At 71.5% G+C, this 55,095-nt stretch carries 53 protein-coding genes, 1 tRNA gene and 2 pseudogenes (2 of these 56 only partly in view); 16 read left to right on the top strand and 40 right to left on the bottom strand.

Annotated elements, in window-relative coordinates; all coding sequences use genetic code 11:
• On the top strand, nucleotides 1-552 hold the 3' portion of the coding sequence (locus tag AC07F0_RS14540; protein ID WP_436730447.1) for an ABC transporter ATP-binding protein. Its footprint begins 165 nt before the window's first position; only the last 552 of its 717 coding nucleotides appear in the window; its start codon lies off the left edge, out of view; the stop codon is at nucleotides 550-552.
• A 67-nt stretch (nucleotides 553-619) separates the two neighbouring features.
• Here the strand turns inward: AC07F0_RS14540 and AC07F0_RS14535 are convergent, their stop codons facing one another.
• Nucleotides 620-1,276 (bottom strand): ANTAR domain-containing response regulator, encoded by a 657-nt coding sequence (locus AC07F0_RS14535; protein WP_037668151.1) that lies wholly within the window; start codon nucleotides 1,274-1,276, stop codon nucleotides 620-622.
• 101 nt (nucleotides 1,277-1,377) lie between these two features.
• Here AC07F0_RS14535 and AC07F0_RS14530 point away from each other — a divergent pair.
• A tRNA-Leu gene (locus AC07F0_RS14530) sits at nucleotides 1,378-1,461 on the top strand.
• 81 nt (nucleotides 1,462-1,542) lie between these two features.
• Nucleotides 1,543-2,289, top strand: a complete 747-nt coding sequence (locus AC07F0_RS14525) for a helix-turn-helix domain-containing protein (protein WP_478978550.1) — start codon at nucleotides 1,543-1,545, stop codon at nucleotides 2,287-2,289.
• Between the two features lie 7 nt (nucleotides 2,290-2,296).
• On the opposite strand, the gene pyk is transcribed toward AC07F0_RS14525, so the two are convergent.
• Nucleotides 2,297-3,733, bottom strand: a complete 1,437-nt coding sequence (pyk, locus tag AC07F0_RS14520; RefSeq protein WP_478978547.1) for a pyruvate kinase — start codon at nucleotides 3,731-3,733, stop codon at nucleotides 2,297-2,299.
• A gap of 158 nt (nucleotides 3,734-3,891) precedes the next feature.
• A complete protein-coding gene (locus AC07F0_RS14515; RefSeq protein ID WP_478978544.1) occupies nucleotides 3,892-4,608 on the bottom strand; it encodes an SIMPL domain-containing protein in 717 nt (238 codons plus the stop codon).
• A gap of 161 nt (nucleotides 4,609-4,769) precedes the next feature.
• On the opposite strand from AC07F0_RS14515, the gene AC07F0_RS14510 reads away from it, so the two are divergent.
• Entirely contained in the window at nucleotides 4,770-6,566 is a 1,797-nt protein-coding gene (locus tag AC07F0_RS14510) for a bifunctional metallophosphatase/5'-nucleotidase (protein ID WP_478978538.1), read from the top strand.
• Between the two features lie 13 nt (nucleotides 6,567-6,579).
• Here the strand turns inward: AC07F0_RS14510 and AC07F0_RS14505 are convergent, their stop codons facing one another.
• From AC07F0_RS14505 to AC07F0_RS14475, 7 genes are all read right to left on the bottom strand, one after another.
• Nucleotides 6,580-8,043 (bottom strand): lysine N(6)-hydroxylase/L-ornithine N(5)-oxygenase family protein, encoded by a 1,464-nt coding sequence (locus tag AC07F0_RS14505; protein WP_478978535.1) that lies wholly within the window; start codon nucleotides 8,041-8,043, stop codon nucleotides 6,580-6,582.
• Complete coding sequence (locus AC07F0_RS14500; RefSeq protein ID WP_478978532.1) at nucleotides 8,040-9,443, bottom strand: pyridoxal phosphate-dependent decarboxylase family protein; 1,404 nt, start codon at nucleotides 9,441-9,443, stop codon at nucleotides 8,040-8,042. Before AC07F0_RS14500 ends, AC07F0_RS14505 begins: the two co-directional genes overlap by 4 nt.
• A 107-nt stretch (nucleotides 9,444-9,550) precedes the next feature.
• Nucleotides 9,551-10,384, bottom strand: a complete 834-nt coding sequence (locus AC07F0_RS14495; protein ID WP_478978529.1) for an NAD(P)H-binding protein — start codon at nucleotides 10,382-10,384, stop codon at nucleotides 9,551-9,553.
• A gap of 113 nt (nucleotides 10,385-10,497) precedes the next feature.
• The gene (gene pepN / locus AC07F0_RS14490) at nucleotides 10,498-12,993 is read right to left on the bottom strand and encodes an aminopeptidase N (protein ID WP_478978526.1); all 2,496 of its coding nucleotides are present in this window, start codon (nucleotides 12,991-12,993) and stop codon (nucleotides 10,498-10,500) included.
• An 80-nt stretch (nucleotides 12,994-13,073) separates the two neighbouring features.
• The gene (locus tag AC07F0_RS14485; protein ID WP_478978523.1) at nucleotides 13,074-13,613 is read right to left on the bottom strand and encodes a response regulator; all 540 of its coding nucleotides are present in this window, start codon (nucleotides 13,611-13,613) and stop codon (nucleotides 13,074-13,076) included.
• A 143-nt stretch (nucleotides 13,614-13,756) separates the two neighbouring features.
• On the bottom strand, nucleotides 13,757-14,107 hold the full coding sequence (locus AC07F0_RS14480) for a chorismate mutase (protein ID WP_436730878.1): 351 nt from the start codon (nucleotides 14,105-14,107) through the stop codon (nucleotides 13,757-13,759).
• Between the two features lie 85 nt (nucleotides 14,108-14,192).
• The gene (locus tag AC07F0_RS14475; RefSeq protein WP_478978520.1) at nucleotides 14,193-14,651 is read right to left on the bottom strand and encodes a GNAT family N-acetyltransferase; all 459 of its coding nucleotides are present in this window, start codon (nucleotides 14,649-14,651) and stop codon (nucleotides 14,193-14,195) included.
• Between the two features lie 121 nt (nucleotides 14,652-14,772).
• On the opposite strand from AC07F0_RS14475, the gene AC07F0_RS14470 reads away from it, so the two are divergent.
• Nucleotides 14,773-15,660 carry a hypothetical protein gene (locus AC07F0_RS14470; protein ID WP_478978517.1) on the top strand — a complete coding sequence of 296 codons (888 nt, stop codon included), beginning with the start codon at nucleotides 14,773-14,775 and terminating at the stop codon, nucleotides 15,658-15,660.
• A 43-nt stretch (nucleotides 15,661-15,703) separates the two neighbouring features.
• Here the strand turns inward: AC07F0_RS14470 and AC07F0_RS14465 are convergent, their stop codons facing one another.
• Together AC07F0_RS14465 and AC07F0_RS14460 are read right to left on the bottom strand one after the other, a co-directional pair.
• Complete coding sequence (locus AC07F0_RS14465) at nucleotides 15,704-16,633, bottom strand: SDR family oxidoreductase (protein WP_478978514.1); 930 nt, start codon at nucleotides 16,631-16,633, stop codon at nucleotides 15,704-15,706.
• Between the two features lie 32 nt (nucleotides 16,634-16,665).
• Nucleotides 16,666-17,409 carry an SDR family oxidoreductase gene (locus AC07F0_RS14460; protein ID WP_478978512.1) on the bottom strand — a complete coding sequence of 248 codons (744 nt, stop codon included), beginning with the start codon at nucleotides 17,407-17,409 and terminating at the stop codon, nucleotides 16,666-16,668.
• Between the two features lie 55 nt (nucleotides 17,410-17,464).
• Here AC07F0_RS14460 and AC07F0_RS14455 point away from each other — a divergent pair, with 55 nt between their 5' ends.
• Genes AC07F0_RS14455 through AC07F0_RS14440 form a run of 4 tightly spaced genes read left to right on the top strand, consistent with a single transcriptional unit; the run spans nucleotide 17,465 to nucleotide 20,849 of the window.
• Nucleotides 17,465-18,247, top strand: a complete 783-nt coding sequence (locus AC07F0_RS14455) for an enoyl-CoA hydratase family protein (protein ID WP_478978509.1) — start codon at nucleotides 17,465-17,467, stop codon at nucleotides 18,245-18,247.
• Nucleotides 18,248-19,084 carry a CoA transferase subunit A gene (locus tag AC07F0_RS14450; RefSeq protein ID WP_478978506.1) on the top strand — a complete coding sequence of 279 codons (837 nt, stop codon included), beginning with the start codon at nucleotides 18,248-18,250 and terminating at the stop codon, nucleotides 19,082-19,084.
• Entirely contained in the window at nucleotides 19,081-19,800 is a 720-nt protein-coding gene (locus AC07F0_RS14445; protein WP_478978503.1) for a CoA-transferase subunit beta, read from the top strand. The genes AC07F0_RS14450 and AC07F0_RS14445 overlap by 4 nt, the downstream gene beginning before the upstream one ends.
• The gene (locus AC07F0_RS14440) at nucleotides 19,800-20,849 is read left to right on the top strand and encodes an NAD(P)H-dependent flavin oxidoreductase (protein WP_478979120.1); all 1,050 of its coding nucleotides are present in this window, start codon (nucleotides 19,800-19,802) and stop codon (nucleotides 20,847-20,849) included. Before AC07F0_RS14445 ends, AC07F0_RS14440 begins: the two co-directional genes overlap by 1 nt.
• Here the strand turns inward: AC07F0_RS14440 and AC07F0_RS14435 are convergent.
• The 3 genes from AC07F0_RS14435 to AC07F0_RS14425 form a co-directional block, all read right to left on the bottom strand.
• A complete protein-coding gene (locus tag AC07F0_RS14435; RefSeq protein WP_478978500.1) occupies nucleotides 20,833-21,990 on the bottom strand; it encodes an acetyl-CoA C-acetyltransferase in 1,158 nt (385 codons plus the stop codon). The genes AC07F0_RS14440 and AC07F0_RS14435 overlap by 17 nt on opposite strands.
• Before the next feature lie 23 nt (nucleotides 21,991-22,013).
• On the bottom strand, nucleotides 22,014-22,637 hold the full coding sequence (locus AC07F0_RS14430; RefSeq protein WP_436730887.1) for a TetR/AcrR family transcriptional regulator: 624 nt from the start codon (nucleotides 22,635-22,637) through the stop codon (nucleotides 22,014-22,016).
• A gap of 178 nt (nucleotides 22,638-22,815) precedes the next feature.
• On the bottom strand, nucleotides 22,816-23,598 hold the full coding sequence (locus AC07F0_RS14425; protein ID WP_478978497.1) for an SDR family oxidoreductase: 783 nt from the start codon (nucleotides 23,596-23,598) through the stop codon (nucleotides 22,816-22,818).
• Nucleotides 23,599-23,665: 67 nt separating this feature from the next.
• Here AC07F0_RS14425 and AC07F0_RS14420 point away from each other — a divergent pair, with 67 nt between their 5' ends.
• On the top strand, nucleotides 23,666-24,805 hold the full coding sequence (locus tag AC07F0_RS14420; protein WP_478978494.1) for an acyl-CoA dehydrogenase family protein: 1,140 nt from the start codon (nucleotides 23,666-23,668) through the stop codon (nucleotides 24,803-24,805).
• Nucleotides 24,805-25,818: an acyl-CoA dehydrogenase family protein gene (locus AC07F0_RS14415; protein WP_478978492.1), complete on the top strand. Its 1,014-nt coding sequence runs from the start codon at nucleotides 24,805-24,807 to the stop codon at nucleotides 25,816-25,818. Before AC07F0_RS14420 ends, AC07F0_RS14415 begins: the two co-directional genes overlap by 1 nt.
• Here the strand turns inward: AC07F0_RS14415 and qcrB are convergent.
• The 3 genes and pseudogenes from qcrB to AC07F0_RS14400 form a co-directional block, all read right to left on the bottom strand.
• Entirely contained in the window at nucleotides 25,790-27,448 is a 1,659-nt protein-coding gene (qcrB, locus tag AC07F0_RS14410; protein ID WP_478978489.1) for a cytochrome bc1 complex cytochrome b subunit, read from the bottom strand. The genes AC07F0_RS14415 and qcrB overlap by 29 nt on opposite strands.
• A gap of 110 nt (nucleotides 27,449-27,558) precedes the next feature.
• A complete protein-coding gene (locus tag AC07F0_RS14405) occupies nucleotides 27,559-28,293 on the bottom strand; it encodes a vWA domain-containing protein (protein WP_478978486.1) in 735 nt (244 codons plus the stop codon).
• A gap of 13 nt (nucleotides 28,294-28,306) precedes the next feature.
• A pseudogene (locus AC07F0_RS14400) lies at nucleotides 28,307-28,690 on the bottom strand (ATP-binding cassette domain-containing protein); the annotation flags it as partial.
• Here AC07F0_RS14400 and AC07F0_RS14395 point away from each other — a divergent pair.
• Nucleotides 28,688-29,227 (top strand): annotated as a pseudogene (locus AC07F0_RS14395) (ABC transporter ATP-binding protein); the annotation flags it as partial. The pseudogenes AC07F0_RS14400 and AC07F0_RS14395 overlap by 3 nt on opposite strands.
• A 251-nt stretch (nucleotides 29,228-29,478) precedes the next feature.
• Nucleotides 29,479-30,384 carry a chitosanase gene (locus tag AC07F0_RS14390; RefSeq protein ID WP_478978484.1) on the top strand — a complete coding sequence of 302 codons (906 nt, stop codon included), beginning with the start codon at nucleotides 29,479-29,481 and terminating at the stop codon, nucleotides 30,382-30,384.
• A 189-nt stretch (nucleotides 30,385-30,573) separates the two neighbouring features.
• On the opposite strand, the gene AC07F0_RS14385 is transcribed toward AC07F0_RS14390, so the two are convergent.
• The 3 genes from AC07F0_RS14385 to AC07F0_RS14375 all read right to left on the bottom strand — a co-directional run bounded on the left by AC07F0_RS14385 (nucleotide 30,574) and on the right by AC07F0_RS14375 (nucleotide 37,749).
• The gene (locus tag AC07F0_RS14385) at nucleotides 30,574-32,037 is read right to left on the bottom strand and encodes a glutamate synthase subunit beta (RefSeq protein WP_478978481.1); all 1,464 of its coding nucleotides are present in this window, start codon (nucleotides 32,035-32,037) and stop codon (nucleotides 30,574-30,576) included.
• Nucleotides 32,030-36,637: a glutamate synthase large subunit gene (gene gltB / locus AC07F0_RS14380; protein WP_478979117.1), complete on the bottom strand. Its 4,608-nt coding sequence runs from the start codon at nucleotides 36,635-36,637 to the stop codon at nucleotides 32,030-32,032. The genes AC07F0_RS14385 and gltB overlap by 8 nt, the downstream gene beginning before the upstream one ends.
• Before the next feature lie 380 nt (nucleotides 36,638-37,017).
• Nucleotides 37,018-37,749: a VIT1/CCC1 transporter family protein gene (locus tag AC07F0_RS14375; protein ID WP_436731058.1), complete on the bottom strand. Its 732-nt coding sequence runs from the start codon at nucleotides 37,747-37,749 to the stop codon at nucleotides 37,018-37,020.
• A gap of 228 nt (nucleotides 37,750-37,977) precedes the next feature.
• Between AC07F0_RS14375 and AC07F0_RS14370 the strand changes: the two genes are divergently transcribed.
• Complete coding sequence (locus AC07F0_RS14370) at nucleotides 37,978-39,045, top strand: ADP-ribosylglycohydrolase family protein (RefSeq protein ID WP_478978478.1); 1,068 nt, start codon at nucleotides 37,978-37,980, stop codon at nucleotides 39,043-39,045.
• Between the two features lie 326 nt (nucleotides 39,046-39,371).
• Entirely contained in the window at nucleotides 39,372-40,145 is a 774-nt protein-coding gene (locus AC07F0_RS14365) for an HpcH/HpaI aldolase/citrate lyase family protein (protein WP_478979114.1), read from the top strand.
• A gap of 71 nt (nucleotides 40,146-40,216) precedes the next feature.
• Here the strand turns inward: AC07F0_RS14365 and lgt are convergent, their stop codons facing one another.
• The 11 genes from lgt to hisI all read right to left on the bottom strand — a co-directional run bounded on the left by lgt (nucleotide 40,217) and on the right by hisI (nucleotide 48,953).
• On the bottom strand, nucleotides 40,217-41,182 hold the full coding sequence (lgt, locus tag AC07F0_RS14360) for a prolipoprotein diacylglyceryl transferase (RefSeq protein ID WP_478978475.1): 966 nt from the start codon (nucleotides 41,180-41,182) through the stop codon (nucleotides 40,217-40,219).
• Nucleotides 41,183-41,266: 84 nt separating this feature from the next.
• Nucleotides 41,267-42,043, bottom strand: coding sequence for a DsbA family protein (locus AC07F0_RS14355; protein WP_478978472.1), 777 nt, complete (start codon nucleotides 42,041-42,043; stop codon nucleotides 41,267-41,269).
• Between the two features lie 86 nt (nucleotides 42,044-42,129).
• Nucleotides 42,130-42,948: a tryptophan synthase subunit alpha gene (gene trpA, locus AC07F0_RS14350; protein WP_478978470.1), complete on the bottom strand. Its 819-nt coding sequence runs from the start codon at nucleotides 42,946-42,948 to the stop codon at nucleotides 42,130-42,132.
• On the bottom strand, nucleotides 42,945-44,231 hold the full coding sequence (gene trpB, locus AC07F0_RS14345; protein WP_478978467.1) for a tryptophan synthase subunit beta: 1,287 nt from the start codon (nucleotides 44,229-44,231) through the stop codon (nucleotides 42,945-42,947). Before trpB ends, trpA begins: the two co-directional genes overlap by 4 nt.
• Nucleotides 44,232-44,309: 78 nt before the next feature.
• Nucleotides 44,310-44,531: a tryptophan biosynthesis modulator TrpM gene (trpM, locus tag AC07F0_RS14340; RefSeq protein ID WP_478978464.1), complete on the bottom strand. Its 222-nt coding sequence runs from the start codon at nucleotides 44,529-44,531 to the stop codon at nucleotides 44,310-44,312.
• Between the two features lie 22 nt (nucleotides 44,532-44,553).
• A complete protein-coding gene (trpC, locus tag AC07F0_RS14335; protein ID WP_037668094.1) occupies nucleotides 44,554-45,363 on the bottom strand; it encodes an indole-3-glycerol phosphate synthase TrpC in 810 nt (269 codons plus the stop codon).
• Nucleotides 45,364-45,502: 139 nt separating this feature from the next.
• Nucleotides 45,503-45,937 (bottom strand): DUF2752 domain-containing protein, encoded by a 435-nt coding sequence (locus AC07F0_RS14330; protein ID WP_478978461.1) that lies wholly within the window; start codon nucleotides 45,935-45,937, stop codon nucleotides 45,503-45,505.
• Nucleotides 45,938-46,020: 83 nt separating this feature from the next.
• Complete coding sequence (locus AC07F0_RS14325; RefSeq protein ID WP_436729940.1) at nucleotides 46,021-46,272, bottom strand: HGxxPAAW family protein; 252 nt, start codon at nucleotides 46,270-46,272, stop codon at nucleotides 46,021-46,023.
• 109 nt (nucleotides 46,273-46,381) lie between these two features.
• On the bottom strand, nucleotides 46,382-47,023 hold the full coding sequence (locus AC07F0_RS14320; RefSeq protein ID WP_478978458.1) for a TIGR02234 family membrane protein: 642 nt from the start codon (nucleotides 47,021-47,023) through the stop codon (nucleotides 46,382-46,384).
• A 41-nt stretch (nucleotides 47,024-47,064) separates the two neighbouring features.
• Nucleotides 47,065-48,546 (bottom strand): anthranilate synthase component I, encoded by a 1,482-nt coding sequence (locus AC07F0_RS14315; RefSeq protein ID WP_436729938.1) that lies wholly within the window; start codon nucleotides 48,544-48,546, stop codon nucleotides 47,065-47,067.
• Between the two features lie 11 nt (nucleotides 48,547-48,557).
• Nucleotides 48,558-48,953 carry a phosphoribosyl-AMP cyclohydrolase gene (gene hisI, locus AC07F0_RS14310; RefSeq protein WP_478978455.1) on the bottom strand — a complete coding sequence of 132 codons (396 nt, stop codon included), beginning with the start codon at nucleotides 48,951-48,953 and terminating at the stop codon, nucleotides 48,558-48,560.
• A gap of 83 nt (nucleotides 48,954-49,036) precedes the next feature.
• Between hisI and AC07F0_RS14305 the strand changes: the two genes are divergently transcribed.
• Nucleotides 49,037-49,672: a TIGR03085 family metal-binding protein gene (locus tag AC07F0_RS14305; RefSeq protein ID WP_317926878.1), complete on the top strand. Its 636-nt coding sequence runs from the start codon at nucleotides 49,037-49,039 to the stop codon at nucleotides 49,670-49,672.
• Nucleotides 49,673-49,727: 55 nt separating this feature from the next.
• Here AC07F0_RS14305 and hisF read toward each other — a convergent pair whose 3' ends face one another.
• The 8 genes in view from hisF to hisD are tightly spaced (each overlapping or abutting the next) and all read right to left on the bottom strand, a layout consistent with a single transcriptional unit that may run on beyond the window.
• Nucleotides 49,728-50,483: an imidazole glycerol phosphate synthase subunit HisF gene (hisF, locus tag AC07F0_RS14300; protein ID WP_478978452.1), complete on the bottom strand. Its 756-nt coding sequence runs from the start codon at nucleotides 50,481-50,483 to the stop codon at nucleotides 49,728-49,730.
• On the bottom strand, nucleotides 50,480-50,881 hold the full coding sequence (locus tag AC07F0_RS14295) for a RidA family protein (protein WP_436729936.1): 402 nt from the start codon (nucleotides 50,879-50,881) through the stop codon (nucleotides 50,480-50,482). The genes hisF and AC07F0_RS14295 overlap by 4 nt, the downstream gene beginning before the upstream one ends.
• On the bottom strand, nucleotides 50,878-51,603 hold the full coding sequence (gene priA / locus AC07F0_RS14290) for a bifunctional 1-(5-phosphoribosyl)-5-((5-phosphoribosylamino)methylideneamino)imidazole-4-carboxamide isomerase/phosphoribosylanthranilate isomerase PriA (protein ID WP_478978449.1): 726 nt from the start codon (nucleotides 51,601-51,603) through the stop codon (nucleotides 50,878-50,880). The genes AC07F0_RS14295 and priA overlap by 4 nt, the downstream gene beginning before the upstream one ends.
• Nucleotides 51,600-52,271 carry an imidazole glycerol phosphate synthase subunit HisH gene (gene hisH / locus AC07F0_RS14285; RefSeq protein ID WP_478978446.1) on the bottom strand — a complete coding sequence of 224 codons (672 nt, stop codon included), beginning with the start codon at nucleotides 52,269-52,271 and terminating at the stop codon, nucleotides 51,600-51,602. Before hisH ends, priA begins: the two co-directional genes overlap by 4 nt.
• Nucleotides 52,262-52,426 (bottom strand): hypothetical protein, encoded by a 165-nt coding sequence (locus AC07F0_RS14280; RefSeq protein WP_010039417.1) that lies wholly within the window; start codon nucleotides 52,424-52,426, stop codon nucleotides 52,262-52,264. The genes hisH and AC07F0_RS14280 overlap by 10 nt, the downstream gene beginning before the upstream one ends.
• Nucleotides 52,423-53,016 carry an imidazoleglycerol-phosphate dehydratase HisB gene (gene hisB / locus AC07F0_RS14275; RefSeq protein ID WP_003989586.1) on the bottom strand — a complete coding sequence of 198 codons (594 nt, stop codon included), beginning with the start codon at nucleotides 53,014-53,016 and terminating at the stop codon, nucleotides 52,423-52,425. The genes AC07F0_RS14280 and hisB overlap by 4 nt, the downstream gene beginning before the upstream one ends.
• Nucleotides 53,013-54,125: a histidinol-phosphate transaminase gene (locus tag AC07F0_RS14270; protein WP_436729934.1), complete on the bottom strand. Its 1,113-nt coding sequence runs from the start codon at nucleotides 54,123-54,125 to the stop codon at nucleotides 53,013-53,015. Before AC07F0_RS14270 ends, hisB begins: the two co-directional genes overlap by 4 nt.
• Nucleotides 54,122-55,095, bottom strand: the 3' portion of a protein-coding gene (gene hisD, locus AC07F0_RS14265; RefSeq protein ID WP_478978443.1) for a histidinol dehydrogenase. 352 nt of this gene lie beyond the right edge of the window; only the last 974 of its 1,326 coding nucleotides appear in the window; the start codon falls outside the window, past its right edge; its stop codon occupies nucleotides 54,122-54,124. Before hisD ends, AC07F0_RS14270 begins: the two co-directional genes overlap by 4 nt.

The following is a 55,095-nucleotide window of genomic DNA, read 5'->3' as shown; positions in this document are numbered from 1 at the left end:
CCGACATCCGGGAAGATCATCTTCGACGGCAAGCCCCTGACCGGCGTCGCCGCCCACAAGATCGTCGCCCTCGGCCTCGCCCACTCCCCCGAAGGCCGGCACATCTTCCCCCGCCTCACCATCGCGGAGAACCTCCAGCTCGGCGCCTTCCTCCGCAAGGACAAGGAAGGCATCGAGAAGGACATCCAGCGCGCCTACGACCTCTTCCCCATCCTCGGGGAACGCAGCAAGCAGGCCGCCGGAACCCTCTCCGGCGGCGAACAGCAGATGCTCGCCATGGGCCGCGCCCTCATGTCCCGCCCCAAGCTCCTCATGCTCGACGAGCCCTCCATGGGCCTCTCCCCGATCATGATGCAGAAGATCATGGCGACGATCTCGGAGCTGAAGTCCCAGGGCACGACCATCCTGCTCGTCGAACAGAACGCCCAGGCGGCGCTCTCCCTCGCCGACCAGGGCCACGTCATGGAAGTCGGCAACGTCGTCCTCTCCGGGACGGGGCAGGACCTGCTGCACGACGAGTCGGTACGCAAGGCGTACCTCGGCGAGGACTGAGGCCCAGCCCGCACACGAAGAGGCCCGCTCCCCTCTCGCAGGGGGGCGGGCCTCTCGCTCTGCTCTCTCAGCCCTTGTTGGACTTCTTCTCCTCGGCGTCCTGGATGACCGCCTCCGCGACCTGCTGCATCGACATCCGCCGGTCCATCGACGTCTTCTGGATCCACCGGAACGCGGCCGGCTCCGTCAGCCCGTACTCCGTCTGGAGGATCGACTTCGCCCGGTCCACCAGCTTGCGCGTCTCCAGCCGCAGCGTGAGGTCCGCGACCTCCTTCTCCAGCTCCTTCAGCTCCGTGAAACGCGAGACGGCCATCTCGATCGCCGGCACGACATCCGTCTTGCTGAACGGCTTCACCAGATAGGCCATCGCACCGGCGTCCCGGGCCCGCTCCACCAGGTCGCGCTGCGAGAACGCCGTCAGCATCAACACCGGCGCGATGCTCTCCTCGGCGATCTTCTCGGCCGCGGAGATACCGTCCAGCTTCGGCATCTTCACGTCCAGAATCACCAGGTCGGGCCGGTGCTCACGGGCCAGCTCCACGGCCTGCTCCCCGTCCCCGGCCTCACCGACGACGGTGTACCCCTCCTCCTCCAGCATCTCTTTGAGATCGAGCCGGATCAGGGCCTCGTCCTCGGCGATGACGACCCGCGTCGTCATCGGAGGCACGTGCGACTTGTCGTCTTCAGGCACGTCAACAGGCTGGGGCGACTCGGGGGCGCTCACGTGGGCTCCTTGGTAGGGGCAGGCCGGTACTGCTCCCAGAAGGGTACCTAGCAGCGGGGACACACGGTGAGCGGGTACACTTCTGAACGGCCCCCTGGCCTGCCCGGTTGGAGGAATCTGGTCAGACTCGCGGTGCTCAAACCACCGTGCCTTCGGGCATGTGGGTTCGAATCCCACACCGGGCACTAGAGAAGCGGATGCTCACGTTCTCGTGAACATCCGCTTTTTGCTGCACACGGTCACGATCAGTAGCACAGAGTGGCCACATGTACGACGTCAGCACACGCAAGCGAGCACTCGCACTGGTGGCCCAGGGCCGCAGCCTCAACTCGGTGAGCCGCGAAACGGGCATCTCACGGGCCGCGATTCGATCCTGGAAAGCCCGCCTCGAGCCGCTGCCCCGCATGGCGCCTCCTGACCCCGGACCACCTGCCGATGAGGCCGCGTACGCCTACCTGCTGGGCCTCTATCTCGGTGATGGCTGCATCAGCGGCCACCCTCGCAGCACCGGCTACTACCTGAGGATCGCGTGCGCGAACTCATGGCCGGGCCTGATCGACGCCTGCGAGATCGCGATGCGCACCATCAACCCGACTGGATGTGCCTTCCGCACGCAAGCTCAGGGATACGTCTCGGTGGTCAGCTACAGCAGGCACTGGCCGCATCTCTTCCCCCAGCACGGCCCCGGCGTGAAACACGAACGCCGGATCACCCTTGAACCCTGGCAACAGGCCATCGTCGACGCCCACCCCTGGGAGTTCATCCGCGGACTCATTCACTCCGACGGCTGCCGGATCACCAACTGGACGACGCGGATCGTCGGCGGCGAGCGGAAGCGCTACGAATATCCGCGGTACTTCTTCACCAACCTCTCGGCCGACATCATCCGGCTCTTCACCAGAGCCCTCGACCAGGTGGGCGTCGACTGGAAGCAGGCGAACGCACGCAATATCTCCATCGCCCGCAAAGCCTCCGTAGCCCTCATGGACGCCCATGTCGGCCCCAAGTACTGACGGCGCCCTACTTCGGGCTGTCGTCCTCGCCGATGTGGTGGACTCGGACCATGTTCGTCGAGCCCGAGACGCCGGGCGGGGAGCCGGCCGTGATGACGACCGTGTCGCCCTTGGCGCAGCGGCCGTAGCGGAGCAGCAGTTCGTCGACTTGGTCGACCATCGCGTCTGTCGAACCGACCTCCGGACCGAGGAAGGTTTCCACACCCCAGGTGAGGCTGAGCTGGGAGCGCGTGGCCTGGTCGGGGGTGAAGGCGAGGAGGGGGATCGGGGAGCGGTAGCGGGAGAGGCGGCGGGCGGTGTCGCCGGATTGGGTGAAGGCGACCAGGAAGCGGGCGCCGAGGAAGTCGCCCATTTCGGCCGCTGCTCGGGCTACCGCGCCGCCTTGGGTGCGGGGTTTGTTGCGTTCGGTCAGGGGCGGGAGGCCCTTGGCGAGGATGTCTTCCTCCGCGGCTTCGACGATGCGGGCCATGGTCCTGACCGTTTCGATGGGGTGCCTGCCGACGCTGGTTTCGCCGGAGAGCATGACGGCGTCCGTTCCGTCGATGACCGCGTTGGCGACGTCGGAGGCTTCGGCTCGGGTCGGCCGGGCGTTGTCGATCATGGAGTCGAGCATTTGCGTGGCGACGATGACCGGTTTGGCGTTGCGTTTCGCCAGTTTGATCGCGCGTTTTTGGACGATGGGGACTTGTTCCAGTGGCATTTCGACGCCGAGGTCTCCGCGGGCGACCATGATGCCGTCGAATGCCGCGACGATGTCGTCGATGTTCTCCACCGCCTGGGGTTTTTCGACCTTGGCGATGACGGGGAGCCGGCGGCCTTCTTCGTCCATGATGCGGTGGACGTCCTGGATGTCGCGGCCGGTGCGGACGAAGGAGAGGGCGATGACGTCGGCGCCGGTGCGCAGGGCCCAGCGGAGGTCGTCCTCGTCTTTCTTGGAGAGGGCGGGGACGGAGACGGCGACGCCGGGGAGGTTGAGGCCTTTGTGGTCGGAGATGATGCCGCCCTCGACGACCGTGGTGTGGACGCGGGGGCCGTCGGTTCCGGTGACTTCGAGGCAGACTTTGCCGTCGTCGACGAGGATGCGTTCGCCGGTGGTGACGTCGTCGGCGAGGCCGGCGTAGGTGGTGCCGCAGATGTGGCGGTCGCCTTCGACGCCTTCTTCGACGGTGATGGTGAAGGTGTCGCCGCGTTCGAGGAGTACGGGGCCTTCGGTGAAGCGGCCGAGGCGGATTTTCGGGCCTTGAAGGTCGGCGAGGACTCCGACGCTGCGGCCGGTCTCGTCGGCGGCTTTTCGTACCCGGTGGTAGCGCTCCTCGTGTTCGGCGTGTTCGCCGTGGCTGAGGTTGAGGCGGGCTACGTCCATTCCGGCGTCGACCAGGGCTTTGATCTGGTCGTACGAGTCGGTGGCGGGTCCCAGTGTGCAGACGATTTTTGCTCGGCGCATGGTCCGAGCCTATGAGTTACCGACTGGTAGAGAATTGGTTGTGGGTGTCCGCTCAACAGACTTTGCATGAAACGTTATTGACAAGTGTTGAATTGTGCGGCGGGGTGCTCCGATGAGCACCCCGGGGGAATTCGGTCGGGTTTTCGGAAAGGGGCCGGCTAGAGCTCCGGCGGCACCATGGTGAAGCGGGCGTTGATCTGGGCGTGGACGCGCTGACGCTGGGGTTCGAGGTCGAGGGGGGCGGCCGGGGCGTTCTCGGCGGCGCCGTAGGCGGCGGAGCGTGCGCGGCCGGGGGCCTGGGGGTAGGCCGGGGGTGCGTTCTCGGCTCCGATGTCGGCGAGTTCGACCAGGGCGGAGAGGGTGGTGCCGAGTGCCTCGGCGTATTCGCGGGCGCGCTGGACGGCTTCGCGTACGGCCTTCTTGCGGGCTTCGCGGTGGGCGGGCGAGTCGGGGCGCAGGGCCCACCAGGGGCCGTCGACGCGGGTGAGTTCGAGGTCGGCGAGGCGGGTGGTGAGTTCGCCGAGGGCGGTGAAGTCGGTGAGTTCGGCGGTGACGTGGACGGTGCCGTGGTAGGTGCGGACGCGTTCTCCGCGGCCGTGTTTGGTGAGTTCCGGGGTGATGGAGAAGGCGCCGGTCTCCAGGCGTTCGACGGCGTCGCCGTAGGACTTGACGAGGTCGAGGACGCCGGCGTTGCGGCGGGTGAGGTCGTCGAGGGCGGAGCGGCGGTCGCGGCCGCGGGCGGCGACGGTGATGCCTATGCGGGCGATCTCGGGGTCGACTTCGAGGCGGGCTTCGCCGCGGACGGCGATGCGGGGGGCGTCGGGTGTGCCGTAGGGGACGGCGGGCTGGGAGGCGTCTGACGTGGGCGCGGTCATACGCCCCACTCTGTCACGTCTTGGCTGGCCGAAGGCGTGGAGCCGGCGGGACGAGTCATCAGATCGCAACCTGGGGGGACTGTTGCGTTCGGTCATGTCCGGGTCAGAATCTACGCGCGTTATCTACGCGCGTCGTTCACAGATTCCGCAAGGAGCCAGACATGCCGTTGAACCGCCGGAAGTTCCTGGAGAAGTCCGCCGTGACCGGGGCGGGGGTGGCGCTGGCCGGTGCGGTCGGGGCGCCGGGTGCGCAGGCGGCCGAGGCGAAGCGCGGCACCAAGCGGTACGCGTTCACCGTGCTGGGGACGACGGATCTGCACGGCAACGTCTTCAACTGGGACTACTTCACGGACAAGGAGTTCGACGACAAGGACCACAACGACGTCGGGCTGGCCAAGGTCTCGACGCTGGTCAACCGGATCCGTGCGGAGAAGGGCCGCCGCAACACGCTGCTGATCGACGCGGGTGACACCATCCAGGGCACGCAGCTGTCGTACTACTACGCGAAGGTCGACCCGATCACGGCCGAGGGCGGGCCGGTGCACCCGATGGCGCAGGCCATGAACGCCATGGGCTACGACGCGGCGGCGCTCGGCAACCACGAGTTCAACTACGGCATCCCGGTGCTGCGGAAGTTCGAGCAGCAGTGCCGTTTCCCGCTGCTGGGCGCGAACGCGCTGGACGCGAAGACGCTGCGGCCTGCCTTCGCGCCCTACAGCATGCACCGGCTGCGCACGCCGTGCGGGCGGGACGTGAAGGTGGCGGTGCTGGGTCTGACGAACCCGGGCATCGCGATCTGGGACAAGGCGAACGTGCAGGGGAAGATGACGTTCCCGGGTCTGGAGGAGCAGGCGGCGAAGTGGGTGCCGAAGCTGCGGTCGATGGGCGCGGACGTCGTCATCGTGTCGGCGCACAGCGGTTCGTCGGGGAAGTCGTCCTACGGTGACCAGCTGCCGTACATCGAGAACGCGGCCGGTCTGGTGGCGGAGCAGGTGCCGGGCATCGACGCGATCCTGGTCGGGCACGCGCACACGGAGATCCCCGAGTACTTCGTCACCAACAAGGAGACCGGCAAGCGGGTCGTGCTGTCGGAGCCGCTCAAGTGGGGTCAGCGACTGACGCTCTTCGACTTCGAGCTGGTGTGGGCCAAGGGCCGCTGGACGGTCGAGAAGGTGGGCGCGCGGGTCCTGAACTCCAACACGGTGGAGGAGGACCCGAAGATCGTCCGGCTGCTCGCGGACGAGCACGAGAAGGTCGTGGCGTACGTCAACCAGGTCATCGGCACGAACGCGGCGGAGATGACGTCGGCCGAGGCGCCGTACAAGGACGTGGCGATCATCGATCTGATCAACCACATCCAGGCGGACACCGTGAAGCAGGCCCTGGCGGGCACGGAGCACGCCGCGCTGCCGGTGCTGTCCCAGGCGGCGTGCTTCTCGCGGTCCGCCCGGATCCCGGCGGGCGAGGTGACGATCCGGGACGTGGCGGGTCTGTACGTCTTCGAGAACACCCTGGAGGCGCGTCTGATGACGGGTGCGCAGATGAAGGCGTATCTGGAGTTCTCGGCGAACTACTACGTGCAGACGCCGCCGGACGCCCCGGTGGATCCGGCGAAGCTGACGAACGCGAACGGCACACCGGACTACAACTACGACGTGGTGAGCGGGCTTTCGTACGAGATCGACATCGCGAAGCCGGCCGGTTCGCGGGTGACGGACGTGCGGTTCGAGGGGCAGCCGCTCGCGGACGACGCGAGGTTCGTGTTCGCGGTGAACAACTACCGGGCCAACGGCGGCGGCAACTTCCCGCATGTCGCCGCCGCCCCGGTGCTGTGGTCGAACTCGGAGGAGATCCGCAACACCATGATCGCCTGGGTGAAGGCGAAGGGGGCCGTCGATCCGGCCGTGTTCGCGGCGGTGGACTGGAAGCTGACGCGGAACGGCACGCCCGTCTTCTGATCCGGGTGCTTCGTCACCTTCGGTCGTCGACGAGCGGGGTCAGTGCCGGTGCCTCTCGGGGCGGCGGGACCTGCTGCCGCTGTGTGAGGCCGAAGGTGGTGAAGGCGGTGCGGCGCGGGAGCGTGTAGGCCTCCCGGCCCGTCAGGGAGTTGAGGATGATCGCGCTGCGCCAGGCGGCGAGGCCGAGGTCCGGGGTGCCGACGCCGTGCGTGTGGGTCTCGGCGTTCTGGACGTACACCGTGCCGGTGACGGACGGGTCGAGGACGAGGCGGTAGTCCTCGTCGACGCGCGGCCGCTCCCGGCTGTCGCGGCGCATGTAGGGGTCGAGGCCGGCCAGGATGCAGTCGAGGGGTCGTTCGCGGTAGCCGGTGGCGAGGACGACGGCGTCCGTGGTGAGGCGGGAGCGGCTGTCCTGCGGGCCGTGCTCCAGGTGCAGTTCCACCTTGGTCGTCGCGACCCGGCCGGCGGTGCGGACGCGGACGCCGGGGGTGAGGACGGCGTCGGGCCAGCCGCCGTGCAGGGAGCGGCGGTACAGCTCGTCGTGGATGGCGGCGATGGTGACGGCGTCGATGCCCTGGTGCAGCTGCCACTGCCCGGCGACGAGCCGGTCGCGGGCGGACTCGGGCAGGGCGTGGAAGTAGCGGGTGTGGTCGGGGGTGAAGTGCTCCAGGCCGAGCTTGGAGTACTCCATCGGTGCGAAGGCCTCGGTGCGGCCCAGCCAGTGGAGCTTCTCGCGTCCGGCGGGTCTGCCCCGCAGCAGGTCGAGGAAGATCTCGGCGCCGGTCTGTCCGATGCCCACGACCGTGACGTGCTCGGCGGCGAGGAGGGCGGCGCGGTGGTGGAGGTAGTCGGCGGCGTGCACGACGGGCACGCCGGGGGCCTCGACGAGGGGCTTGAGGGGGTCGGGGACGTGGGGCTCGGTGCCGATGCCGAGGACGACGTTCCGCGTGTACGTGCGGCCGAGGGCCTCGGCTCCTCCGTCGGCGTCGAGCTGGGTGAAGTCGACCTCGAAGACGTCCCGTTCGGGGTTCCAGTGGACGGCGTCGACCTGGTGGCCGAAGTGCAGGGCCGGGAGGTTGTCGCAGACCCAGCGGCAGTAGGCGTCGTACTCGGCGCGCTGGATGTGGAGGCGCTCGGCGAAGTAGAAGGGGAACAGCCGCTCCCGGGACTTGAGGTAGTTGAGGAAGGTCCAGGGGCTGGTGGGGTCGGCGAGGCTCACCAGGTCGGCGAGGAACGGCACCTGGATGGTCGCGCCCTCGATGAGCAGGCCGGAGTGCCAGCCGAAGGCGGGGCGCTGTTCGTAGAAGGCGGTGTCGAGTTCGCCCAGCGGGTGGGCGAGCGCGGCGAGGGACAGGTTGAACGGGCCGATGCCGATGCCGACCAGGTCGCGGGGGGCGGCCGGCTCGTGGGGCGGGCGCGGGGTGGCCCGGGTGGGGTTCGGCTCGTCGTGCGGCTGGGGACTCGGCACGGGGTTCATCGGGGGGTGTGTCCTTCCACGAGTGTCGCTTGCCGTGCTGCCAGGTGCAGCAGTGCGGCCAGGTCGGCGGGCCCGGTGGCGGGATTGAGGAGGGTGGCCTTGAGCCAGAGCCGGCCGTCGAGGCGGGCCCGGCCGAGGACGGCGCGGCCGTCGGTGAGGAGCGCGCGCCGTACGGCGGCCACGGTGTCGTCGGTGGCGCCGGCGGGCCGGAACAGGACGGTGCTGATGACGGGCCGGGCGTGGAGGTCGAAGCGGGGGTGCTCGTCGACGAGGGCGGCGAACTCTCGGGCCCGGGCGCAGACCTGGTCGACGAGCGTGGCGAGGCCGCTGCGGCCGAGGGTCTTGAGGGTGACGGCGAGTTTGAGCACGTCGGGGCGGCGGGTGGTGCGCAGGGACCGGCCGAGCAGGTCCGGCAGGCCTGCCTCGGTGTCGTCGGCGGCGTTGAGGTAGTCGGCGCGGTGCCGCAGGGCGGTGAGGTCGCGGGGATCCTTGACGGCCAGGAGGCCCGCGGCGACCGGCTGCCAGCCGAGTTTGTGCAGGTCGAGGGTGACGGTGTCGGCGGTGTCGAGGCCGGCGAGCCGGGTGCGGTGGCGGTCGCTGAAGAGGAGGCCTCCGCCGTAGGCGGCGTCGATGTGCAGCCGGGCGCCGTGGGCCGCGCAGCGGGCGGCGATCTCGGGCAGGGGGTCGATGAGTCCGGCGTCGGTGGTGCCGGCGGTGGCGGCGACGAGCAGGGGGCCGGGCAGGCGGGAGAGGGCCTCGTCGAGTGCGGCGGGGTGGAGCGTGCCGGCCGGGGCGGGCAGGACGACGGGCTCGGGCAGTCCGAGCAGCCAGGCGGCCCGGGTCAGTGAGTGATGGGCGTTCGTCCCGCACACGAGCCGCACGGGGCCGCCGTATGTCTCCCGTGCGAGGAGGAGGGCGAGCTGGTTGGACTCGGTGCCGCCGGTGGTGATCAGGGAGTCGGGGGCCGTGCCCGGGTTATGTCCGGGCCCGTAGATCTCCCTGGCCAGTGCCGCCGCCACCAGCAGCTCCAGTTCCGATGCCGCCGGGGCCTGGTCCCAGGAGTCGAGGGAGGGGTTGAGGGCGGAGGCGGCGAGGTCGGCCGCTGTGGCGATGGCCAGGGGCGGGCAGTGGAGGTGGGCGACGCACAGGGGGTGGGCCGGGTCGGCGGCGCCTTCGGCGAACGCGTGGACCAGGGCGCGTGGGGCGTTCGGGTCGCCGTGGTCGGGGAGGACCTCCCCCGCCGCCTCCCGCATCCGTGCCGCGACCGCCTCCGGCCCGCCCGCCGGCAGTGGTCCGCCGCGGGCCCGGGTGCCCTCGTCCAGCGCTTGGAGCACGGTGTCGAGCAACGGCCGCAGGGCGCGCGGGCCTTCGGGGCCTGAGGCGAGGGGTGGCGTGCTCATGGGCGTTCCTCCGGGGAGCGGGGGCGGCGCGCCCGGAAAGCCCAACGATCGGACCTGGATGGAGGTACCTCCGTACGGGAAATCCGGATGGAGGTACCTCTCCCGTCTCAGCCCTTGAAGTCGTCCGCGTGGTCCTCGGCCCAGACCGCGAAGGGACGGGCCGGCCGGCCGGTGATCTCCCCCACTGTGCCGGTGATTTCCGGCGGTGTTCCGACCGTCGCGGCGAAGGAGTCCATCAGGGCCCGCAGCATGTCCGGCGGGACGTGGGGGAACAGTTCGGGGCCCGCCTCGTCCGGCGGGATCTCGGTGAAGCGCAGCTCGCGGCCGAGGGCCCGGCCGATCGCCGCGACCTGCTCGGCGTTGGTGACGGCCTCGGGCCCGGTGAGGCGGTGGGCCGCGCCCTCGTGGCCGTCGTCGAGGAGGGCGCGTTCGGCGACGGCGGCGATGTCGTCCTCGTGGATGGGGGCGGCCTGTCCGTCGGCGAAGACGCCCCGGACGGTGTCGCCGGTGCGGACCTGCGGGGCCCACTGGAAGGCGTTGGCGGCGAACGCGTTGGGGCGCAGGAAGGTCCACTCCAGGCCGCTGTCGCGGACCTGCTGCTCGGCGGTGGCGTGCATGACGTGGATCGGGTGGGTCTCGTCGGCGCCCGAACCGATGATCCCGGAGGACAGCAGGACCACGTGACGCACTCCGGCGGCACGGGCCGCCGCCAGGAGGCCGGCCGTGCGGTCGCCGCCCGCCTGGACGTAAAGGAACAGCTTGGTCACGCCCTCGAACTGGGCGCCCGGCTCGTCGAGGCTGAGCCGTGTCGCCTCGGCGCCCGCGGGCAGACGGGCCCGTTGCGGGTCGCGGGTGAGCGCCCGCACGGGGTGTCCGGCGGCGGCGAGGCGTTCGACCAGGGCGCGGCCGACGTTTCCGGTGGGACCGGTCACTGCGATCATGAAGGGCTCCTCGGGCTTGATCGTCCTTGTCCGTCCGAGGCTATGAAGGGCGGCCGGCCCACCGCATCGTCGAATGGGACCAGCCGGCCCGCCCGCGCCCTCCGTCGCAGGCCCTAGGACTCCGTTGCTTGGCGGACCCGCAACGCCCTTGCCAGGTCGTCGAGTTGGTCGACGAGCTTGCGGCGCAGCGCGGGGATCGGCTCGGCCTGACGCAGGCATTCCTCGCCGAGGCGGAGGTTCTCGGGGTCGACGGCGTCGGCGGGGAAGGCCCAGCGGCCGGCGGCTTCGGCGATGGCGGGGCCGCGGCGGTCGGCGAGGGCGACCGCGTCCGTGTAGTAGCGCGGCACGTACGCGCGTACCAGCTCGGCTTGTTCGGGCTGCCAGAAGCCCTGGGCGGTGGCGGTGAACAGGTAGTTGGACAGGTCGTCGGAGCCGAACATCGACTCCCAGGCGCGGGCCTTGGCGTCCGGGTCGGGCAGGGCGGCCCGGCAGCGGGTGGCGCCTTCCAGGCCGGTGGCGCTCGGGTCGCGTTCCAGTTCGGCGGCGATGGCGGCCTCGTCGGTGGCGCCGAGGACGGCGAGCTGGCCCAGGACGCGCCAGCGCAGCTCGGGGTCGAGCTCCGGGCCGCCGGGCACGGTGCCGTCGGCGAGCCAGGCGGCGATGGTGTCCGGGTGGGCGGTGACGTCGATGCGGTGGCGTACGGCGATCAGGCGCAGGCCGGGGTTGTCGCCGTCCTCGGTGCGGCGGATGAGGTCGCGGCACAGCTCGGTGAGCGTGGCGAGCGCGGCGGGCCGCTCCTCGGGCCTGACGTAGCGGTCGGCGAGGTACGTGGACGCGAAGGCGAGCACGCCCTGGACGATCGCGAGGTCGGTCTCGAGCGGGAGGTGGGCCCGGGCGGTCTCCAGGTAGGCGGCGGGCGCCAGTTCACCGTCGCGGACGGCGTCGCGCAGGGCGTTCCAGACGACCGCGCGGGTGAGTGGTTCGGGCAGGCCGGACAGGTCCTTGCGGATGGTCTCGAAGGACTCGGGGTCGAAGCGGACCTTGGCGTAGCTGAGGTCGCCGTCGTTGAGGAGGAGCAGCGCGGGGCGCTTGCCGATGGGGTGGGCGTCGGTCTGCGGGAGGTCCAGGTGGAGGCGTGTGCGCAGGACGAGTTGCCTGCCGTCGTCGCCGAGGTCCCGGTCGTACAGGCCGGCGGCGATGCGGTGCGGGCGGCTGCCGGTGCGGTCGACGGTGAGGGCGCAGGTGCCGTTCTCGCCGGGGGTGATGCGCGGGGTGAGGGTGTCGACGCCGGTGGTGCGCAGCCAGGCGTCGGCCCAGGCGTGGACGTCGCGTTCGGTGGCGCCGGCGAGGGAGTCGATGAAGTCGGCGAGGGTGGCGTTGCCGAACTTGTGGCGGGCGAAGTGGGTGTTGATGCCGGCCAGGAAGTCCTTCTCGCCGAGCCAGGTGACCAGCTGCCGCAGTGCGCTGGCGCCCTTGGCGTAGGAGATGCCGTCGAAGTTGAGCAGCGCGGAGGCGGTGTCGTCGACGGCCTCGGGGGCGACGGGGTGGGTGGAGGGGCGCTGGTCGGCGTCGTAGCCCCAGGCCTTGCGGTTGACGCCGAAGTCGGTCCACGTGTCGTGGAAGCGGGTGGCCTCGGTGAGGGTCTGGTAGCCCATGTACTCGGCGAAGGACTCGTTCAGCCAGATGTCGTCCCACCACTTGAGGGTGACGAGGTCGCCGAACCACATGTGGGCCATCTCGTGGGCGATGACCATGGCGCGGGTCTGCCGCTCGGTGTCGGTGACGGCGGAGCGGTAGACGAACTCGTCGCGGAAGGTGACCAGTCCGGGGTTCTCCATGGCGCCCGCGTTGAACTCGGGGACGAAGGCCTGGTCGTAGGAGTCGAAGGGGTACGGCTCGTCGAACTTCTCGTGGTAGCGGTCGAAGCAGGCGCGCGTGACGTCGAGGAGTTCGTCGGCGTCGGTGTCCAGGTAGGGGGCCAGTGAGCGGCGGCAGTGCAGGCCGAAGGGCAGGCCGCGGTGCTCGGTGCGCACGGAGTGCCAGGGGCCGGCGGCGACGGCGACGAGGTAGGTGGAGATCAGCGGCGTGGCGGCGGCCTGCCAGAGGCCGCCGCCGGTGTGCTCGGTGACGCCGTTGGCGAGGACGGTCCAGTCCTGCGGGGCCCGCACCGACAGCTCGAAGACGGCCTTGAGGTCGGGCTGGTCGAAGGCGGCGAAGACGCGCTGGACGTCCTCCATGAACAGCTGGGTGTAGACGTAGGTCTCGCCGTCGGTGGGGTCGGTGAAGCGGTGCATGCCTTCGCCGGTGCGGGAGTAGCGCATGTGCGCGTGCACGCGCAGTTCGTGTTCTCCGGCGGTGAGGTTCTTCAGGGGCAGCCGGTTGCCGTCGAGGGTTTCCGGGTCCAGGGGCTGTCCGTCGAGGGTGACGGAGTGCAGCTCGGCGGGCTTGACCTCGACGAAGGTGTCCCCGTCCGCGCGGGCGCTGAACCTGATCAGGGTGCGGGAGTCGAAGGTCTCGTCCCCGGTGGTCAGGTCGAGTTCGATCGTGTAGCGGTGGACGTCGAGGAGCCCTGCTCGGGTCTGCGCTTCGTCGCGCGTCAGTACGGACATGCAGGACATGCTGCCTGATGGCACCGGCATGGCACAGAGGCGGATCGGTATGCGACCGATGTCCGGTCTACGTGCGGGTCCTATTCGAGCTCCCCGGCGTGCGCCCCCACGGGCCGCTGGGGTGGCACGCGCACCTCGGGACGGGGCAGGGCCGGCCGCTGGGGGTGCGCGGCGGTCTCGGTGTGCTCCCGGATCTGGGCGCGCAGCCGGCGCACCTCCTGTCGCAGGGCGAGGTGGTGCTGGTGGGCGTCGTAGAGGTAGCGGACCTTGGTGCGCAGGGCCCAGGGGTCCACGGGTTTCATGACGAGGTCGGCGACGCCGAGGCCGAAGGCGGCGGTGGTCAGTTCCTGGTCGGGGCCGAAGCCGGTGAGCAGGATGACCGGGATGTGCTGGGTCTGTTCCACGCGCCGCATGTAGCGCACGACCTCCAGTCCGCTCACGCCGGGCATGCGCACGTCGAGCAGGAGCAGGCCGACCTGGCCGCGCAGTACCTCCTTGAGCGCCTCGTCGCCGCTGGTGGCCCGGCTGAGCCGATAGCCCAGCGGGGCCAGGGCGCTCTCCAGCGCGTACAGCGTGTCCTCGTGATCGTCGACGATGAGGATCCTGGTATCCGACGGCATGGCCCGACGCCCCTCCCTCGTGGAGGATCCAGAGTAAGTCCGGGACACTGACGCGCAGTACTGGTCGGCTGACATGCTGTGCACAGCGCAGCATGCCGCGCGCGGGGCGCCGTGTCACTCCCCCCGGGGGTGGTCGTGAGAGGTCAGTCGCGGTCGGGGGCCGATCCGTTGAGCGCCTCGTCCGCGATGCGCTCGTGGTGGCGGATGACTTCCGCGACGATGAAGTTCAGGAACTTCTCCGCGAAGGCCGGGTCCAGTTTGGCGTTCTCGGCGAGGGAGCGCAGCCGGGCGATCTGGCGGGCCTCACGGGCCGGATCGGCGGGCGGCAGCTGGTGCCGGGCCTTGAGGTGGCCGACCTGCTGGGTGCACTTGAAGCGCTCGGCAAGCATGTGGACGACGGCCGCGTCGATGTTGTCGATGCTGTCGCGCAAGCGGGCGAGTTCCGTAACGACGGCAGGGTCGACGTCACCGGTGCCGGTGTTGCTGGTGGTCATGGCAGGTCAGCCTAAGGGGCGCACGCCCGGCGGCCGCGGGCCGTCTCACGACTCGGCGCCGCTCAGTCGCTCGGGGAGGCGCCGCTCAGCCGCTCGGGGAGGCGCCGCTCAGCCGCTTGTGGAAGTAGACGTCCTGGTGTCCGCCGGGCACGCCCTCGATGCGGGCCCGTTCCCGGAAGCCGAGCCGCGGGTAGAAGCCGGGCGCCTGGAAGCTGTACGTGGAGACGATCATGTCCGTGCAGCCGCGCCGGACGGCTTCGGCCTCCGCGGCGCGCATCAGCCGGCCGCCCCAGCCGGCGTGCCGCTGGTCCGCGCGCACCCAGAGCATGTCCACGCAGGCCAGGCTGCCCCAGGTCCAGGCGGTGAGTCCGCCGATCAGGTCGCCGGCCTCGTCGGTGACGCGGACGGAGAGCGGCTCGGTCGTGGCGCCGTCGGCGGCGGCGGTGTTGAAGGCGGTCAGCTCCTCGTCGAGCCGCTCCTCGAGTGTGTCGTCCTGGCCGCCCACCCGGAGGGAGGCGGCGACGGAGCGCTGTTCACCGGTCACGGCCCGGATTCTCCCGGAGGCCCGGGGCGGCGACGACCGGTTTTCGCGGCGGCGGGGCGGCCTCGCGGCCCTCACACTTTCGTACAGTGGAAGCGGGTTCATGGCGTCTTGGGGGTGACGCGTGGCGAACGACGGGCCGGTCGAGCACGGCTACCCGCATCTGGAGACGGTGCGGGCCGCCATCACGGCGCTGTACAAGCGGCTGTCGTACGACACGATCCAGACGTTCGCGACGAGTGTGCTCCCCGCCGACGTGGCGTTCTGCGACACCGACGACCTGTATCTGGGGGCGCAGCGGGTGGCGCACGAGCTGGTGCGGCACTACCGGTTGCCGGATGCCCGGCTGGTCGTGAGCTTCCGGGAGATGCGGCACGCGGCGAATGTCGAGCTGGCGGCCGGACCGGAGTACTTCGTGGAGCTGAACGACCGGTTCCGTACGCATCGGCGGGACATCGGGGCGGCGCTGGCGCACGAGGTGATGCATGTGTACCTGCACCGCCTCGACCTGTCGTTTCCCGGCGTCCGGGACAACGAGATCCTGACGGACACGGCGACGACGTACCTGGGCGCGGGGTGGCTGCTGCTGGACGCGTACCGGGAGGACCGGGCGTCGTCCCAGAAGCTGGGGTATCTCACGCCGGAGGAGTTCGGGTACGTGCTGGCCAAGCGCGCGCTGCTCTTCGGGGAGGACCCGTCGGTGTGGTTCACCAGTCCGCAGGCGTACACGGCGTACGTGAAGGGGCGGGAGCTGGCCCGGCGCGATGAGCAGCAGCCGCCGTTGACCGCGGCGGGGTGGGCGGGGCGGCGGCGGTACGCGCACGACCGGCGGCATGCGCAGGGCGGGCCGCCGCAGCCGGGTGCGCGGTACTCGTTCACGCCGGACGGGGGCGGGCGGCTGCGGGTGTCGTTTCCCTGCCCGACCTGTCATCAGCGGATCAGGGTGCCGGTGCGGGGGCGCGTCCGGGCGCGGTGTGCGTTGTGCCGGAGCGTGTTGGAGTGCGACACGTAGGTGTGCGCGCCGGGGCGGGGGGAGGGATCGCTCGCCGGTCTTCCTATGCCCCGTACACGCGCCCCGGCTCGCCCGCCTCCGCCAGGAGTTTCCGGGCCGCCTCCCCCGCCTCCGCCGGAGCCCACCGTTCCCCCTTGTCCGCGCTCGGGCCCGGGCGCCAGCCCTCCATCACCGTGATCCGGCCGCCCTCGGTCTCGAAGACCCGGCCCGTGACCCCGGCGCTCGCGTCCGAGCCGAGCCAGACCACCAGGGGCGAGACGTTCTCCGGGGCCATCGCGTCGAAGCCCGAGCCGGGCGCCGCCATGGTTTCGGCGAAGGTCCGCTCCGTCATACGGGTCCGGGCGGCGGGGGCGATCGCGTTGACCTGGACGCCGTAGCGGCGCAGTTCGGCCGCCGCGACCAGGGTCAGGGCGACGATCCCGGCCTTGGCGGCGCTGTAGTTGCCCTGTCCGACCGAGCCCAGCAGGCCCGCTCCGCTGCCGGTGTTGACGATCCGGGCCTCGGGCGGGCGGCCCGCCTTGGCCTCGGACCGCCAGTGCGCGGCGGCGTGCCGCAGGGGGAGGAAGTGGCCCTTGAGGTGGACGCGTACGACGGCGTCGAAGTCGTCCTCGTCGAGGTTGACCAGCATCCGGTCGCGCAGGAAGCCCGCGTTGTTGACGAGGGTGTCGAGCCGGCCGTACGTCTCCAGGGCCGTCCGGACGAGGGAGGCGGCGCCCTCGGTCGTGGCGATGTCGCCGCCGTGCGGCACCGCCTCGCCGCCCGCCGCGCGGATCTCCTCGGCGACGCGGGCGGCCGGGCTGCCCGGGCCCGGGCCTGGCGTCCCGTCGGCTCCGGGTGCGCCGTCGAGGCCGACGCCGAGGTCGTTGACGACGAGCCGCGCGCCCTCGGCGGCGAACGCGAGGGCGTGGGCGCGGCCGAGACCCCGGCCCGCGCCGGTGACGACGACGACCCGGCCGTCGCAGATTCCGCTCATCCAAGCTCTCCTCTCATGTCAGGTCTCCTTGTTCACGGTCGCGACGTCCAGGCATTCGAGGCGTCCAGGAACGCGGGGCGCTCCCCGCCCCCGTGGACGAGCAGACTCGCCCCGCTGATGTAGGCGGCGTCGTCCGAGGCGAGGAAGACCGCGGCCCGGCCGACGTCGGACGGCTCGGCGAGACGGCCGAGCGGGACGGTGCGGGTGACGGCGGCGACGCCGTCCTGGTCGCCGTAGTGGAGGTGGGACAGTTCGGTGCGGACCATGCCGACGACGAGGGTGTTGACCCGGATGTCGGGCGCCCACTCCACGGCCATCGAGCGGGCGAGGCTCTCCAGGCCCGCCTTGGCGGCGCCGTAGGCGGCGGTGCCCGGGGAGGGGCGGCCTCCGCTGACGCTGCCGATCATGACGATCGAGCCCCTGGCCCGCCGCAGCTGCTCGTACGCGGCGAGGGACACGGTCAGCGGAGCCACGAGGTTGAGCTCCACCACACGCGCGTGCCGGCCGGCGTCGCCGTGGGTGAGCGGGCGGTGGGGGCTGCCGCCCGCGTTGTTGACGAGGACGTCCAGCCGGGGCAGTTCGCCGCACAGGCGCCGGGCGGCCTCGGCGTCCCGGACGTCCAGCGGCCTGAACCGCGTTCCGGGTAGCGGGACGTCGGGCGGTCGGCGGGCGCAGACCACGACCTCGGCGCCCGCCCGTACGAAGGCACGGGCGATGCCGGCCCCGACGCCCCGGGTACCGCCCGTGACGACGGCGACCTTCCCGTCCAGCTCCATTCGCTGCTACCTTTCCACCTAACAAACGTTTGGTGGAAAGGTAGCTGATGCGGCCATGGGTGTCTCCACCTCGTGCGGGGAAAAGGGCGTAGCCGTCGTCACGGTCGACTTCCCGCCGGTGAACGCCCTGCCGGTGGCCGGCTGGTTCGCCCTGGCCGACGCGGTCCGCGCGGCCGGGCGCGACCCGGAAGTGCGGTGCGTGGTGCTGACGGCCGAGGGGCGGGGGTTCAACGCGGGCGTGGACATCAAGGAGCTCCAGGCGGACGGCGGGCACGGGACGCTGCTCGGCGTGAACAGGGGCTGCGCGGAGGCCTTCGCGGCGGTGTACGAGTGCGAGGTGCCGGTCGTGGCGGCCGTACAGGGCTTCTGCCTGGGCGGTGGCATCGGCCTGGTGGGGAACGCGGACGCGATCGTGGCGAGCGAGGACGCCCGCTTCGGCCTGCCGGAGCTGGACCGCGGGGCCCTGGGCGCGGCCACGCATCTGGCCCGGCTCGTCCCCCAGCACCTGATGCGGGCGCTGTACTACACGGCGCGCACGGCGAGCGCGGCGGAACTGCACGCGCACGGCTCGGTGTGGCGGGTGGTCCCACGCGACGAACTGCGCCCGGCGGCCCTGGAGCTGGCCCGGGAGATCGCCGCCAAGGACGGCCGGCTGCTGCGCCTGGCCAAGGCCGCCCTCAACGGCATCGACCCCGTCGACGTGCGCCGCAGCTACCGCTTCGAGCAGGGCTTCACCTTCGAGGCGGAGCTCAGCGGAGTCGGCGACCGGGTGCGGGCCGGCTTCGGGAGTTCCCGGAGTTCCCGGAGTTCCGGGAACTCCGGGAAGGAGGGCGCTTAGGTGAGTGACAAGACGATGACGGCCGACGAGGCCGTGTCCCGCCTGTCCAGCGGCATGACCCTCGGCATCGGCGGCTGGGGCTCCCGCCGCAAACCGATGGCCCTGGTGAGAGCGCTGCTCCGGTCCCGGATCACCGATCTCACGATCGTCTCGTACGGCGGCCCGGACGTCGGCATGCTGGCCGCCGCCGGGCGGATCCGGAAGCTGGTCACGGCCTTCGTCACCCTGGACTCGATCCCCCTGGAGCCGCACTACCGCGCGGCCCGCGAGCGCGGCGCCTTCGCACTGACGGAGATCGACGAGGCGATGTTCATGTGGGGCCTGCGCGCGGCGGCGAACCGGCTGCCCTTCCTGCCCGTGCGGGCCGGCCTCGGCTCGGACGTGATGCGGGTCAACCCCGGCCTGCGGACGGTCACTTCGCCGTACGAGGACGGGGAGACGTTCGTGGCGATGCCCGCCCTGCGGCTCGACGCGGCCATGGTGCACGTGAACCGCGCCGACCGGCTGGGCAATGGGCAGTACCTCGGCCCGGACCCGTACTTCGACGACCTGTTCTGCGAGGCGGCGGACACGGCGTACGTCAGCTGCGAACGGATCGTCGACACGGCCGAGCTGACGAAGGCGGCACCGCCGCAGACCCTCCTGGTCAAGCGGCACACGGTGACAGGCGTCGTGGAGGCGCCGAACGGGGCACACTTCACGTCCTGTGCGCCCGACTACGGCCGGGACGAGGCGTTCCAGAGGACGTACGCGACGACGCCCTGGCCTCAGTTCGCGGCCCGCTTCCTCGCCGGGGACGAGCAGGCGTACCGGTCGGCCGTCAGGGAGGGGACATGACAGGTGTGACCCGCGCCGAGTACTGCGTGATCGCGTGCGCCGAGGCCTGGCGGGGCGACGGTGAGGTGCTCGCGAGTCCCATGGGGCTGATTCCCTCCGTGGGTGCCCGGCTCGCCCGGCTCACCTTCGCGCCGGACCTGCTGCTGACCGACGGCGAGGCGCTGCTGGTCCGCCCGGACGGGACGGCGGAGGGCTGGCTGCCGTACCGGCAGCATCTGGCCCTGGTCACGGGCGGCCGGCGGCACGTGATGATGGGCGCGAGCCAGATCGACCGGTTCGGCAACCAGAACATCTCGTGCGTCGGCGACTGGGAGCGGCCGCGGCGGCAGCTGCTCGGGGTGCGCGGCGCGCCGGTCAACACCCTCAACCATCCGACCAGTTACTGGATCCCGCGGCACTCCCGGCGGGTCTTCGTCGAGCGGGTCGACATGGTCTGCGGAGTCGGGTACGACCACGCGGCCGGGGCGCCTTACCACCGCATCCCGCGGGTCGTCTCCGACTTGGGTGTCTTCGACTTCGCCACCCCGGACCGCTCGATGCGGCTGGCCTCGCTGCACCCGGGAGTCACGGTGGAGCAGGTCAGTCAGGCGACGGGCTTCGAGCTGGCCGTCCCCGACGAGGTGCCGCCGACCCGCGAGCCGACCGCCGAGGAGCTCCGGCTGATCCGCGAGGTCGTCGACCCGGCCGGCACGCGGACCAGGGAGGTCGCCGCGTGATGGAGACGGCGCTGACCCGGCTGACCGGGGTCCGCCACCCCCTCGTGCAGACGGGGATGGGCTGGGTGGCGGGGCCGCGTCTGGTCTCCGCCACGGCGAACGCGGGTGCACTGGGCATCCTGGCCTCCGCGACGATGACGCTCGACCGGTTGCGCGCGGCCATCCAGGAGGTCCGGGCGCGTACCGACGCGCCGTTCGGAGTGAACCTGCGCGCGGACGCGGCGGACGCCGGCGACCGGGTGCGGATCCTGATCGAGGAGGGCGTCCGGGTCGCCTCCTTCGCCCTGGCCCCCTCCCAGGAGCTGATCGGCGAGTTCAAGGAGGCCGGTGTGGTCGTCATACCGACCGTGGGCGCGCGGCGGCACGCCGAGAAGGTCGCGGCGTGGGGCGCGGACGCGGTCCTCGTGCAGGGCACGGAGGGCGGCGGGCATACCGGCGAGGTGGCCACGACGGTGCTGCTGCCGCAGGTCGTCGACGCCGTGGACATACCGGTCGTGGCGGCGGGCGGGTTCTTCGACGGGCGGGGACTGGTCGCGGCGCTGGCCTACGGGGCGGCGGGTGTCGCGATGGGCACGCGGTTCCTGCTCACCTCGGACTCGACGGTGCCGGAGGCGGTGAAGGCGCGGTATCTGGCGGCGACGGTGCGGGACGTGACGGTCACCAGGGCGGTGGACGGCCTTCCGCACCGCATGCTGCGCACGGACCTGGTGGACGCGCTGGAGCACTCGGGCCGCGTGCGGGCCCTGTTCCACGCGACGCGCAGAGCGTCCCGCTTCCGGCGGCTCTCCGGCCTCACGTGGCGTCGCATGGTCCGCGACGGCCTCGCCCTCCGGCACGGCAAGGACCTGACCTGGAGCCAGGTCCTGCTCGCCGCGAACACGCCGATGCTGCTCAAGGCGTCCATGGTGGACGGTCGTACGGATCTGGGGGTGATGGCATCCGGGCAGGTCGCCGGGGTGATCGACGACCTGCCCTCGTGCGCGGAGCTGGTGGAGCGGATCATGCAGGAGGCCGAGGACACACGCGGGCGTCTCACAGCCTCTCGATGATCGTCACATTGGCCTGTCCGCCGCCCTCGCACATGGTCTGGAGGCCGAACCGGCCTCCTGTGCGCTCCAGTTCGTGCAGCAGGGTCGTCATCAGTTTCACGCCGGTCGCGCCGAGCGGATGGCCGAGGGCGATGGCACCGCCGTTGACGTTGACCTTCTCCGGGTCCGCGCCGGTCTCCTTCAGCCAGGCCAGGACGACCGGGGCGAAGGCCTCGTTGATCTCGACGAGGTCGATGTCGCCGATGGTCATACCGGTCTTCTTCAGGGCGTGGGCGGTGGCCGGGATCGGGGCGGTGAGCATCCGGATCGGGTCCTCCCCACGCACCGAGAGGTGGTGCACGCGCGCGCGGGGGGTGAGCCCGTGGTCGCGCACGGCCCGCTCGGAGGCCAGCAGCATCGCCGCCGCCCCGTCGGAGACCTGCGAGGAGCAGGCGGCGGTGATGGTGCCGCCGTCGATGACCGGTTCGAGCCCGGCCATCTTCTCCAGGGAGGTGTCCCGGCGCGGGCCCTCGTCGGCCGTGACGTCCCCGTAGGGCACGGTCTCGCGGTCGAAGCGGCCCTCGTCGATCGCCCGCACCGCCCGCTGGTGGGACCGCAGGGCGAACTCCTCCTGGTCCTGCCTGCTGATCCGCCACTTCGCGGCGATCATCTCGGCGCCCACGAACTGGTTGACGGGCTTGTCCCCGTACCGCGCCCGCCAGCCCGCGCTGCCCGCGAACGGGCCCTGGGTCAGCCCGAGCGGCTCGGCGGCCTGCCGGGTGGCGAAGGCGATGGGGATCATCGACATGTTCTGCACCCCGCCGGCGACCACCAGGTCCTGGGTGCCGGACAGCACGGCCTGCGCCGCGAAGTGCACGGCCTGCTGCGAGGAACCGCACTGCCGGTCGACGGTCACGCCCGGCACCTCCTCGGGCAGCCCGGCCGCCAGCCAGCAGGTCCGCGCGATGTCCCCGGCCTGCGGCCCCACGGCGTCCAGACAGCCGAGGACGACGTCCTCCACGGCGGCCGGGTCGACACCGCAGCGGATCATCAGCTCCTTGAGCACGTGGGCGCCGAGGTCAGCCGGGTGGACCCCGCTCAGTCCTCCCCCGCGCCGCCCGACGGGCGTGCGGACCGCTTCGACGATGTAGGCCTCGGCCATGGCAACTCCCTCACAGGTAAGGGCTATTCGCGTACGGCGATCCCGTCCAGCACCATCGACAGGTACTGCCGGGCGATCTCGTCCGGGCTGTGCTGGCCGCCCGGCCGGTACCAGGACGCGGCCACCCACACCGTGTCGCGCACGAACCGGTAGGTGAGCCGGACGTCGAGGTCGGCCCGGAAGGCCCGTTCGGCGACGCCGCGCTCCAGCGTGGACAGCCATGCCTTCTCGAACCTGCGCTGCGACTCGGCGAGGAACGCGAACCGCTCCTGCGCCACGAGCTGCTTGCTCTCCTTCTGGTAGATCGCGACGGCCGCGCGATGCCGGTCGATCTCCCGGAACGACTCGGTGACCAGGGCCTCGAGCGTCTCGCGGGGCCCGAGTCCGGCGCCCAGGACGGTGTCGTAGCCGTCCCAGAGCTCGTCGAGGAAGGTGCGCAGGATCTCCTCCAGCATCGACTCCTTGGAGTCGAAGTGGTAGTAGAGGCTGCCCGCGAGCATTCCCGCGTGGTCCGCGATCTTGCGGACGGTGGTGGCGTTGTAGCCCTGTTCGGCGAAGACCTCGGCGGCGGTGCCGAGGAGTTCGCTGCGGCGGTCCGGGGCGGCGGGCGGCTCTTCTGTCACCTGGGGCTTCTTCTTGGTCGGCACGCTGTCCATTGTCCTAGGGCCCTTCTGATGGATTTCCGCAGGAGAAGGAGCGGCGTTCGGTGCGTGCGATCGGCGTGCGGTGCGGAGGGCCATGTGGCGGAGCCACCTGGCCCTCCGCACCGTGCGGCGAGCGTGCGTGCCGGGCGTCGCGACGCTGCGGAGATCCATCAGAAGGGCCCTAGGGGTGCTGGTTGCTGACGGAGACGACCTCGCCCGTCATGTACGAGGAGTACTCCGACGCCAGGAACACGATCACGTTGGCCACCTCCCAGGGCTCGGCGCAGCGCCCGAAGGCCTCGCGGGCGGTCAGCTCCTCCAGCAGGCCGGGGCTCGTCACCTTCGCGAGGTGGGGATGCAGGGCGAGGCTCGGCGACACCGCGTTGACCCGCACCCCGTACGCGGCGGCCTCCATGGCGGCGCACCGGGTCAGCGCCATCACGCCCGCTTTCGCGGCCGCGTAGTGCGCCTGTCCGGCCTGGGCGCGCCAGCCGACGACGGAGGCGTTGTTGACGATCACGCCGCCGGTGTCCCGCATCCGGCGCAGGGCGGCCCGGGTGCACCTGAAGGTGCCGTTCAAGGTCACGTCGAGGACCCTCGACCACTGTTCGTCGGTCATGTCGACGAGCGGCGCGGTCCCGCCGAGGCCCGCGTTGTTGACGACCACGTCGAGCCGGCCGTGCTCCTGGACGGCGGTGTCGAACAGCGCCCGCACCTGCGACTCGTCGGTGACGTCGCACACGGCGGACGCCACCGCGCCCTCGAACCGACGGGCCAGCTCCGCCGCGTGCTCCTTCAGCCGCCGCGGGTGCGCGTCGCTGATCAGCACGCGGGCGCCTTCCTCCAGGAAGCGACGGGCGGTCGCCCCGCCGATGCCCGCGCCCGCCGCCGCGGTGATGACGGCCGTGCGCCCGTCGAGCAGCCCGTGTCCGGGAACCCTCGCCGGCGCCTCGACGTTTGTCATGGCAGCACGCTAACCTACCAAACACTTGTTAGGGAAGCCCGTCGGTGAGGGAAGGAGGACGCCGGCCGTGGACCTCACCCTCTCCCCCGCCGACGAGGCGTTCCGTGCCGAGGCCCGCGCCTGGCTGCGCGCTCACGTGCCGTCCGAGCCGCTCCCCTCCCTGGAGACCGAGGACGGCTTCGCCGCTCACCGCGCCTGGGAGGCGGAGCTGGCCGCGGACGGATGGTCGGTGGTGAACTGGCCGAGGGAGTACGGCGGCCGGGACGCCACGCTGGTCCAGTGGCTGCTGTTCGAGGAGGAGTACTACGCGGCGGGGGCGCCCGGCAGAGTCGGGCAGAACGGCATCCATCTGCTCGCCCCGACGCTCTTCGATCACGGCACGCAGGAGCAGAGAGCCCGGGTGCTGCCCTCGATGGCCACCTCGGAGGTGATCTGGGCCCAGGCCTGGTCGGAGCCGGAGGCGGGCTCCGACCTGGCGTCCCTGCGCTCGAAAGCCGTGCGCACCGACGGCGGCTGGCTGCTGACGGGGCAGAAGACCTGGTCGTCCCGGGCCGCCTTCGCCGACCGCGCCTTCGGCCTGTTCCGCAGCGACCCGGACGCGCCCAGACCCCACCAGGGCCTTACGTACCTGATGTTCGGCCTGCGCGCCCCCGGCGTGACCGTCCGCCCCATCGCCCGCCTCGACGGAAAGCCGGCCTTCGCGGAGCTGTTCCTGGACGAGGTGTTCGTACCCGACGAGGACGTGATCGGCGAGCCCGGCCAGGGCTGGCGGATCGCGATGTCGACGGCGGGCAACGAACGGGGTCTGATGCTGCGCTCCCCCGGCCGCTTCCTCGCCGCCGCCGAGCGGCTCCACCGGCTCTGGCGGGCCCAGGGCAGCCCGGAGAGCACCCGGGAGCGCGTGGCCGACGCCCTGATCGGCGCCCGCGCCTACCAGCTGTTCACCTACGCCGCCGCCTCCCGCTTCCTGGACGGCGCGTCGATCGGCCCCGAGTCCAGCCTGAACAAGGTCTTCTGGTCGGAGTACGACATCGCGCTGCACGAGACGGCCCTCGACCTCCTGGGCGAGGAGGGCGAGCTCGCCGACACGGACTGGGCCGAGCGCTACGTCTTCTCCCTGGCCGGTCCCGTCTACGCGGGCACGAACGAGATCCAGCGCGACATCATCGCCGAGCGCCTGCTCGGACTGCCGAAGGGACGCCGCTGATGCGTTTCCTCCTGGACGCGGAGCAGCGCGCCTTCGCCGCCTCGCTGGACGCCCTGCTGACAGCGGCGGACACACCGGCGGTGGTGCGGGACTGGAGCCGGGGCGACCATGCGAGCGGGCGGGCGCTGTGGTCCCGTGTCGCGGAAGCGGGCGTCTTCGCGCTGGCGGTTCCTGAGACGTACGAGGGCCTGGGACCGCGCCCGGTCGAACTGGCCGTCGCCTTCGTCGAGCTGGGCCGCCACGCGGTACCGGGCCCACTGGCCGAGACGGTCACGGCGGCGGTGCTCCTCGGCGGCGCGGACCCGGACACGGCCGAGCGGCTGCTGCCGGCCCTGGCGTCGGGCGGGATGATCGCGACGGTGGGGATCGAAAAGGCGGGGTCCGGGAAAGCGGGGACCGGGAAGGTGGGCACCGAGACGTCGTACGCCCTCGACGGTGACGCCGCCGCTCTCCGCCTCTCCTGCTCCCCCGACGGTATCCGCCTCTCCCCCGGCCACGGCCCCGTCCGCCTCTCCCTCGACCCGGCCCGCCGCCTGACTCCCCTCACCCCCGGCGGCGAACTCCTCCTGCCCGGGCCCCTCACGGAACAGGCCCTCGCCTGGGCCCGTCTCGCCACGGCCGCCCAGGCGCTGGGCGTGGGCCTGGCGCTCCTCGACCAGACCGTCGCCCACGTGCGGCGGCGCTGTCAGTTCGGGGTGCCCGTCGGCTCGTTCCAGGCGGTCAAACACCGGCTGGCCGACGCGAAGATCGCCCTGGAGTTCGCACGCCCTCTGGTCTTCGGAGCCGCCCTGGCCATGCGGCCGGCCGAGGTCGCCGCCGCCAAGGCCGCCGCGTGCGAGGCGGCGTACGGCACCGCCCGCACGGCACTGCAACTGCACGGAGCGATCGGCTACACGGCCGAGTGCGACCTGGCGCTGTGGCTGACCAAGGCCCGGGCCCTGCGCACCGCCTGGGGCGATCCCCACGCGTGCCGGGCCCTGGTCGTCAGTGCGGCTGGTGATCGCCGCTGGTGATCTGCCGGTACTCCTCCACCGTCGGCTTCTCGATCCGCGCGTCCGGCCCGAACATCGCCTTGGCGAGCCGGGCCCGCAGCCGCTCGGACCGCTTGACCTTGCGGCGGACGCCCCCCGCGTCGACCAGCGGCCCCGTCTCGTAGGGCGGACGCTGTTCGTGCTGGGTGAGGGTGAACAGATCCGCCTGCGAGAGGGGCTCGTGCACCTCGATGTACTCGCCGTTCGGCAGCCGCTTGATGGTGCCGGTCTCCCTGCCGTGCAGCACCTTGGCGCGGTCGCGGCGCTGGAGGCCCATGCAGATCTTCTTCGTGACGATGAAGGCGACGACCGGCAGCACGAAGACGCCGATCCGCACGAACCAGGTGATCACGTTGATGGACAGATGCAGATGCGTGGCCACGATGTCGTTGCCGCCGCCGATCAGCAGCACCGCGTACAGGGTCAGCCAGGCCACGCCCAGGCCGGTACGCACGGGCGCGTTGCGCGGCCGGTCCAGGATGTGGTGCTCGCGCTTGTCTCCGGTGATCCACGCCTCGATGAAGGGGTAGAGGCCGAGGGCGAGCAGGATCAGCGGGAAGAGCGAGAAGGGGATGAACACGCCGAGCACCAGCGTGTGGCCCCACAGGTTGATCTCCCAACCCGGCATCACCCGGATCAGCCCCTCCGAGAACCCGAGGTACCAGTCGGGCTGGGCGCCGGTGGTGACGAGGTCGGGGCGGTAGGGGCCGAAGGCCCACACGGGGTTGATCTGGGCGATCGCGCCCATGACGGTGAGGACACCGAAGACGAGGAAGAAGAAGCCGCCCGCCTTGGCCATGTAGACCGGCAGGAAGGGCATTCCGACGACCGACCGCTCCTGGCGCCCGGGACCCGGGAACTGGGTGTGCTTGTGGTAGAAGACCAGGATCAGATGGGCGGTCACCAGGCCCAGCATGATCCCGGGCAGCAGCAGGATGTGGACGGGGTACAGCCGCGAGATGATGTCCTCGCCCGGGAACTCCCCGCCGAAGAGGAAGAACGACAGGTACGTCCCGACGATCGGGACCGACAGGATCGCGCCCTGCGCGAAGCGGATGCCGGTGCCGGACAGCAGGTCGTCGGGGAGCGAGTAGCCGGTGAGGCCGGTGATGATGCCGAGCATCAGCAGGGTCCAGCCGAAGACCCAGTTGAGCTCGCGGGGCTTGCGGAAGGCGCCGGTGAAGAACACCCGCATCATGTGCACCAGCATGCCCGTGATGAACACCAGCGCGGCCCAGTGGTGGATCTGCCGGATCAGCAGCCCGCCGCGCACGTCGAAGCTGATGTCCAGCGTGGACTCGAACGCCCTGGACATGAGCACGCCGTTGAGCTCCGTATAAGACCCCTGGTAGACGACCTCCTGCATGCTCGGCTCGAAGAACAGGGTGAGGTAGACGCCGGTGAGGATCAGGACGACGAAGCTGTAGAGGGTGACCTCCCCCAGCATGAAGGACCAGTGGTCCGGGAAGACCTTGCGCATGTTGGCCCTGGCCAGCCCGTAGAGCCCGAGCCGCCCGTCCGCCCAGTCGGCGAGCGCCTCGCCCTTGCCGGCCGGAGGCCTCCGGCGAGCGGAAGCCGTCCCGTACACCCGTCGTGCGCCGTCGTCGCCCATACGTCGTCGCCTCCCCGTGGGATCCTTCCCAGCGTGGCACGGCGGCGCGGCCACGCAAATGGGGCGTCTGGGCGGTTGGGCCAAGAGGCGGGTCGGTTGGGCCAGGGGAGCTAGGGAGTGTCAGGCCCCCGCACGATCCCCTGGGCCCTGGCCGCCGCGAGCCACTGCGGGAACTCGCCCACCAGCCGGTCGTACAGCTCGGCGTCCGGGATCCTCCGCGGGTCCTCGCCCGCGTGGAAGAACCCGGCGTTGTCGACGACCCGCTTGCCCGGCACGGGCAGCTCGTCGAGCCTGCGCAGGAAGTCGAACTGCTTGCTCCCCGGGTCGCCGAAGCCGATGAACTGCCAGAACAGCGGCAGCCTCGCCGCCTTGCACAGGTACCGCTCCGCGGCGAGCTTGTTGATGGGCCCGCCGTCGGTCTGGAAGACCACGAGGGCCGGCTCGGACGCCCCGCTGTCGAGGTAGTGGTCGATGACGGCGTCCATCGCCAGGTGATAGCTGGTCTTGCCCATGTGCCCGAGCCCGGCGACGATCCGGTCGATCCGTCCCTGGTGGCCGGCCAGCGCGATCTCGGTCTCGGCGTCGACGCCGGTGGAGAAGAACACCACCGGCACGGTGCCGTCGTCGTCGAGGTGCGCCGACAGCCCGAGCACCCGGTCGGCCAGCGCCTGCACGCTGCCGTCCTTGTAGTACGGCCTCATCGAGCCGGAGTGGTCGACCACGAGATAGACCGCGGCCCGCAGTCCGTCGAGGCCGTGCTTGCGCAGCGACACCCCGGCGCTCTTGTAGAGGTTCACCAGCGCGGGGGCGGTCTCCTGGACCTTGCTCAGACTGATCGCGGCCATGGCCCCCACCCTCTCACTCCTCGACGACCACTCCGTCGCTCAGTTCCAGCACCCTGTCGGCCAGGCCGAGGAGTTGGGGGTCGTGGGTGGCGACGAGGGCCGTGACGCCCTCGCTGCGGACCACGGCCCGCAGAAGTTCCATCACCGCCAGGCCGGTGGCGGCGTCGCGCTGGCCGGTCGGCTCGTCGGCGAGGAGCAGGGCCGGGCGGTTGGCGAGGGCCCGGGCGATGGCGACTCGCTGCTGCTGCCCGCCGGAGAGCTCGGCGGGCCGCTGCGTCTCGTGGCCGGCGAGGCCCACCAGGGCCAGCAGCAGCGCCACCCGCTCCTCGCGTTCGCGCGGCTCGGCCCGGCGCAGCCGCAGCGGCACGCCCACGTCCTCGGCGGCGGTGAGGATGGGTGCTCACGCCGGAAACGGGCCGGACGGGCGGACGACCTGCTGGCCATGCTCGGCGTCGCCGACTGCCGGGACCGGCGTCCGCAGCAGATGTCCGGGGGCCAGCAGCAGCGCGTCGCGATCGCCGTCGCCCTGGCCAACGCCCCCGCCGTGCTGCTCGCCGACGAGCCGACCGGCGAGCTGGACTCGGCGACCGGGCAGCAGGTCTTCGCGGCGTTCCGCCGGGCCAACGAGGAGCTGGGCACGACGGTCGTCATCGTCACGCACGACCAGGCGGTCGCCGGCGAGGTGCGCCGCACGGTCGCGATCCGCGACGGCCGCACCTCGACGGAGGTCCTGCGCCGCACGGAGGTCGACGAGGCGGGCCGGGAGTCCCTGGTGGCCAAGGAGTACGCGATGCTCGACCGCGCGGGCCGCCTCCAGCTGCCGTCCGACTACACGGCGGCCCTGGGCATGCGGGACCGGGTGCTGCTGGAGCTGGAGGAGGACCACGTCCAGGTGTGGCCGGACGAGAACGGGAGCGGGAGCGGGAACGGCTGAGGACGCCCGGGCGGCCACGAGCCCGTTCGGGAACTCGCCCACCGGCCGGTCGTACAGCTCGGCGTCCGTCGATGCCGAAAGTACGCCCCCGGCGACCTGCCGGTGGACGCGGGCGGAGGCTGGCGTACGCTTACGCGCCCCTGGACCGGCGCCGCGCGCCGGTGCGGGCGGGGGCGTGCGTCGCGCCGCTGGTGCTCCAGGCGGCCGGGACGGCGGGGAACGTGACGGAGCTGACAGGCAGGGTGATCCCAGTGAAGCGTGCCGGTGTGGCGTTCTTCTTCGCCGTTCCCGTGGTCGCCACGGCGTGTGCCTACTTCTTCGTACCCGCGGACTCCGCCGAGCCCACGGCGAAGCCCTCCGTGTCCGCCGCCCAGGCGGCCCGGGACGAGGCCAAGGACCGGGCCGAGAGGGAGCGGGCGGAGGACGACAAGGTGATCGCCGGGCTGCCCGCGGGGCTGGCCGCCCCGGAGAAGAAGGAGCTGGCGCAGCGGATCGTGGCGAGCGCCCAGCAGTCGACGCTGAACTGGCGCGCCCTGTACGGCTCCATCGAGGACCTGGAGGACGGGCGGGGCTACACCGCCGGGATCGCCGGCTTCTGCACCGGCACCCACGACCTGCTCGCCCTTGTCGAGCGCTACACCGAAACCCACCCGGACAACGGCCTGGCCCGCTACCTGCCGGCCCTGCGCGAGGTCGACGGCACGGACTCCCACGAGGGCCTGGACCCCGGCTTCACCGCGGCCTGGAAGGCGGAGGCGAAGCTCCCGGCCTTCCGCAGGGCCCAGGACGAGCACCGTGACCGTGTCTCCTTCGACCCGGCGGTCCGCCTCGCCAAGCTGGACGGCCTGGGCACGCTCGGCCAGTTCGTCTACTACGACGCTCTGGTCTTCCACGGCCCCGACTCCGGCCCCGAGGGCTTCTACGGCCTGCGCCAACGCGCGCTGCGCGTGGCGGACACGCCGTCCGAGGGCGGCAGTGAGAAGGCGTACCTGGACGCCTTCCTCGACGTCCGCCGCACCGCCATGGCCGCCGAGCGCCCCGGCGCGGACACGAGCCGCGTCGACACCGCCCAGCGCCGTTTCCTGAACGAGGGCAACCTGCGTCTCGAGACGCCGCTGGAGTGGGCCGTCTACGGGGACACGTACAAGGTGCCGTGACCAGGACCCGTACGGGGTGTCGTGCGCCGCAGGGGAAAACGGCGACGCCTGCCCGTTCGTCCGGTCGGGGACAAGGGGGCAGACGTCGTCTCGGGGGGTCTGGGAGGGGAGCCCTCCCAGATATCCCGCCCGTACGCCGTTGTACGGGTTGTCTGTGACTGACCGTCAGGTCAGTTCGTCACCGGGCTCTCAGACCATCAGCGCGCGGTCCGTCGGCCGGATCGGCGCCGGCAGCTCGCTGGCGCCCGTGAGGTGGCGGTCCACCCCGCGCGCCGCCGAGCGGCCCTCGGCGATCGCCCACACGATGAGCGACTGGCCGCGGCCCGCGTCACCGGCGACGAACACGCCCGGCACATTGGTCTGGTAGTCCTCGTCGCGGGCGATGTTGCCGCGCTCGTCGAGCTCCAGGCCGAACTGCTCGACCAGGCCGTTCTCCCGGTCGGTGCCGGTGAAGCCCATGGCGAGGGTGACCAGCTGGGCGGGGATCTTGCGCTCGGTGCCCGGCTTCGGGGTCAGCCGGCCGTCGATGAACTCCACCTCGGTGAGGTGCAGCCACTGCACGTTGCCGTCCTCGTCGCCCTCGAAGTGGGTCGTCGAGACCGAGTAGACGCGCTCGCCGCCCTCCTCGTGGGCCGAGGTGACCTTGTAGAGCATGGGGAAGGTCGGCCAGGGCTGGTTGACCGGGTGCCGCTCGTCGTTCGGGCGGGGCATGATCTCCAGCTGCGTGACGGAGGCCGCGCCCTGGCGGTGGGCGGTGCCGACGCAGTCGGCGCCGGTGTCGCCGCCGCCGATGACCACGACGTGCTTGCCCTCGGCCGAGATCGGGGGCGCCACGAAGTCGCCCTCCTGCACCTTGTTGGCCAGCGGCAGGTACTCCATGGCCTGGTAGATGCCCTTGAGCTCGCGGCCGGGCACCGACAGGTCACGGGCCGTGGTGGCGCCGACGGCCAGGACGACCGCGTCGTACCGCTTCTTCAGGTCCGTGGCCTTCAGGTCGCGGCCGATCTCGATGCCCGTGCGGAAGCGGGTGCCCTCCGCGCGCATCTGCTCGATACGGCGGTTGATGTGCCGCTTCTCCATCTTGAACTCGGGGATGCCGTACCGCAGGAGGCCTCCGATGCGGTCCGCGCGCTCGTAGACGGCGACCGTGTGACCGGCCCGGGTCAGCTGCTGGGCGGCGGCCAGACCGGCGGGTCCCGAGCCGACGACCGCGACGGTCTTGCCGGACAGGCGCTCCGGGATCTGCGGGGCGACGTCCCCGGTCTCCCACGCCTTGTCGATGATCGAGACCTCGACGTTCTTGATGGTGACCGGCGGCTGGTTGATGCCGAGCACACACGCCGACTCACAGGGAGCGGGGCACAGACGGCCCGTGAACTCCGGGAAGTTGTTCGTCGCGTGCAGCCGTTCCGAGGCGGCGGCCCAGTCCTCGCGGTAGGCGTAGTCGTTCCACTCGGGGATCAGGTTCCCGAGCGGGCAGCCGTTGTGGCAGAACGGGATGCCGCAGTCCATGCAGCGGCTGGCCTGCTTGCTGATGATGGGCAGCAGGGAGCCGGGGACGTAGACCTCGTTCCAGTCCCTGACGCGCTCCTCGACGGGGCGGGACTTGGCGACCTCGCGCCCGTGGTTCAGGAAGCCCTTCGGGTCAGCCATTGATCGCCGCCTCCATCATCTTCTCGTGGGTCTCGGTCTCGGAGAGACCGGCTCGCTCGGCGGCGTCCTTGGCGGCGAGCACTGCCTTGTACGTGCTGGGGATGATCTTGCTGAAGCGCTCGACGGCGGTGTCCCACTCGGCCAGGAGCTTCTCGGCGACGGTGGAGCCCGTCTCCTCCTGGTGGCGGCGGACCACGTCGTGCAGCCACTGCCTGTCGGTGTCGTCCAGCGCCTCGATGGCGTCCAGGTTGCCGACGTTGACGTTGTCGCGGTCGAGGTCGATGACGTACGCGATACCGCCGGACATACCGGCCGCGAAGTTGCGGCCCGTCTCGCCGAGCACCACCGCGTGACCACCGGTCATGTACTCGCAGCCGTGGTCGCCCACGCCCTCGGAGACGACCGTCGCACCGGAGTTGCGGACACAGAACCGCTCGCCGACCTTGCCGCGCAGGAACATCTCGCCGCCGGTCGCGCCGTAGCCGATGGTGTTGCCGGCGATGACGCTGTACTCGGCGAGGTGGTCGGCCGCACGGTCCGGGCGGACCACGATCCGGCCGCCCGAGAGGCCCTTGCCGACGTAGTCGTTGGCGTCGCCCTCCAGCCGCAGCGTGACACCGCGCGGCACGAACGCGCCGAAGGACTGGCCGGCGGAGCCGGTGAAGGTGATGTCGATGGTGTCGTCGGGCAGGCCCGCGCCACCGAACTTCTTCGTCACCTCGTGGCCGAGCATGGTGCCGACCGTGCGGTTGATGTTGCGGATCTGCACCTGCGCGCGGACCGGCTGGGCCTCGGTGGCGTCCGAGGCGGACAGGGCGTCCGCGGCGAGCTTGATCAGCTGGTTGTCGAGCGCCTTCTCCAGGCCGTGGTCCTGGGCGATCAGCTGGTGGCGGACCGCGCCCTCGGGCAGCTCGGGCACGTGGAACAGCGGTGCCAGGTCCAGGCCCTGCGCCTTCCAGTGGTCGACGGCCCGCGTGACGTCGAGGGTCTCGGCGTGGCCGACGGCCTCCTCGATGGAGCGGAAGCCCAGCTCGGCGAGGATCTCGCGGACCTCCTGGGCGATGTACTGGAAGAAGTTCACGACGTACTCGGCCTTGCCGGTGTACCGCTCGCGCAGCACCGGGTTCTGCGTGGCGATGCCGACCGGGCAGGTGTCCAGGTGGCAGACGCGCATCATGACGCAGCCGGAGACGACGAGCGGCGCGGTCGCGAAACCGAACTCCTCGGCGCCGAGCAGCGCGGCGATGACCACGTCGCGGCCGGTCTTCAGCTGGCCGTCGGTCTGCACGACGATGCGGTCGCGCAGGCCGTTGAGCAGCAGCGTCTGCTGGGTCTCGGCGAGGCCGAGCTCCCAGGGGCCGCCCGCGTGCTTCAGCGAGGTCAGCGGCGAGGCGCCCGTACCGCCGTCGTGGCCGGAGATGAGGACGACGTCCGCGTGCGCCTTGGAGACACCCGCGGCGACCGTGCCGACACCGACCTCGGAGACCAGCTTGACGTGAATCCGCGCCTGCGGGTTCGCGTTCTTCAGGTCGTGGATCAGCTGGGCCAGGTCCTCGATGGAGTAGATGTCGTGGTGCGGGGGCGGCGAGATGAGGCCGACGCCCGGCGTCGAGTGCCGCGTCTTGGCGACCCAGGGGTAGACCTTGTGGCCGGGCAGCTGGCCGCCCTCACCGGGCTTGGCGCCCTGGGCCATCTTGATCTGGATGTCGTCGGAGTTGACCAGGTACTCGGAGGTCACACCGAAGCGGCCGGAGGCGACCTGCTTGATGGACGACCGGCGGGCCGGGTCGTACAGGCGCTCCGGGTCCTCGCCGCCTTCACCGGTGTTGGACTTGCCGCCCAGCTGGTTCATGGCGATGGCGAGGGTCTCGTGCGCCTCCTGCGAGATGGAGCCGTACGACATGGCGCCCGTCGAGAACCGCTTGACGATCTCGGAGACCGGCTCGACCTCGTCGATCGGAATGGGCTTCCGGTCGGACTTGAAGCCGAAGAGCCCGCGGAGCGTCATCAGCCGCTCGGACTGCTCGTTCACGCGCTCGGTGTACTTCTTGAAGATGTCGTAGCGGCCGGAGCGCGTGGAGTGCTGGAGGCGGAAGACCGTCTCCGGGTCGAACAGGTGCGGCTCGCCCTCGCGGCGCCACTGGTACTCGCCGCCTATGTCGAGCGCGCGGTGCGCCGGGGCGATGCCGGAGGCCGGGTAGGCCTTGGCGTGCCGGGCGGCGACCTCCTTGGCGATGACGTCGATGCCGACGCCGCCGATCTTGGTGGCCGTGCCGTTGAAGTACTTCGCGACGAAGGTCTCGTCGAGGCCGACGGCCTCGAAGACCTGGGCGCCGCGGTAGGAGGCGACGGTCGAGATGCCCATCTTGGACATGACCTTCAGCACGCCCTTGCCGAGGGCGTAGATGAGGTTGCGGATGGCCTTCTCGGACTCGATGCCGGGCAGGAAGGTGCCGGCGCGGACCAGGTCCTCGACGGACTCCATCGCCAGATACGGGTTGACGGCGGCGGCGCCGTAGCCGATGAGCAGGGCGACGTGGTGGACCTCGCGGACGTCACCGGCCTCGACCAGCAGGCCCACCTGGGTGCGCTGCTTGGTGCGGATGAGGTGGTGGTGGACGGCCGCGGTGAGCAGCAGCGACGGGATCGGCGCGTGCTCGGCGTCCGAGTGGCGGTCCGACAGGACGATCAGGCGGGCGCCGTTCTCGATGGCGGCGTCGGCCTCGGCGCAGATCTCGTCGATCCGCGCGGCCAGCGCCTCGCCGCCGCCGTGCACCCGGTACAGGCCGGACAGGGTCGCGGCCTTGAATCCGGGCATGTCGCCGTCGGCGTTGATGTGGATGAGCTTGGCCAGCTCGTCGTTGTCGATCACCGGGAAGGGCAGCACGACGGAGCGGCAGGAGGCGGCGCTCGGGTCGAGCAGGTTGCCCTGCGGGCCGAGGGCGGAGCGCAGCGAGGTGACGAGCTCCTCGCGGATCGCGTCCAGCGGCGGGTTGGTGACCTGCGCGAACAGCTGGGTGAAGTAGTCGAAGAGCAGGCGCGGGCGGTCCGACAGCGCGGCGATCGGCGAGTCGGTGCCCATCGAGCCGATGGGCTCGGCACCGGCCTTGGCCATCGGCGCGAGGAGGACGCGCAGCTCCTCCTCGGTGTAGCCGAAGGTCTGCTGGCGGCGGGTGACCGAGGCGTGGGTGTGGACGATGTGCTCGCGCTCGGGCAGGTCGGAGAGCTCGATCTCGCCGGCCTCCAGCCACTCCGCGTACGGCTGCTCGGCGGCGAGCTGGGCCTTGATCTCGTCGTCCTCGATGATGCGGTGCTCGGCCGTGTCGACGAGGAACATGCGGCCGGGCTGCAGGCGGCCCTTGCGGACGACCTTGGCCGGGTCGATGTCGAGGACGCCGACCTCGGAGCCGAGGACGACGAGGCCGTCGTCGGTGACCCAGTAGCGCCCGGGACGCAGGCCGTTGCGGTCGAGCACGGCGCCGACCTGGGTGCCGTCGGTGAAGGTGACGCACGCCGGGCCGTCCCAGGGCTCCATGAGGTTGGAGTGGAACTGGTAGAAGGCGCGTCGCGTCGGGTCCATGGAGTCGTGGTTCTCCCACGCCTCGGGGATCATCATCAGCACGGAGTGCGGCAGGGAACGGCCGCCCAGGTGCAGGAGTTCGAGGACCTCGTCGAAGGAGGCGGAGTCGGAGGCGTCCGGCGTGCAGACCGGGAAGATCCGCTCTATGGCCTTGTCGTCGGAACCGAACAGGTCCGAGACGAGCTGCGACTCGCGGGCGACCATCCAGTTGCGGTTGCCCTTGACGGTGTTGATCTCACCGTTGTGCGCGACGAAGCGGTACGGGTGGGCCAGGGGCCACGACGGGAAGGTGTTCGTCGAGAACCGGGAGTGCACGAGCGCGATCGCGGAGGCGAAGCGGCGGTCCGACAGGTCCGGGAAGAAGGGCTCCAGCTGACCCGTGGTCAGCATGCCCTTGTAGACGATGGTGCGGGCCGACAGCGACGGGAAGTACACGCCGGCCTCGCGCTCGGCGCGCTTGCGCAGCACGAAGGCCTTGCGGTCGAGGGCGATGCCCGTGGCGGGCACGGCGGCGCCGTCGCTGACGAAGATCTGGCGGAAGACCGGCATCGTCGACCGGGCGGTGGCACCCAGCAGCTGGGGGGCGACCGGCACCTCGCGCCAGCCGAGGACGGTCAGGCCCTCCTCGGCCGCGATCGTCTCGATCTGCGAGACGGCGTCGGCGGCGGAGTCCTCCGGCAGGAAGGCGGTGCCGACGGCGTAGGCACCGGCCTCGGGCAGTTCGAATCCGGCCACGTCACGGAAGAAGGCGTCCGGAACCTGCGACAGGATGCCGGCGCCGTCGCCGGAGTCGGGCTCGGAGCCGGTGGCACCGCGGTGTTCGAGGTTGCGCAGGACGGTCAGGGCCTGCTCGACCAGGGTGTGGGACGCCTCGCCGGTAAGGGTGGCGACGAAGCCGACGCCACAGGCGTCGTGCTCGTTGCGGGGGTCGTACATACCCTGCGCAGCAGGGCGAGCATCCATGAAGGACCAGTTCTGGCCATTCGCGGAATGCTGGGACGGCTGGCGCGGCGTACGCATCGGCTCTCCCGTCGTCGTCATGTGGCATGTGCAAGTGCCGAGGGACGACGTTGGCCCTCGCGTGATCGCAAAATTTCGTGCAGGTTACATGATGGAGCGGTTCTCGGGAACCGGGATAATCCGTTCCAACATGCGGACACCGGCGGTTCGCGGCGGGGTACCGCACCGGCGGTGGAAGCTATGGGGGGCCTGTACGGAACGACCGGGTGAGATCGATGCCCGTCGGGCCCGGAGGCGGGACAGGCGTCTTCGCCCACCCCGCTGAGCGCGGCCGCGGGCCTCGTTGCCCGCAGCGCTTACGGCTCATGCCCGGTGATTGCGCATTCGAAACCAGCAAGTAACGGCTACTTATGCGGTCCCTCGCATAAGTCCGAGCCGAGCTATCCTACGGCCGTTCCGAACAAGCTGCCCAGGGCGTACGTCACACCGGCCGCGGCACCTCCCAGGAACAGCTGCCGCAGCCCGCTGTACCACCAGGTGCGTGCCGTCACCTTGGCCACCACCGCGCCGCACAGGAAGAGCCCGAGCAGCGCCAGCAGCACGGCCGGCCAGAGGCTGCTCGCACCCAGCAGATACGGCAGGACCGGGATCAGCGCGCCGAGCGCGAAGGAGCCGAAGCTCGACACCGCGGCCACGGCGGGCGAGGGCAGATCGCCGGGGTCGATGCCCAGCTCTTCCCGGGCATGGATCTCCAGCGCCTGCTCGGGGTCCTTCGACAGCTGCCGGGCGACCTCGTCGGCCAGCCCCGGCTCGACTCCGCGCGCCCGGTAGAGCGCGGCCAGCTCGGCCTCCTCGTCCTTGGGGTGCTTGCGCAGTTCGCGCCGTTCCACGTCCAGCTCGGCCTCGACGAGCTCGCGCTGCGAGGCGACGGAGGTGTACTCGCCGGCGGCCATGGAGAAGGCGCCGGCGGCCAGCCCCGCGAGTCCGGTGAGGACGACGGTGTGCTGGCTGACCGAGCCGCCCGCGACACCGGTCATCAGGGCCAGGTTGGAGACGAGGCCGTCCATCGCACCGAACACCGCGGGACGCAGCCAGCCGCCGTTGACGTCCCGGTGGGTGTGGTTGTCCCGGTGCGCCTCGTGCAGCGCCGCCTCGGTCTCGATGATGGCCATGAAAAGTCCCCGATCCCCTTACCGAACCAAGCTTTTCTGGACGAGTTCCAGATTTTTACAACACACAAAGTACGCTGCGAATTCCGGCGCCGCCAGCAAGGAAAGGCTGCGCTAACCTGCGGTTTTACCCTTCAGCGCTCACTTGATGAAGATCTTGCACAGATGTCGACCGGGTGATGCTGAGGCCCCCGAGGCTCGGGGCGGTCGCCGCAGTGGGACACATCCCGTATGGCATCGATCGCCTGCATCCCCTCCGTCCCGGCGCCCGGGGACGCCACCGAACTCCGCGCACGGGCACGGGGCGCAATGCTGGGCCTGGCCGTCGGTGACGCGCTCGGGGCCCCGGCCGAGAACCTGAAGCCCTCGGAGATCCGCGCGCGGTGGGGCCGTATCACCGGCTACGTCGCCGAGCACCCCGCCGGCACGGACGACACCGAGTACGCGATCTTCTCGGGACTCCTCCTGGCCCGGCACGGCTCGGCACTGACCCCCGCGCATGTGGAGGCGGCCTGGCACGAGTGGATCGCCGACCGCGACGAGGGCCCCTTCCGGGGCGCCGGCTTCAGCGAGCGCGGCACGCTGGAGAACCTCCGCCGGGGCCTGGCGGCCCCCATCTCCGCCCAGCACCGGCACGCCTGGAGCGACGGGCTGGCCATGCGCGCGGCCCCCTTCGGGGTGTTCGCGCCGGGCCGCCCGGCGGAGGCGGCCCGGCTGGTGGCGATCGACGGCTCGGTGAGCCATGACGGCGAGGGCATTCACGGCGGCCAGGCGGTGGCCGCGGGCGTGGCGGCGGCGATGGCGGGTGCCCAGCCGATCGCGGTCGTGGCCGCCGCACTCGCCGTCGTGCCCGACGACTCCTGGACGGCCCGCTGCCTGCGCCGCGCGGTGGCCGTGGCGCACCGAGGCGAACGCGCGGTCCGCTCCGCGGTCGTCATCGGCGGCTACCCGTGGACCGACCTGGCCCCCGAGGCGGTCGCCCTCGCCTTCGGCGCGTACGCGGCGGCGGACGGCGACTTCGAACAGTCGGTCCTGACGGCGGTGAACATGGGCCGCGACGCGGACACGACGGCGGCGGTCGCGGGCGCGCTGGCGGGTGCGACACAGGGCGTTTCGGCGATCCCGAAGGCCTGGACGACTCCCATCGGCCCGGTCCGCGGCCGGTGCCTGCCGGCGATGGCGGGCTACCACGTCCTGGACGTGGCGGACCTGCTGACGCCCTGGGCCGCGGCACACGGCGACGAGCCCGGGCCGACGGACTTCGTCCTGGCGGGCGACGGGACGGAGGCCCCGGCATGACGCCGCACGATCCGGCGGCAGCGGCCGGCGTCGCGGCCCCGGAGGGACCACCCGCGGCCGTCGGCGGCGAAGCCGCCCCACGGGAGACCCGGGCCCCTCGGGTGACAGTCACGGGCGGTGCGCGGGCGGGAGACAAAAGGGCCGAAGGCGAAGCCGAGCCCACAAGACGGGCCGAAGGCCTCCTGCTCGGTCTGGCCGCGGGCGACGCCGCCGGCTGGCCCGCGGCCCGCCACAGAGCCGCCCGCATGCCCGACTGGACCCGCCGCCTCACCCGCGAACTGGACACCTTCGCCGAGCAGAACGCCACCACCACCCTCCCCGTCCCCATCGCCCTGAACCAGGCCCTCACCTCCGGCGCCGACATCGTCGTCGTCGACCTGGAGGACGCGGTCGTCCCCGACCGGAAGGCGTACGCCCGTGCCGCCACCGCCGAGCTGCTCGCCGAGCTGCCGCCGGTCCCGGTCCACGTCCGCGTCAACGCCCTGGACAGCCCCTGGGCCGGGCAGGATCTCGCCGCCGTCGCCCCGGCTCCCGGCCTCTGCGCCCTGCGGCTCCCCAAGATCGGCTCACCCGCCGAGGTCGTCCGGATCGCCCAGCAGGCCGTCCCCACCGGGCTGCCCCTGTACGCCCTCCTGGAGACGGCCCTCGGCGTGGAGCAGGCGTACGCCGTCGCCACGGCCCACCCGTCCCTGCGGGGCATCGCGCTCGGGGAGGCGGACCTCCGGGCCGACCTGGGCGGATGTGACGACGGAGGGCTCGACTGGTCCCGTTCCCGGGTGATCGTCGCCGCCCGGGCCGCTGGCCTGCCGCCGCCGGCCCAGTCAGTCCACCCGGACGTCCGTGACCTGGAGGGGCTGGCCGCCTCCTGCGCCCACGGCCGCGCCCTGGGCTTTCTGGGCCGGGCCGCGATCCATCCCCGCCAGCTCCCGGTCATCGAGCGTGCCTTCCTCCCCACCGAGGAGGAGATCGAGCAGGCGGAGACGATCGTCAAGGCGGCGGCGACGGAACAGGGCGCCCAGGCCCTCCCGGACGGCCGCTTCATCGACACGGCGGTGGTGGCGGCGGCCCAGCGAACCCTGTCCCTGGCACGCGGCCGCTGACCCGCCCCACCCGGAAAACGCCGAGGGCGCCCGTGCATCCACGGGCGCCCTCGGTCACGTACGGCAGACGGTCAGCTCTTCTTCGCCGACCCGGCCTCGTCAGTGGCCTCGTCACTGGCCTCGCTCTCGGCCTCGTCCTTGCCGGACTCCCCGCCGTCCTTGCCGGACTCGGCCTCGTCCTCGGCCGCGGCGTCTCCTTCGGCCTCACCGCCGGAGGCCTCCGCACCGGGCTCCACCACGGCTTCCCGGCCCGGCCGCTTCTTCGACGACACCACGAGGTAGGTGACCGCGAGCAGGAACACGAACATCGCGGTCCACACGTTCAGCCGGAGACCCAGGATGTGGTGGGCGTCGTCGACCCGCATGTACTCGATCCACGCCCGGCCCGTGCAGTACGCGGCGACGTACAGCGCGAACGCCCGGCCGTGTCCCAGCCGGAAGCGGCGGTCCGCCCAGATCACCAGGACCGCGACGCCGATGCACCACAGCGATTCGTACAGGAACGTCGGGTGGTAGGTGCCCGGCACCCGGCCGTCCGCGGAGGACGTGATCTCCAGGGCCCAGGGCAGGTCGGTGGGCTTGCCGTACAGCTCCTGGTTGAACCAGTTGCCCCAGCGGCCGATCGCCTGGGCGAGGGCGATGCCCGGCGCGACGGCGTCGGCGTACGCCGGCATCGGGATGCCACGGCGCCGGCAGCCGATCCAGGCGCCCAGCGCACCCAGCGCGATCGCACCCCAGATGCCGAGACCGCCCTCCCAGATCTTGAAGGCGTCCACCCAGTCACGGCCTTCGCTGAAGTACAGCTCGTAGTCCGTGATCACGTGGTAGAGCCGGCCGCCCACGAGGCCGAAGGGCACGGCCCAGACCGCGATGTCGGCCACCGTGCCGGCCCGCCCGCCCCGGGCGATCCAGCGCTTGTTGCCGAGCCAGACGGCAACGAAGACGCCGATGATGATGCAGAACGCGTAGCCGCGCAGCGGAATGGGGCCGAGATACAGCACCCCGCGTGACGGGCTGGGAATGAAGGCAAGTTCCATGGCAAGGTCGACGCTACCGTGCCGGACCCGGGCCGCGGCAGGCAGCCCGGCTACGGGTCCATAACGGGCAGGTGAGAAAAGGCTTCACCCCTTGTTCTTCTCCAGCACCAGCTGCTTCAGCTTCGCCGGGGTCATCGCCCGGTCCTGGTAGATGTTCTTGCCGTCGAACAGGACGGTCGGCGTGCCCGAGAAGCCGCCCTTGTCGAAGGCCTGGTGGGACTTGGCGACCCACGCGTTGTGCGTGCCGTCCTCGACGCACTTGCGGAAGGCGGGGGTGTCCAGGCCGTCGACCTTGCCGGCCAGCTCGATCAGCTTGGCGTTCCTGGCGTAGGCGTCGTCGACCTCCGGGGGCTGGTTGTCGAAGAGCACGTCGTGGTACGCGGGGAACTTCCCGGCGTCCTGGGCGCAGGCCGCGGCGTTGGCCGCGTTGCGGGAGCCGGTGCCGCGCATGTTGCCGTCGATGAGGGTGACCAGGTGGTACTCGGCCTTCAACTGGCCGGCGTTCGTCAGCTCGTGGATCACCGGCCGGTACGCCGTCTCGAAGGACTTGCAGGCCGGGCAGCGGAAGTCTTCCCACACCGTGAGCGTGGACTTGGCGCTGTCCTTGCCGACCGGGATCGCGAGGCCGTCCTTGCCCTGTGCTCCCGAGGGGGCCACGACCGGGCCCGCCGCCTCGCTGTCGTCGTCCTTCCCGGCGTTGGCGGCGACGACGCCGATCACCGCCGCGAGTCCCAGGACGGCCACGACGGCACCGCCCACGATCAGCGCGCGCCGGCGCTTCTCCGAGGCCTTGTGCTTCTCGCGCTCCGCCGCCAGCTTCTCCCGGGCGGTGCGCTTTCCCTCACGGTTCTTCTCGCTCACACCCCGGAAACGAACCGGGGAGGCGCACCGCGCCTCCCCGGCCCCAGGTCCACCCGTACGAGGGACCTGTCCGACGTCCGGCTCTTCTACGCCTGTCCGCGCACGCCCTTCGCGAGGGCACCCGCGAGCGAGCGCACGGCCTCGACACCGGCCGCGTCGTCCGGGGCGTCCAGCATGGCCTTGACGAAGGCCGAGCCGACGATCACGCCGTCGGCGAAGCCGGCGACCTCGGCGGCCTGGCTGGCGTTGGAGACGCCGAGGCCGACGCAGACCGGCAGGTCCGTGCCGGTGGCCCGGGTGCGTGCCACCAGGTCCTCGGCCTGCGAGCTGACCGACGCGCGGGTGCCGGTGACACCCATGAGGGAGGCGGCGTAGACGAAGCCGCTGCCCGCCGCGGTGATCTGCGCGAGCCGCTGGTCCCTGCTGCTGGGCGCGACGACGAAGACGGTGGCCAGGCCGTGCTTCTCCGCGTGCTCCCTCCACAGTGCCGACTCCTGCACGGGCAGGTCGGGCAGGATGCACCCGGCGCCGCCCGCCTCGGCGAGCTCGGCGGTGAACCGCTCGACGCCGTAGCGGTCGATGGGGTTCCAGTACGTCATGACGAGGACCGGCTTGCCGGTGGCCGCGTGGGCCTCGCGGACCGTGCGCATCACGTCGGCGATCTTCACGCCGCCGCGCAGGGCGATGTCGTCGGCGGTCTGGATGACGGGCCCGTCGAGAACGGGGTCGCTGTGCGGCAGACCGACCTCGACGACGTCTGCGCCGCCGTCCAGGGCGGCCTTGATCGCCTCGATGCCGCCGTCCACGGTCGGGAACCCGGCCGGGAGGTAGGCGATGAGCGCGGACCGGCCCTCGGACTTCGCCGCGGCGAGAGTGTCGCTCAACAGCTGGATGTTCCCGCTCACTTGGCGTCCCCCTCGATCTCGGCGGTGTCGGTGTCCGCGTCGGCGGCGACCTCGGCGTCGGTGTCGTAGAGGCCGAAGTAGCGGGCGGCGGTGTCCATGTCCTTGTCGCCGCGGCCGGACAGGTTGACCACGATCAGCCCGTCCTTGCCCAGTTCCCTGCCGACCTCCAGGGCACCGGCCAGCGCGTGGGCGCTCTCGATGGCCGGGATGATGCCCTCGGTGCGGGACAGCAGGCGCAGGGCCTGCATGGCCGCGTCGTCCGTGACCGCGCGGTATTCACCGCGGCCGGAGTCCTTGAGGTAGGAGTGCTCGGGGCCGATGCCCGGGTAGTCCAGACCGGCCGAGATCGAGTACGGCTCGGTGATCTGGCCCTCGTCGTCCTGGAGGACGTAACTGCGGGAGCCGTGCAGGATGCCGGGTTCGCCGGCGGTCAGGGTCGCCGCGTGCTCGCCGGTGTCGACGCCGTGCCCGGCCGGCTCGCAGCCGATGAGGCGGACGGACTCGTCCGGGATGAAGGCGTGGAAGAGGCCGATGGCGTTGGAGCCGCCGCCGACGCAGGCGACGGCCGCGTCGGGGAGCCGGCCCGCGCGCTCCAGGAGCTGGCGGCGGGCCTCCACGCCGATGACGCGGTGGAAGTCGCGGACCATCGCCGGGAAGGGGTGGGGTCCGGCGACCGTGCCGAAGAGGTAGTGCGTGTGGTCGACGTTGGCGACCCAGTCGCGGAACGCCTCGTTGATCGCGTCCTTGAGTGTGCGGCTGCCCGACTTCACGGCGATGACCTCGGCGCCGAGCATGCGCATGCGGGCCACGTTGAGGGCCTGGCGCTGGGTGTCGATCTCGCCCATGTAGATGGTGCACTCGAGGCCGAAGAGCGCGCAGGCCGTGGCCGTGGCAACGCCGTGCTGGCCGGCGCCCGTCTCGGCGATGACGCGGGTCTTGCCCATGCGCTTGGTGAGCAGGGCCTGGCCGAGGACGTTGTTGATCTTGTGGGAGCCGGTGTGGTTGAGGTCCTCGCGCTTGAGGAAGACGCGTGCGCCTCCGGCGTGCTCGGCGAAGCGGGGCACATCCGTGAGGGCCGACGGGCGGCCGGTGTAGTTGACCAGGAGGTCGTCGAGTTCCTCGGCGAACTCGGGGTCGTGCTTGGCCTTGTCGTACTCGACGGCCACCTCGTCGACTGCGGCGACGAGGGCCTCCGGGATGAACTTGCCGCCGAATGTCCCGAAGTAGCCTTCGGGGTTGGGCGTGTGCCCCTCGGGGTCGGGGATGAAGAAATGGCTGGGCATGCGGAAACCTTCACGGTGAGTGTGTGGAAATGCACTAGTCGCCGTGGGGGCGGGGCTTCGACTGTTGGCCGCGGGCCGTCAGTGGCCGGTCGCGCCCGCGCGGCGGTAGCCGCTGATCAAACAGAGCCCCGCGCCCCCGAAGGCAGGCCATCGCATGCCGTTCACCTGGCCCGGCTCGTCACCGATGACGTAGCGGACCCGGCGGCCGTGGACGCGGCGCGCGGGGGCTCGGCAGCCGCGGGGGCGGCAGCCGCGCGCGAGGCGGGCGTACCTGTCCACGGTCGTCATGGTGAGAGTCATCGGGGCCAAGCCTAGCGGGAGATCAGCCCCGGCCGTGCCGGAGTGCGGGATGTTCGCCCGCCGCCACCAGGTCGGAGACCGCCGTCTTGGGGTCCTTGCCGGTGACGAGGGACTCGCCCACCAGGACCGCGTCGGCGCCGGCGTTGGCGTAGGCGATGAGGTCGTGCGGGCCGCGGACGCCGGACTCGGCGATCTTGATGATGTGGTCGGGGATCTCCGGTGCCACGCGCTCGAACGTGCCGCGGTCGACCTCGAGGGTCTTGAGGTTGCGCGCGTTGACGCCGATCACGCGGGCGCCGGCGTCGACCGCGCGCTCGACCTCGTCCTCGTCGTGCACCTCGACGAGCGGGGTGAGCCCGATGGACTCGGCGCGCTCGATGAGGGACTCCAGGGCGGGCTGGTCGAGGGCGGCGACGATCAGCAGGACGACGTCGGCGCCGTAGGCGCGGGCCTCCCACAGCTGGTACGACGTGACGATGAAGTCCTTGCGCAGGACCGGGATGTCCACGCGGGCGCGGACCGCTTCGAGGTCGGCGAGCGAGCCGCCGAAGCGCCGCTGTTCGGTGAGGACGGAGATGACGGCGGCGCCACCCGCCTCGTAGTCCGCGGCGAGTCCGGCCGGGTCGGCGATCGCGGCCAGCGCACCCTTGGAGGGGCTGGAGCGCTTGACCTCGCAGATGACCTTGACGCCGTCGCCGCGCAGTGCGGCCGCGCCGTCCTTGGCCGCGGGAGCCTTCGCCGCGCGCTCCTTGAGCTCGTCGAGGCTGACGCGCGCCTGCCGCTCCGCGAGGTCGGCACGGACTCCGTCGATGATCTCGTCGAGCACACTCACGCGAGCGGCCCCCTTCCAGACTCTTGACAGTTCCAGCGACCGTTCGAAAACCGATGGTCACTGCGATGGTATCCGCAGCGGGGCGTAGGCTTCGCATCCGGTTGACGGCGGTCCCACTACCTGGACATCCGCCAGTTGATCAAGGATGGAGCCAGCCTCCGAAGGGCAGGTTCCGGACAACCGTGAAGACCAGCAGCAACGCGCCGAAGCTCCACACCAGGCCCGGGCGGGGGTCGATCCGCAGCGGGCGCCCGCGCACCGCCTGGACCACCCAGACGGTCCACAGCACGGCGAAGGCCAGATAGCCCAGGACGGCGAGCGCGTTGGCGTGCAGCGCCGCCGGGAGATCGCCGTGGACGAAGGCGTGCGCGCTGCGCAGCCCGCCGCAGCCGGGGCAGTACAGGCCGGTGTAGTGCAACAGCGGGCAGACGGGGTAGTGGCCGGGTTCGTTGGGGTCGACCGCGCCCACGTAGGCGAACGCGGCGGCGGCGGCCGCGAGAACCCCGGCGGGGACGGCCAGGCGGCCCGGGACGCTGTGCGTCACCCTTCGGCTGTCGGCGTTCACGGTACGCATTGTGCCCCGCACACGCGTGAGGGGCGGCTCCGGCACCCCGGTGCCGGCCGCCCCTCGCGCGACGACGCGGTGTTCCGCGGGGGTCAGCCCTCGGCGCGCGCGGGCTCGCGGTCGCCCGTCATCGCGTGCGGCTGGTGCAGGTCCTTGGGCTGGCCGAGCCCCATCATCCGCATGATGCCGCCGACGACACCGCCGAGGAGGACGACGACCATGCCCGCCCAGAAGCCCAGGGGCTGGTCCATCACCATGAACGCGCCCGCGACGCAGAAACCGATGAAGGCGATCGTGACACCGGTCCAGGCGGCCGGGGTGTGACCGTGGCTGCTGCCCGCCATTGCTTGCTCCTCATTGCTGTGTGCGTGTCTGAGCAGGACGCTCGGGCTCATTGTCCCGCACGCGCGCCCCCGCTGTGAGCGGGGGTGTCCCCCGCTCCTCCGGGTGGGCTCACGCCCCGGTGGGGTCCTCACCCCGGTCGAGTGCCTTCCACAGGTCCTCGGGCCGGTCGGGGTCGACGGCGGGGGCCTTGCGGCGCGGCTGGGGGGTGCCGCTCCGCTCGTAGCGGCCGGACATCGCGGGCCACAGCCGGCCGTAGCGCAGGGCGAGCAGCCCGGCCAGGAGGATCAGGACTCCGCCGACGGCCGCGACATAGGGCCAGGCGGTGTGGCTGAGGGTGTCCACGGAGGCGGAGGTGTCGCCGGCGGCCTGGGCGGCCTGCTCGTCGAGCGCGGCGCCGTCGGTGGCGCCGAGCAGGGCGGCGGCGACGATGCCCGCGCCGGAGAGCGCCAGCAGCCCGGCCACGACGAAGCGGCCGGCCCGGCGGACGGCGAAGACGGCGACGAGCGCGGCGAGGCCCACTATGGCGAGCGCCGCGGGTACGCCCGTGACGTCGCTGCCCTTGGCGGTCAGGGGGAAGGCACCGCCGGCCACCGTCGCGGTGCCCTCCGCCCAGCGCTGCCGGGTGGCGAGCAGCGCCACGGCCGCGCCGAGCGCGCCGCACAGCAGCGCGACGGCGAGGCTCAGGCGGCCGGCCCGGGCGGATCCGGCGGCTTCGGAACGGGGGTGAGGTACAGCAGTCACGTACCCCACTATCGCCTGAACCCCGGGCGAACCATCACCCGGGGTTCATCTCAGGCCTTTCCCAGCCGGTTCGCCGTGTGGACGGCCCTGAGGACCGCCGCCGCCTTGTTGCGGCACTCGGTGTCCTCGGCGACCGGGTCGGAGTCGGCGACGATGCCCGCGCCGGCCTGCACGTACGCGGTGCCGTCCCGGAGGAGGGCCGTGCGGATGGCGATGGCCGTGTCGGAGTCGCCCGCGAAGTCGAGGTAGCCGACGCAGCCGCCGTACAGCCCGCGCCGGGACGGTTCGAGTTCGTCGATGATCTGCATGGCGCGCGGCTTCGGGGCGCCGGAGAGGGTGCCGGCCGGGAAGCAGGCCGTGAGGACGTCGAAGGCGGTGCGGCCCGGGGCGACGCGGCCGGTCACCGTCGAGACGATGTGCATCACGTGCGAGTACCGCTCGACGGACATGAAGTCGACGACCTCGACGGAGCCGGGCTCGCAGACCCGCCCCAGGTCGTTGCGCCCCAGGTCGACGAGCATGAGGTGCTCGGCGCGCTCCTTGGGGTCGGCGAGCAGCTCGTCGGCGAGGGCCTGGTCCTCCTGCGGGGTGGCGCCGCGCCAGCGGGTGCCGGCGATGGGGTGCACCATGGCCCGGCCGTCCTCGACCTTGACCAGGGCCTCGGGGGACGAGCCGACGACGTCGAAGCCGTCGAAGCGGAACAGGTACATGTACGGGGACGGGTTGGTGGCCCGCAGCACCCGGTAGACGTCCAGCGCGCTCGCCGTGCACGGCGTCTCGAAGCGCTGGGAGGGAACCACCTGGAAGGCCTCCCCGGCCCGGATGCGCTCCTTGATGTCCTCGACGGCCTCCTGGAAGTCGGGGCCGCCCCACAGCGCCGTGTACTCGGGGAGCTCGGAGGGCGGGAGCGCGGCCGGGGGCTGGGCGACCGCGCGGGAGAGGTCGGCCTCCATGGCGTCGAGCCGGGCCACGGCGTCCGCGTAGGCCTCGTCGACGCCGGTGTCCAGGTCGTTGTGGTTGATCGCGTTGGCGATCAGCAGGACCGAGCCCTCCCAGTGGTCCATGACCGCCAGATCGCTGGTGAGGAGCATGGTCAGCTCGGGGAGCTTCAGGTCGTCGCGCTCGCCGGGGCCGATCTTCTCCAGGCGGCGGACGATGTCGTAGCCGAGGTAGCCGACCATGCCGCCGGTGAAGGGCGGCATGCCGTCCTGGTGGGGCGTGTGCAGGGCCTCGATGGTGGCGCGCAGCGCGGCGAGGGGGTCGCCGTCGACGGGGACGCCGACGGGCGGGGCACCGAGCCAGTGGGCCTGTCCGTCGCGCTCGGTCAGCGTCGCCGCCGACCGCACGCCCACGAAGGAGTACCGGGACCACGAGCGGCCGTTCTCCGCGGACTCCAGCAGGAAGGTGCCCGGGCGCTCGGCGGCGAGCTTGCGGTAGAGCGCGACCGGGGTGTCGCCGTCGGCGAGGAGCTTGCGGGTGACGGGAATGACCCGCCGGTCGGTGGCGAGCTTGCGGAACGTCTCGAGGTCCATGGCCGCTGACCCTACTGATCCGAGGCGGGGGCGTCGGAGCCGCCGTCCTTGAGGAGCACGTCCTCGTCGAAGCAGGTGCGCGCGCCGGTGTGGCAGGCGGCGCCGACCTGGTCGACCTTCACCAGGACGGTGTCGGCGTCGCAGTCGAGGGCGACGGACTTCACCCACTGGAAGTGTCCGGAGGTGTCGCCCTTGACCCAGTGCTCCTGGCGGCTGCGGGACCAGTACGTGCACCGGCCGGTGGTCAGGGTGCGATGCAGCGCCTCGTCGTCCATCCAGCCGAGCATCAGCACCTCTCCGGTGTCGTACTGCTGGGCGATGGCGGGCAGGAGGCCGTCGGCGCTGCGCTTGAGGCGGGCGGCGATCTCCGGGTCGAGACGGCTGGGCCGGGGGGACGTGCTGGTCATGCCGACCATTGTGCCGCGCGCCACTGACAGGCCAGGTGGAGTGTCCACTGTGCGGACCTCCGAGCCGGTCGTAGGCTGACTCCATGTCGACCCATGCCAAGCGTGAACGACTTCTCCTCGCCGATCTGTTGGAGACCGCGGGCCCGGACGCGCCCACCCTGTGCGAGGGCTGGACCACCCGGGACCTCGCGGCGCACGTGGTGGTGCGCGAGCGCCGCCCGGACGCCGCCGGCGGGATACTGATCAAGCAGCTCGCGCCGCGCCTGGACCGGGTGATGGCGGAGTACACCGACAAGCCGTACGAGGAGCTGATCCAGCTGATCCGTACGGGGCCGCCCCGCTTCTCGCCCTTCTCGCTCAAGCCGGTCGACGAGATGTCCAACATCATCGAGTTCTACGTCCACACGGAGGACGTCCGGCGCGCCCAGCCCGACTGGTCACCGCGCGAGCTCGACACGGTCTTCCAGGACGCCCTGTGGTCCCGGCTGGAGCGCACCGCCCGGCTGATGGGGCGCAGCGTCCCGACGGGCCTGGTGCTGCGCCGCCCGGACGGCCAGACGGTCGTCGCCCAGCGGGGCGCGCCGGTGGTGACGGTGACGGGTGAGCCCTCGGAGCTGGTGCTGTTCTCCTACGGCCGGCAGAGCAAGGCAAAGGTCGAGCTGGACGGCGACGAGGACGCCATCGCGAAGCTGCACGAGACGAAGCAGCTCGGGATCTGAGGAGGCATGAGGAAACCCCGGCCGCAGCACGCGACCGGGGCTTCCGACATGCGGGTCACCGCACCGGGTGGCCCGCCTCCCGCAGCGTCTGCTTGACCTCGCCGATGCGCAGGTCCCCGAAGTGGAACACCGACGCGGCCAGTACCGCGTCCGCGCCCGCCGCGATGGCCGGCGGGAAGTCCGTCAGCTTGCCCGCGCCGCCCGAGGCGATGACCGGGACGGTCACGTGCCCCCGGACGGCCCGGATCATCTCCAGGTCGTAGCCGTCCTTGGTGCCGTCCGCGTCCATGGAGTTGAGCAGGATCTCGCCGGCGCCCAGCTCGGCGGCCTGGTGCGCCCACTCGACGGCGTCGATGCCGGTGCCGCGACGGCCGCCGTGGGTGGTCACCTCGAAGGAGCCGGACTCGGTGCGGCGCGCGTCCACCGACAGGACCAGGACCTGGCGGCCGAAGCGTTCGGCGATCTCCCGGATCAGCTCCGGGCGGGCGATCGCGGCCGTGTTGACGCCGACCTTGTCCGCGCCGGCCCGCAGCAGCTTGTCCACGTCCTCGGCGGTGCGCACCCCGCCGCCGACCGTGAGCGGGATGAACACCTGCTCGGCCGTGCGGCGCACCACGTCGTAGGTCGTCTCGCGGTTGCCCGACGAGGCGGTGATGTCCAGGAACGTCAGCTCGTCGGCGCCCTCGGCGTCGTACACCTTGGCCATCTCGACGGGGTCGCCCGCGTCGCGCAGGTTCTGGAAGTTGACGCCCTTGACGACCCGGCCGTTGTCCACGTCCAGGCAGGGGATGACTCGGACCGCCAGGGTCATGAATCCACCGTTCCTCTGAATGCCTCTAGTTCCACCGACACCAGGACGCGCGGGTCGACGAAGCCGTCCACCACGAGGAAGGACGCGACCGGGCGCACGGAGTCGAACAGCTCCTTGTGGGCCCGGCCCACCTCGTCGAGGTCGCGCGTGTGTGCCAGATACATTCGCGTCCGGACCACGGACCCGATACCGAGCCCGAACTCGCCGATCGCTTCGAGGGCGCTGGTGAAGGCCGCCTTGGCCTGCTCGTACGGGTCGCCCTCCCCGTACAGCACATCGCCCTTGAAGGGTGTCGTGCCCGCCACCAGCACCCGATCGCCCGCCGCCACGGCGCGTGCGAAACCGAAACTCTCTTCCCAGGGACTTCCGCTCTGCACGCGCCGTACGGCATCGCTCATGACGACACAGTCTCCAATGCCTCTTCCAGGGTGAATGCCTTCGCGTACAGCGCCTTCCCTACGATCGCGCCCTCGACACCGAGCGGGACGAGCTCGGCGATCGCACGGAGGTCGTCGAGCGACGAGACACCGCCGGAGGCCACCACCGGGCGGTCCGTGGCCGCGCAGACGTTCTTCAGCAGCTCCAGGTTGGGGCCCTGGAGGGTGCCGTCCTTGGCGATGTCCGTGACGACGTACCGCGCGCAGCCCTCCTTGTTCAGGCGCTCCAGCGTCTCGTAGAGGTCGCCGCCGTCGCGGGTCCAGCCGCGGCCGCGCAGGGTCGTGCCGCGGACGTCCAGGCCGACCGCGATCTTGTCACCGTGCTCGGCGATGACCTTGGCGACCCACTCGGGGGCCTCCAGGGCGGCCGTGCCCAGGTTCACGCGGGTGCAGCCGGTGGCCAGGGCGGCGGCGAGGGTGTCGTCGTCGCGGATGCCGCCGGACAGCTCCACCTTGATGTCCATGGCCTCGGTGACCTCGGCGATCAGCGCGCGGTTGTCGCCGGTGCCGAAGGCGGCGTCCAGGTCGACCAGGTGCAGCCACTCGGCGCCGGACCGCTGCCAGGCGAGGGCGGCCTCCAGGGGCGAGCCGTAGGAGGTCTCCGTACCGGACTCGCCGTGCACCAGGCGCACCGCCTGGCCGTCACGGACGTCGACGGCGGGGAGGAGTTCGAGCTTGCTCACAGTGTTCCGATCCAGTTGGTGAGGAGCTGGGCTCCGGCGTCGCCGGACTTCTCGGGGTGGAACTGCGTGGCCCACAGGGCGCCGTTCTCGACGGCCGCGACGAACGGCTTGCCGTGCGTGGACCAGGTGACCTTGGGGGCCTCCATCGCCGGGTTGTGGGTCTCCAGCGACCAGTCGTGGACGGCGTAGGAGTGCACGAAGTAGAAGCGCGCGTCCGCGTCCAGGCCGGCGAACAGCTGCGAGCCGGCCGCCGCGTCGACGGTGTTCCAGCCCATGTGGGGCACGATCTCGGCCTGGAGCGGTTCGACCGAGCCGGGCCACTCGTCGAGGCCCTCGCTCTCCACGCCGTGCTCGATGCCGCGGGCGAAGAGGATCTGCATGCCCACGCAGATGCCCATGACGGGGCGGCCGCCGGACAGCCTGCGGTCGACGATCCAGTCGCCGCGCGCCTCACGCAGGCCCTTCATGCAGGAGGCGAAGGCGCCGACGCCGGGCACGAGCAGCCCGTCGGCGTTCATGGCCTTGTCGTAGTCACGCGTGATCTCGACGTCGGCCCCCGCGCGCGCGAGGGCGCGCTCGGCGGAGCGGACGTTGCCGAAGCCGTAGTCGAAGACGACGACCTTCTTCTGCTTCTTCGAGGTGGCACTCGACGGGGCGCTCAATTCCACACCTCCAGCCTCACGACACCGGCCGCCAGGCACATCGCGGCGCCGATGGAGAGCAGCACGATCAGGCCCTTGGGCATCTTCTGCTTGACGAAGGAGTAGATCCCGCCGACGAGGAACAGGCCGACGACGATCAGCAGGGTCGAGATGCCGTTCACAGGGCGCCCTTCGTGGAGGGGAGGATGCCGGCCGCGCGCGGGTCGCGCTCGGAGGCGTAGCGCAGGGCCCGGGCCAGCGCCTTGAACTGGCACTCCACGATGTGGTGGGCGTTGCGCCCGTAGGGCACGTGCACGTGCAGCGCGATCTGGGCCTGGGCGACGAAGGACTCCAGGATGTGCCGGGTCATCGTGGTGTCGTACTCGCCGATCATCGGCGCCATCTTCTCGGGCTCGGTGTGCACGAGGTAGGGGCGGCCGGACAGGTCGACGGTGACCTGGGCGAGGGACTCGTCCAGCGGGACCGTGCAGTTGCCGAAGCGGTAGATGCCGACCTTGTCGCCGAGGGCCTGCTTGAAGGCGGCGCCGAGGGCGAGGGCGGTGTCCTCGATGGTGTGGTGCGAGTCGATGTGCAGGTCGCCCTCGGTCTTCACGGTCAGGTCGAACAGACCGTGCCGGCCGAGCTGGTCGAGCATGTGGTCGTAGAAGCCGACGCCGGTGGAGATCTCCGTCTTGCCGGTGCCGTCGAGGTCGATCTCGACGAGGACCGAGGTTTCCTTGGTCGTCCGCTCCACGCGTCCTGTGCGGCTCATGAACTCTGCTCCTTCTTCAGTGCACGTACCGCGTCGAGGAACGCGTCGTTCTCTTCGGGGGTGCCGGCCGACACCCGCAGCCACCCGGGGATGCCGTTGTCCCGGACCAGGACGCCCCGGTCGAGGATCTTCCGCCAGGCCGTGTGCGCGTCCTCGAACCGGCCGAACTGCACGAAGTTGGCGTCGGACTCGACGACCTCGTAGCCGGTGGCGCGCAGTTCGGTGACCAGGCGGTCCCGCTCGGCCTTGAGCTGTTCGACATAGCCCAGCAGCGTGTCGGTGTGTTCCAGGGCGGCCAGGGCGGTCGCCTGGGTGACGGCCGACAGGTGGTAGGGCAGCCGGACGAGCTGGACGGCGTCGACGACGGCCGGGTGCGCGGCGAGGTAGCCCAGCCGTAGGCCGGCGGCGCCGAACGCCTTCGACATCGTGCGGGAGACGACGAGGTGCGGGCGCCCGTCGAGCAGCGGCAGCAGGGAGTCGCCGTGGCTGAACTCGATGTACGCCTCGTCGACGACGACCATCGACGGCTTCGCCGCCTGCGCGGCCTCGTAGAGCGCGAGGACCGTCTCGGGCGGGACCGCGTTGCCGGTGGGGTTGTTGGGGGTGGTGATGAAGACGACGTCGGGCCGGTGCTCGGCGATCGCCTTCTCGGCGGCGGCGAGGTCGATCGTGAAGTCGTCGCCCCGCGGCCCCGAGATCCAGCCGGTGCCCGTACCGCGTGCGATGAGCCCGTGCATCGAGTACGACGGCTCGAAGCCGATCGCGGTGCGGCCGGGCCCGCCGAAGGTCTGCAGCAGCTGCTGGATGACCTCGTTGGAGCCGTTGGCCGCCCAGACGTTGGCGAGGCCGACCTCGTGACCGGACGTGTCCGTCAGGTACTCGGCGAGCTTCGTGCGCAGTTCGACCGCGTCCCGGTCCGGGTAGCGGTTGAGGTTGCGGGCCGCCTCACGGACCCGCTCGGCGATGCGCTCGACCAGCGGCTCGGGCAGCGGGTAGGGGTTCTCGTTGGTGTTCAGCCGGACGGGGACGTCCAGCTGGGGCGCGCCGTAGGGGGACTTGCCGCGCAGCTCGTCCCGTACGGGCAGATCGTCGATGCGTACGTCGCTCACTTGCTCTCGGGTACCTTCCAGCCGAACCTCGCCTTGATCGCCGCGCCGTGCGCGGGCAGGTCCTCCGCCTCCGCCAGCGTGACCACGTGGTGCGCGACCTCGGCCAGGGCGTCCTTCGTGTAGTCGACGATGTGGATGCCGCGCAGGAAGGACTGGACGGACAGGCCCGAGGAGTGGCAGGCGCAGCCGCCGGTGGGCAGGACGTGGTTGGAGCCGGCCGCGTAGTCGCCGAGGGAGACCGGCGCCCAGGGGCCGATGAAGATCGCGCCGGCGTTCCTGACGCGGTCGGCCACGGCGGCGGCGTCGGCCGTCTGGATCTCCAGGTGCTCGGCGCCGTACGCGTCGACCACCTTCAGGCCCTCGTCGACACCGTCGACCAGGACGATGGCGGACTGCTTGCCGGACAGGGCCGGGACGATCCGGTCGTCGACGTGCCTGGTGGCCGCGACCTGCGGCTCCAGCTCCTTCTCCACGGCGTCCGCGAGCTCGGCGGAGTCGGTGACCAGGACGGCGGCGGCCAGCGGGTCGTGCTCGGCCTGGCTGATCAGGTCGGAGGCGACGTGCACCGGGTCGGCCGTGTCGTCGGCGAGGACCGCGATCTCGGTCGGGCCGGCCTCGGCGTCGATGCCGATCTTGCCGGTGAAGTAGCGCTTGGCGGCGGCGACCCAGATGTTGCCGGGGCCGGTGACCATGGTGGCGGGCGGGCAGGACTCGGTGCCGTACGCGAACATCGCGACGGCCGTGGCACCGCCTGCCGCGTACACCTCGTCGACGCCGAGCAGGGCGCAGGCGGCGAGGATCGTGGGGTGCGGCAGCCCGTTGAACTCGGCCTGGGCCGGGGAGGCGAGCGCGATGGACTCGACGCCGGCCTCCTGCGCGGGCACGACGTTCATGACCACGGAGGAGGGATACACGGACCGGCCGCCGGGCGCGTACAGCCCGACCCGGTCGACCGGGACCCACTTCTCGG

It is taken from the genome of Streptomyces sp. NPDC045955, assembly GCF_056430805.1.
This window is presented reverse-complemented; position numbering and strand designations above follow the sequence as displayed.

Excerpts from the sequence above, each read along its gene's own strand:
- AC07F0_RS14325 (WP_436729940.1), bottom strand. The coding sequence starts at position 46,272 with ATGGCGGGCAGCAGCCACGGTCACACCCCGGCCGCCTGGACCGGTGTC.
- AC07F0_RS14460 (WP_478978512.1), bottom strand. The coding sequence starts at position 17,409 with ATGGAGCTGGACGGGAAGGTCGCCGTCGTCACGGGCGGTACCCGGGGC.
- pyk (WP_478978547.1), bottom strand. The coding sequence starts at position 3,733 with ATGCGCCGAGCAAAAATCGTCTGCACACTGGGACCCGCCACCGACTCG.
- hisF (WP_478978452.1), bottom strand. The coding sequence starts at position 50,483 with ATGACCCTGGCGGTCCGAGTCATCCCCTGCCTGGACGTGGACAACGGC.
- AC07F0_RS14315 (WP_436729938.1), bottom strand. The coding sequence starts at position 48,546 with ATGGACCTCGAGACGTTCCGCAAGCTCGCCACCGACCGGCGGGTCATT.
- AC07F0_RS14375 (WP_436731058.1), bottom strand. The coding sequence starts at position 37,749 with ATGGCCATCATCGAGACCGAGGCGGCGCTGCACGAGGCGCACCGGGAC.
- trpB (WP_478978467.1), bottom strand. The coding sequence starts at position 44,231 with ATGCCCAGCCATTTCTTCATCCCCGACCCCGAGGGGCACACGCCCAAC.
- AC07F0_RS14385 (WP_478978481.1), bottom strand. The coding sequence starts at position 32,037 with ATGGCTGACCCGAAGGGCTTCCTGAACCACGGGCGCGAGGTCGCCAAG.
- AC07F0_RS14425 (WP_478978497.1), bottom strand. The coding sequence starts at position 23,598 with ATGACAAACGTCGAGGCGCCGGCGAGGGTTCCCGGACACGGGCTGCTC.
- qcrB (WP_478978489.1), bottom strand. The coding sequence starts at position 27,448 with ATGGGCGACGACGGCGCACGACGGGTGTACGGGACGGCTTCCGCTCGC.
- lgt (WP_478978475.1), bottom strand. The coding sequence starts at position 41,182 with ATGGAACTTGCCTTCATTCCCAGCCCGTCACGCGGGGTGCTGTATCTC.
- AC07F0_RS14495 (WP_478978529.1), bottom strand. The coding sequence starts at position 10,384 with ATGATCGCAGTGACCGGTCCCACCGGAAACGTCGGCCGCGCCCTGGTC.
- AC07F0_RS14525 (WP_478978550.1), top strand. The coding sequence starts at position 1,543 with ATGTACGACGTCAGCACACGCAAGCGAGCACTCGCACTGGTGGCCCAG.
- AC07F0_RS14435 (WP_478978500.1), bottom strand. The coding sequence starts at position 21,990 with ATGGCCGAGGCCTACATCGTCGAAGCGGTCCGCACGCCCGTCGGGCGG.
- pepN (WP_478978526.1), bottom strand. The coding sequence starts at position 12,993 with ATGTCCGTACTGACGCGCGACGAAGCGCAGACCCGAGCAGGGCTCCTC.
- trpM (WP_478978464.1), bottom strand. The coding sequence starts at position 44,531 with ATGACTCTCACCATGACGACCGTGGACAGGTACGCCCGCCTCGCGCGC.
- AC07F0_RS14505 (WP_478978535.1), bottom strand. The coding sequence starts at position 8,043 with ATGAACCCCGTGCCGAGTCCCCAGCCGCACGACGAGCCGAACCCCACC.
- AC07F0_RS14370 (WP_478978478.1), top strand. The coding sequence starts at position 37,978 with ATGGCATCGATCGCCTGCATCCCCTCCGTCCCGGCGCCCGGGGACGCC.
- AC07F0_RS14445 (WP_478978503.1), top strand. The coding sequence starts at position 19,081 with ATGACAGGTGTGACCCGCGCCGAGTACTGCGTGATCGCGTGCGCCGAG.
- AC07F0_RS14485 (WP_478978523.1), bottom strand. The coding sequence starts at position 13,613 with ATGCCGTCGGATACCAGGATCCTCATCGTCGACGATCACGAGGACACG.
- hisI (WP_478978455.1), bottom strand. The coding sequence starts at position 48,953 with ATGACCAGCACGTCCCCCCGGCCCAGCCGTCTCGACCCGGAGATCGCC.
- AC07F0_RS14500 (WP_478978532.1), bottom strand. The coding sequence starts at position 9,443 with ATGAGCACGCCACCCCTCGCCTCAGGCCCCGAAGGCCCGCGCGCCCTG.
- AC07F0_RS14305 (WP_317926878.1), top strand. The coding sequence starts at position 49,037 with ATGTCGACCCATGCCAAGCGTGAACGACTTCTCCTCGCCGATCTGTTG.
- AC07F0_RS14330 (WP_478978461.1), bottom strand. The coding sequence starts at position 45,937 with ATGCGTACCGTGAACGCCGACAGCCGAAGGGTGACGCACAGCGTCCCG.
- gltB (WP_478979117.1), bottom strand. The coding sequence starts at position 36,637 with ATGCGTACGCCGCGCCAGCCGTCCCAGCATTCCGCGAATGGCCAGAAC.
- AC07F0_RS14405 (WP_478978486.1), bottom strand. The coding sequence starts at position 28,293 with ATGGCCGCGATCAGTCTGAGCAAGGTCCAGGAGACCGCCCCCGCGCTG.
- AC07F0_RS14465 (WP_478978514.1), bottom strand. The coding sequence starts at position 16,633 with ATGAGCGGAATCTGCGACGGCCGGGTCGTCGTCGTCACCGGCGCGGGC.
- AC07F0_RS14510 (WP_478978538.1), top strand. The coding sequence starts at position 4,770 with ATGCCGTTGAACCGCCGGAAGTTCCTGGAGAAGTCCGCCGTGACCGGG.
- AC07F0_RS14515 (WP_478978544.1), bottom strand. The coding sequence starts at position 4,608 with ATGACCGCGCCCACGTCAGACGCCTCCCAGCCCGCCGTCCCCTACGGC.
- AC07F0_RS14295 (WP_436729936.1), bottom strand. The coding sequence starts at position 50,881 with ATGAGCGATGCCGTACGGCGCGTGCAGAGCGGAAGTCCCTGGGAAGAG.
- hisB (WP_003989586.1), bottom strand. The coding sequence starts at position 53,016 with ATGAGCCGCACAGGACGCGTGGAGCGGACGACCAAGGAAACCTCGGTC.
- AC07F0_RS14440 (WP_478979120.1), top strand. The coding sequence starts at position 19,800 with ATGGAGACGGCGCTGACCCGGCTGACCGGGGTCCGCCACCCCCTCGTG.
- AC07F0_RS14415 (WP_478978492.1), top strand. The coding sequence starts at position 24,805 with ATGCGTTTCCTCCTGGACGCGGAGCAGCGCGCCTTCGCCGCCTCGCTG.
- AC07F0_RS14455 (WP_478978509.1), top strand. The coding sequence starts at position 17,465 with ATGGGTGTCTCCACCTCGTGCGGGGAAAAGGGCGTAGCCGTCGTCACG.
- AC07F0_RS14480 (WP_436730878.1), bottom strand. The coding sequence starts at position 14,107 with ATGACCACCAGCAACACCGGCACCGGTGACGTCGACCCTGCCGTCGTT.